The following is a 57671-nucleotide window of genomic DNA, read 5'->3' as shown; positions in this document are numbered from 1 at the left end:
CAACTAAAGTTGTACGACGTATTCCGAGCATTTCTGCGGCACGAGCCACGACGTTATCTTGCAGCTCTAGCGCCTGACGTATCATGTCGATTTCAAGCTCGGCTAATAAATCTTTAAGGTTTACACCTTCAGGGGGTAATTCACTTGGGAAACGCGTTTCAGGGATGTCTACTGGCTCCTCATCACTAAAAATAGAAGCAAAAACATCACGTTCTTGTTGTTCTTCACTCATCTCCACACAAAATTCTGGCACATCAATATGGCGATACTTAACGGGTAAATCATTAACATCCACCAGTCCGCCCGGATACAAAATCGTCAGCCGTTCAACTAAATTTGATAACTCACGTACGTTACCAGACCAAGCGTGTTCTTTCAGTGATTCAATCGCGCGCTGCGTAAAACGTACTTTACCGCGACCTTCGTTATAGACTCGGCTAACCAACTCTTGTAATAACAAAGGCACGTCATCCTTACGCTCACATAAGGCTGGCATTTCAATCGGAAATACGTTAAGGCGGTAGTAAAGATCCTCTCGAAACTCACTAACGCTGATCATGGTTTCTAAATCTCTATGGGTTGCCGCTACGACACGCACATCCGCATTAATGGTCTTTGAGCCACCAACACGTTCAAATACTCGCTCTTGTAGCACACGAAGCAATTTAACTTGCATCTGTAAAGGCATATCACCAATTTCATCAAGAAACAGTGTACCGCCTTCTGCTAGTTCAAAACGGCCTTTACGCGAAGATATTGCCCCAGTAAAAGAGCCCTTTTCATGGCCAAAAAGTTCACTTTCTAATAACTCTGGCGGTATAGCGCCGCAGTTAATAGGAATAAACGGTCCATCGCGGCGTTCGGACAAATAATGGATATTACGGGCTACGACTTCCTTACCCGTACCTGATTGCCCCAGTACAAGCACAGTTGCCTCGGAGGTCGCGACTTGATTAATCAAGTGCCTTACATTAGCAATGCCATCACTACGACCAACTAAGCTTCGAAATAACTTAGTTTGATTCGCACTAGTCGGTACTTGGGGGCGTTTAACTTGGCCAAAAACCTGGCAGAAATGCAACAATTCGGTCAGCTGAGGATAATTTAGTGGCTCTTCAATACACCCAAGAATATTAGAGACCTGTAGTTCTCCCGCGCTCCCAAGTAACAATATGGGCTGCCACGGATATTGGATAGCAGTCTCTTTCAACGCTTCTGGTTCTATCGCATCAGCTAAAATAACTAAAGCACGAAAACGAGTATCGTTGAGACTTGTACTTAAATTTTCTACGACAATTTGCTCAACCTGCTCACCTAAAAAATCTAAAATACTACATAGGCGACTAAGTCGCTCTGATGGTGGTCCGACAAGTAAAATTCGTTGATCTGTTTGCATCATTCAGTAGACCGTAAAACGCTAATATTTATTAATTCGCATTAATTATTTATGGTTAGTTGCTGTAAAAGCTTAACAAATTCAATGTAAAAAATCTGTTCCACAATCACGACTACATGAATATTGTATTATCAGCAGACGAGAAGCAAGCCTCTGATGAGGATTATGCCAAACTGAATTGATTTTAGTACATTTAAGACAAGGTCACAGTCACTTTGGTCAACAAATTGACGATGGACAATAAAAAGACGCACTAATTGCGTCTTCATGAAGCTATAACTAATCGTTAATTCGTTTCTGTATGAGCTGACATATGATGTTTATCAGCAGGGATAGCATCCCATCCTTCTTTTATATTACGTAAAATATCACACACGTCATCGATAGCTTGAACATCATTATTAAGATTAGCTTCAGATATTTTTCGCAACATAAAATCGTAAAGGTCGCTCAAATTTCGAGCTATCTGACCACCGGTATCCATATCTAAGCTATTGTTTAAGCCGTTGATAATACCTATAGCTTTACCTATATAAATCCCTTTATTTGATAAATCGCGCTGCTCGATTGCAAGGCGACTTTGAGCAAGACGCTGCAATGCTCCAGCGAACATTAACTGTATAATTCGATGTGGTGAAGCGACTGTAATTTCACTTTCTAATGATACCTTACGATACGACTGTAATGACCCTCGCATAAACACCTACCTATTTGAATCTATTGTTTCGTAAACATTAATTTGGCGCTTATTTTTACTGCTAACATGCAGCAATGCTTGTCTATCTGCCATGATAACATTCGATTGAATTGTAAACGTCTTGGTTAAATCGAGCTGATGTTGGAGGTAATCAGCATCATCCATTTTGTCATCACTAAGTAGTAGACTGACTAAAACTTGACGCTCACCGACCAAGCTAAGCAAGTTTGACACCAGATCGTCAGATTGTAGTTCTTCTGCAGGGGTTTTAATTAATATGCTCAAAACCTCACTCAATTCAATATTAAGCTCATCAAGTTGTTTCATTGTATACCTTCGCTGATATCAAATTAACGCTTTCTGACAGCTCCTGGCAACGAATTTAAACGATCCATTAAACCAGCCCCCTGTTGATTAAGTTGCCCAACCACCAAGTCCATTTTATTAAACTGTTTTGATAAGCGAGCAGTTAGCTGATCCATTTTGAGTGTGAAAGCGACTCTTTGATCACTCAATTGTTTTTGCTGAGTGGTATAACTCGTTTGACGATCCGCGATCAGTCCCCGAGATTTAACATAGCTATCAGCAACATCATTAAATCGATTTGCAAGCCCTTTATTAGGCGTAGAAAACAAGGCTTCAACACTGGACATGTCTTCCGAAAGCACTTTATCAAGCTTGGTATCGTCTACTGATAATTTACCATATCTATCAGTTTTAATACCAATATCATATAAAGCTATTGTCCCACCACTTTCGGTTGGTACTCGCTCACTTGATATACCACGCAATTGTGATTCTATAGACCGAATCATTGAGTCGCCTTGCAATGCCGCCGCCGTTTTTTTGTCAGGGTCATACGACGACATTTTATCAACTGCTGTCACCAAGCTATTATAAGCATCCACAAATGCTTTAACATTAGTTTTAACCGCATCATTATCTTGGGTAATTTTTAGCGTGGTCGTTTTAGCGATATCGGCATCGGTTAAACTCAGTGTGACACCCGTAATCGCATTTTTAATATCATTGCTTTGTGAAGTGACTTTTTGATTATCAATATAAACAATTGCATTTTTAGCATCTTGCAGCGTGGTAGTGTTTCCGGTGCCAAACATATCGGTAAGCCCAGTACCTGCGGTATCGTTCGCAGTTATACTGATCTGATTATCTTCACCGGATTTATTTGAGCTAAAAACTAAGCGACTCCCTGCATCACTTGTGATAACCGTCGCTGTCACACCTACATTATCTGAAGCTTCATTTACTTTTTTTGCAATACTAGCAAGTGAGTCTGTTGCTGATACATCGACTGAGAAATTTTTACCATTAATACCGAAATCTAGACTTCCCTCGCCAGCTGGTGAAGCCGGCGAAGTGGTATTGGTCCCTGCTACTTTATGATTAGTGGCAAGTTGCTCAACTTTAATGTTATAGCTGCCCGCTTGAGCTGTTTTATCTGAAGTTGCTGATAAATACGTTGGGTTACTAACAGATATTTTACGTTGATTTAATGCATCGCCAGTTTGTAATTTTTTTAAGGCATCCTGAAATTTAGACAGTTCGCTTTTTAAGGTTCCCATTGCAGAAACTTTCGCTTTTATACTGTCTTCCGACTTATTAAACATCGCTTCTTTAGGCATTTTTTCGGCATCAACTAATACTTTGACAATATTAGAAATGTCCAAACCTGAGCCGATACCTGTCGCTGTTAATGCCATACAAACCTCTCACTCATCAACTATATACTATTAGCAAGCATGTGTTTTATGCCTCTGTTTTCATCAAAACCCCTGTCACTTCTGACAGTTTTTCAGCCAATGCTAATGCTTCTTCGCTGGGCATTTGCCTAATCACATCACCCGTGTCTCTATCTAACACACTCACAACCGCTTGGCCTGAATGTTCATCAACTTTAAATGCTAATCCCTTACGCATCATAGACATCATATTAGAAAGCTCTGCTGCAACCTCATCAAGCTTATTTGGGTTAGGTTTATCAGTCGTTGTTTTTTCGGTTCGTTGTTCGTCCTTAAGTGTAACAGTACTTTCTTTGGGATCAGCAAATGGCGCTGCAGGTTTTAGTGACACGTTTACTAAATCTACTTTATTGTGCATTAGGGTAGGTGAACTAGCTACACTGATGTCCATAGCGATATCCTCACGGCAAATAGCATTTGTTCTTTTATTTCATAACAAAGCAAATGCACGATAAACTTAATCTATCTTTAATGTAACAAAGGGAGATCCGTTACCGAACCTCCCTTATCACTCTTTTAAAGATTAATGTTGACCATTACAACAGTGATAAGGCAACTTGAGGTAACTGGTTCGCTTGAGCTAACATCGCAGAACCTGTTTGTTGTAACACTTGGTTCTTTGTCATTGTTGACGTCTCTTTAGCAAAATCCACATCAACGATACGGCTTCTTGCATCAGCAACGTTAGCCTGAGTGTTTGCACTGTTACTAATGTTATAAGATAAACGGTTTTGAACAGCACCCAACGTCGCGCGTTGTGCGTCGATTGTTTTAATTGCTGCATCAATCGTCTTTAATGAAGATGCACGGTTAGCGGATGTAGCGTTAGCTAAACCACCTACTGACAATGACGCTTTATTACTCGCTTTTACGGTAATTTTAATGTCTTCACCTTCTTGTGCTCCCACCTGGAAATTCTTACCAGTAGCAAACCCACCCGACAGCAGTTTAGTCGTACCAAAAGCAGTATTTTTACCGATTTCATCAATTTCTGTCGCTAAATCATCCATCTCAGATTTCAAGGCCGTTAAGTCTGCAGTGCTGTTTGCACCGTTTTCAGACTGGACGGTTAAATCACGCATACGCTGTAGCATGTTGGTTTGTTCTTGCATCGCGCCTTCGGCAATTTGAGCGATTGAAATCGCATCATTTGCGTTACGCATACCGACTTCAAGGCCACGTACTTGGCTATTTAGACGATTAGAAATCGATAAACCTGCGGCATCATCTTTTGCACTATTAATACGTAGACCGCTCGACAAACGCTCCATTGAAGTCGCTAAGCCACCTGCTGAAGTATTTAAATTCTTTTGAGCTTTTAATGATGTGACGTTAGTGTTTACTGTAATGGCCATGATTCGTTTCCTCTTTATTCCTGGCTTATCAACTTGCCTGTCTACTTAAGCCAGGCGGGTCTAATTGGTTACAGTATATTTAACGGCCGCAGCTTTTTTATCTTTAGGATTATTTTAAAAAATTTTTTATTTATAAAAACTTTGCCCACTTTCTACAAAAAAAGCAGAAAAAGCAGGCAAAAAAGCAGTCATAATCAGCTCACAGTAACAGGCTAACCAAGTAAAGATAACGCCACTTGTGGTAGCTGATTTGCCTGCGCTAACATAGCAGAGCCGGTTTGTTGTAACACCTGATTTTTAGTCATAACGGATGTTTCTTTGGCAAAATCCACATCAACAATTCGGCTTTTAGCGTCAGCAACGTTAGCTTGGGTATTTGCACTATTACTAATGTTATGCGCTAGACGGTTTTGAATAGCACCCAAATCTGCACGTTGTGAATCAATGTTTTTAATTGCCGCATCAATTTTCGCTAATGAAGATGCACGGTTAGCGGATGTAGCATTAGCTAAACTACCTACTGATAATGAAGTTTTATTACTCGTTTTTACTGTAACTTTAATGTCCTCTCCTTCTTGAGCACCTACTTGGAAAGTCTTACCAGTAGAAAACCCTCCCGTCAGCAGTTTCGTCTCACCAAAAGCAGTTGACTTACCAATTTCATCGATTTCGGTCGCAAGTTGGTCCATCTCAGCTTTCAAGGCTGTTAAGTCTGCGGTGCTGTTCGCACCGTTTTCAGACTGAATCGTCAAATCACGCATACGCTGTAGCATATTAGTTTGTTCTTGCATTGCACCTTCAGCAATCTGAGCGATTGAAATCGCATCGTTGGCGTTGCGCATACCTACATCCAAACCGCGAACTTGGCTATTCAAACGGTTAGAAATGGCTAAACCTGCAGCATCATCTTTGGCACTGTTGATACGTAGACCACTTGATAGGCGCTCCATTGAGGTCGCTAACCCACTGCTGGAGGTATTTAAATTCTTCTGTGCCTTCATTGAGGTCACGTTAGTGTTAACTGTAATAGCCATAATTATTTCCTCTTCTAAGAATCTTGCCAAGACTTCGAAGCTTGGCTATTTCCAATCTTGAAACTACTTATAAATTTCTTGGCGTTATTACCAGAAAAATACGCTTAAATATAATCAAACAGGGAAACAGAACCCACTTTACTAAACACACTGGAGACCGCGTTCAATGCAAGCTGTTGCTTTTCAAATTCCGTAATCGCTGATGCGTAATCGAGGTCCTCTAAGAGTGATAGTGCTGATGTATTCACCACTTTTTCTTCGATATGAACCTCAGTGTAACTTTCGACAATTTTCAAATTATTCCCTGCCACACTTCTGGCAGAACTAATTTGATTGACACCACTACCGATGTTATTCAATATCTGTGCCAACTGAGCTCGCCCTTGTGGCGTATTAGCCGAATTAGGATCTTCAATTAATGCGATAGCACGACTTATCGTGTCAAAAACGCTGACTTCTGCCTGTGGTTCCATGATGAAACTATCGCCAGCGCTAGGTTTCCCATCAATTCTCACTTCTATCCCATTAAAACTAACGGGATTGGTTGCATCAAAATTAGCCACGTTAGCAACAGGATTATTGGCAGAATCGAGTACTTGTAAATTAGTGCCACCAGCACCGTCATCAGTAAAGTTAAATACATATGTATCAGGCACATAAGTTGCGGCATCAGCAACTTTTGCTGTTTTAACGCTAAACTCTCCCTGCTGGCTGGCCAAATAATTGACGCTATAATCGCCAAGTCCATTAGGTGCGTTCATAAATGCACTATCGCCAGGGACATTGGTTCCTAACGCAACGCCTGTCTGTACTATGCTATTTTTCACGCCAGAATCGCCGCTATAGACAATTTTGGCAGGTGTAGAGTTATCAAAAGCGAAAGGTTCTTTATTAGTACTGAACCCTGAGAACATATAATTGCCAGATTCATCTTTCGTATTGGCAATGGAAAGGAGCTCTTCTAAGCTTCCTTTCATTTCATAGGCAATCATTTGCCGCTCTGATTCTGCTAATGTGCCGTTTACCGCCCTTAATACTTGTTCACGAATCGATGCCGTTAAATTTTCAGCACTGCCTAGCTTGCTTTCAGTCACGGCTAATCGATTCGTCGCATAATCGATATTCTTCATAAACTGATCGACGAGTGCATTTTTCTGATTCAGATTATCAATACCCTGTGACGCCACAGGATCATCACCAGCAGTATTCACTTTCTTACCACTGTCCATTTGTTCAATAATTTTGCTGGTCGCTGTTTGCTTTTGCAGCACACTGGTAATGCTTTGATTAAAGAGCTGCGCGGATGATAATCGCATAGTTAAATCTCCTAACGCACTGAGGATAATAAGGTGTCAAAAATCTGCTGTGCAGTCGTCATGATCCGCGCAGAGGCTTGATAGGCTTGCTGAAAACGCATTAAATTTGCCGCTTCTTCATCTAAGTTCACGCCCGACTCACTCTCTACGCGCGCATAAGCTTGTTGATACACCGCCTCTGCCGAACCTGTACGCACTTTGGCCGCTTTCGTTTTACTGCCTACCTCGAGCTTAGTGTTCTCGAACACGTCCGCTAAGGTCGACTTTCCCCCATTCATCAGCTTACTTTCGCTCAACTTAGCCATAGCGACAGCATTAGAGTTATCCCCCTCTGCGAAGGATAAATCGAAGGTAAATCTGTCATTGCCTGCAGCCGCTTTGCTGTCAACTTCAAAGGTAAAACCAAAAGCGCTAATACTCGGGGGCGTATAAGGGGCTGCAGCCCCAAGGGATGTTCCCGCGGCGTCGAATGCTTCATAGGTTGGAGGCACAACTGTGGTATCGAGCTTTATCGTCAACTCACTGCCCGTTACAGGGAAATTTGCGGCACTGCGATTATTAATTTGAGTCAGCTTCACTTGGGTATTACCCGAGTTAGCTGCATCTGCGGTTATTTTTGGCGATGCTGCGGCAATACCTTTAGGATCTTTCATTACCACTTCAATGCCGTTTGATGCCCCAGCGGTAGGACGGATGGCAAAACGATCCCCTGACGCCATAGCGCCCGCTTTAATATCAATTGAAAATCCAGAACCGCCAGATAACGTTGAGCCAGACAAGGTCAGTGGTGTAGCGTTGCCCGTTTGTGTATCAATTAACGTGTAGCTTGCTGGTGCAGTAAATGACAATTCATAGGCGCCGCCGGTCAATAGACTCGTGCCATCAATAGTGACACCTAAGGTTGCGGTGCCCGTATTACCCGATAAACCCGCTACACGCCCTAACGACATTGTAGGATCGTTGATATCTTTAAAGATATTAGATCCTACTTGCCCATTAAGGTCGATGCCTTGTGCTTGCATTTTATTAAAGTTATCTGCGATACCTAGGGCTAATTGGTCGAGTTCGTGGCTGGCAGGAATTAACGTTTGTTCGCGATAATCAAATATGGCACCAAGCTGCCCACCCAGTTTACTCGGATCGACTGTGACGCTTTGCGAACCAATACTTGAGTTAAGCTGTAACTCTTTGGGAAATGGGTTACCCGCTTGAGTCCCCATACTCATGGCAATCTCACCAGAAACTAACATCACCGAGCCACCGAGTATGACACTCTTTGCGCCATTTTCTAATGGGATCACGTTGACTTGGGCGTACTGGCTTAACTCTTGAACCAGTGCATCTTGTTTATCAAGCAGTTGTGCATCTTGATTTGGCGATTTCATTAACTCTAGATTTAAGTTCGCCAGTTCAGTACCTATCTCGTTAATGCGCTTAGTCATACCAACGATTTGATCGTTAGTCTGATTAAGTTGGCCATTCAAATGTGATTGCATTTGGTTAAGGCTACTAGCGAGTTGCTGTGCATTAGTTAAAGCCGAGTTACGAATGCCTATATCAGCAGGTAAATCAGCAATACTATTTAGCCCAGCGAACAAATCATTTAAGCTTTGCGGCACAATTTTACCAATCTGTGAGAATAGCTGATCTAGTTCACTTAATTTACCGTAGCTGGCTTCTGCCGCACTTAAGGTGGTTTGACCAATACGCAACTCGCGCGCGGCGTAGTCGTTATAAATACGTTTAACGTCATTAACGTAAGTGCCAGTACCGTAAAAGCTACCGCCCAAACGCTGCGATTCTAACGTCGATTGAGTTGCCACCTGTCTGTGATAACCAGCCGTATTGGCATTGGTAATATTATTACTGGTGACGCCAAGTTGTGACTGGGAGGCAAGCACACCAGTTCGCGCAATATTAAGTAAATCAACGGCCATTAGTTGATACTCCTATGAACAAACAGGGTTGTAAGCTTCATCATTTGTCTTCTCCTGGCAAAATTGATTTCAGCTCTTCGCTGATGGACTGCATCACTTTTATGACTTTTTCAGCATATTTAGGGTCTGTGGCATAACCTGCATCTTGCAGAGCACGAATAAATTGGGTTGGTGAAGCGGCAACTTTTTTCGCGCCTTGATAACGATCGCCTTCAGCAATAAACGATACAAAATCGTTAAAGCTATGTTCAAAATCACTGTAAACTCGAAAGTCCGCCTTTTGTTGAACAGCCACACCGTGTTCAAACTCTAAGGTCTTAACGTTAGCTTTATCACCCAACCAGCGGCGATCGGCTTTAATGTTAAAGAGGTTATGACTTGGCGCGCCGTTATTGCCGCGAACAATTTTTTGCCCCCAACCGGTTTCTAGTGCTGATTGAGCTAACAATACTTCTGGCTGAGTGCCTAATGCTTTGGCGGCTTTTTCAGCGTGGGGATATAAAGTTGCTAAAAACTCTTCTCGACTGCTAAACCTGACAATTTTTTGAGTTTCTCTAAACGCAGTGGTCGGCAACACTTGGCCACTAATCACAGGTTCTACGACAGAAAGTGCCTGCTCGCTCCAATTTGGCTTTGGCGTATCGATAGCCAATAACCGATGGGGAGTATCAATATCCATTGATGAATTGGCATCGACGGCTCTATCAGGTTCAAATACAGGACGCGCGATAGCAGCAGGCACGCCATCATTAACCACTGACGTGGGTTCAATATTGAGTGTGGGAGCTGTAGTGCTTTGCACTGGTAAATTAAGCGCTTTATCATGGAGCATTTTCATGCCGCCATCGTCGCGTAATACCGAGGCTGGCGTAAAATTACTGGTTTCAGGGGAGAGTTGCTGCACCATCATATCGGCAAGACCCAATACACCTTTGTCAGATAAATCGACCGACAACTGCTGATCGCGCATCTGCTCGTAAAACTGTGTGTATTGGCTATTTAAAGGACTATCGGACTTAAAAACGGCGTTGGCATCGCGCATACTTTTCATCAGCATTTGCACGAAAATACCTTCAAATTGTTGGGCAACTTTTTTCAAGGTGCCCTTTTCATCTTTCTGCGCTTGGGCGCGTAGAGAGTCTAACCCGCCCAAGTCAAGAAAATGTGATGAACTTGAAAGCTTTTCCATGATTTTCCCGACAGAAATTAGATGATGATAAGCTCACCATGCAAAGCTCCTGCCACTTTTAACGCTTCTAATATTGCTAACACATCTGAGGGAGCTGCACCGACTAAGTTTACCGCTCTAACCAGCTCATCTAGCGTGGTTCCAGGGTTAAACATAAACATGCGGCGGTCACTTTCTGTTGCCGTAATCGTACTATTACTGGTGACGGTTGTTTGACCATTTGCTAAAGCATTTGGCTGTGAAACTTGCGTGGCTTCAGCAATAGTGACTGTCATACCGCCGTGAGTTACTGCCGCAGGCAGTAAACGTACGTTTTGTCCCACAACAATGGTGCCGGTACGTGAGTTAACGATCACTTTGGCAGATTCCTCTGCGGGGATAACGTCAAGATTTTCTAGCGTCGCTAAAAATGAGACTCTCTGCGATACATCGCGCGGCGCGTTGACCTGTACAGATGTCGCATCTAACGGGCGAGCCATATCAGGGCCTAGTAAATCATTAATCGCATCAGCCATTCGCTGCGCGGTAGAAAAGTCAGAGCGACGAAGGTTAAACGTCAAATAATCGCCAGACGAAAATGGACTTGTCACACTGCGTTCCACAATCGCACCATTGGGTATACGGCCTACCGTAGGCGTATTTTGGATCACTTTTGAGCCATCTAAACCGTCGGCACTAAAGCCACTAACAACTAAACTACCTTGAGCAATAGCATACACATTACCGTCAACCCCTTTTAAAAAGGTTTGTAATAAAGTGCCACCGCGTAAACTTTTAGCTTCGCCTAAACTCGATACCGTAACGTCAAGATCTTGACCTGGTTTGATAAAGGCTGGCATATCGGCATGCACAGCAACAACAGCAACGTTTTTAATTTTAGGTTTGACATTATCAGGCAGATTAATGCCAAAGTTTTTTAGCATAGTCATAAAGGTTTGTTCGGTATAACTGGTTTTCTCACCCGTTCCAGGTAAACCAACCACTAAACCGTAACCAATTAATTGGTTACTACGCACGCCCTGTACATTGGCAATATCTTTAATTCGTTCTGCCTGACTAGGTAAGGAAAGCACTAGCATGGCAACCGCTAACACGTATTTATATTTCATGATAATAATCCTTAGAAAGGCCACCAGTCGCTCATAAAGAACTGGCTTAACCAGCCTACTTTTTGAGCATCTGCGAAGGTGCCGGTGCCGCTGTATTGAATACGGGCGTTGGCCATTCGCGTTGAATCAATTGTGTTATCGGTATTTATATCTTGCGAGCGGATCAGTCCTGTAACACGAATAAATTCGTCACCATTATTAATAGAGATCCATTTTTCTCCACGGATCACCAAACTGCCATTATTTAGTACTTGCATAACGTTGGCCGAGATACTGCCATTTAAACTGTTACTTTGATCCGCATCTGATTCTCGTTTCGTATTAATACTATCTTTGTAGCGTAGATCGATGGGGACTCCGCCAACAGACACATTGCTACCACCGGCGAAGAGCGGATCTATGCTCAGGTCGGAGCCTTTTTTAATCTCATTACCGGCACTTTTTTTCGCTTGAGTCGATTCTTTCAATACGATAGTGATGATATCGCCGACTTTGTGAGCGCGAATATCTGAATATAGACTAGCTGATTGACTTTCTTGATAAATTGACCCCGTAGCTGCAACTTTTGTCGGCGGTGCTTCTGGATAAACAGGCGCATAAAAAGGATCATCTGCAATCGGTTTCTTTTGCGTCGAGCTACAGGCTGCAAGTAATAGCGCGACGGCCAACACAAGATATCTAGCCATGATATTTGCCTCTATAAATTCTGTGTCACATAAGACAGCATCTGATCTACCGCCGAAATCACTTTGGAGTTCATCTCGTAAATACGCTGACTTTCAATAAGGTTAACTAACTCTTCGGTCACGTTTACGTTAGAGGTTTCTAAAGCACCTTGACGGATTGCTCCCATGCCATCTAATGAAGCAGTCCCTTGGATGGGTGTGCCACTCGCCCCCGTTTCTGTATATAAGTTTTGTCCCATCGGATCCAAACCTGATGGATTAATAAAATCCGTCATAGTCAACTGGCCAACGACTTGGTTTTCAGCGGTTCCTGGTATTTTCACAGACACCTCACCTTCAGCAGAGACCGTAATGCTGGTCGCATTATCGGGCACTGTTATCGACGGCTGCAGCACATAACCAGAACCTGGCGTCACAATTTGGCCTGTATCATCTAAGGTAAACTGACCATTTCTGGTATAGGCAGCAGTGCCATCGGGTAATTGGATCTCAAAAAATCCCGGACCTTCTATCATTAAATCTAAAGAGTTATCCGTTGTTAGCATGTTGCCTTGCGTAAACATTTTTTGCGTGGCGACAACTTTAGTACCGGCGCCTATATTTAAACCATTGGGCAATTTAGTGTTAGAAGCGCTAACACCGCCAGCTTGGTTAACGGTTTGGTAGAGTAAATCTTCAAATACTGCGCGACTTTTCTTGTAACCCACAGTACTGGCGTTGGCCACGTTGTTTGAGATTACCGAAATATCAGTTTGCTGTGCGTCTAAGCCAGTTTTACTAATCCATAACGCCGGATGCATAGTCTATCTCCTAACTAATACGCATTAATGAAGATGAAGCGCGATCGTTTTCTTCCGCGGTTTTCATCATCTTGACTTGTAATTCAAACTGACGCTGTAGGCTAATTAACGACACCATTTCATCGACAGGATTAACGTTACTACCTTCCACAGCGCCACTTTCAAGGCCAACACTTGGGTCGGCTGGGGCATCATTACCTGACATAAGCCGAAATAACCCATCTTCACCGCGCATCATTTGGGCATTACCTGGATTAACCAATTTCAATCTACCCACTTCCTCAACTACTTCGGCAGTTGCACCTTGGGGACGCACTGAAATTATCCCGTCTTGAGAAATAGAAACCTTTTCGATAGGAAGTGGTAATACGATAGGACCCGCATCACCCATCACAGGATTACCTCTGTCATTATGTAGCAAACCGGTAGAATCAAAACTTAAGCTACCGGCACGGGTATAAGCTTCTGTGCCGTCTTTTGTCTGTACGGCAAACCAGCCATCACCTTTGATCGCAACGTCAAGATCCCGTCCAGTAGTTTTTATTGGACCAGACTTAAAATTTGCTGACGGAGACTCTGTCATAGCAAATACCCTTGTAGGCAACCCTTCACCAAAGGCTTGCATCGATCTGGCTTGTGCCATATCGGATTTAAAACCCTCGGTATTCGCATTGGCTAAGTTGTTCGCACGCAACGCCAGCTCGTTCATATTTTGCTTAGCGCCGCTCATCGCGATATAAAGGAATTTGTCCACAAGACGACCCCCGTCAAATTTTCTACATGACAATAGCAAAGCAAGCATCATGCCAATAAACTTAGCGTTTAATCTATTGATAGAAATAAGAAATATATAAAGGGAATGGAGATAACTCAGTAGAAAGGCTAAGTGTTGCCATAGGCGGCAACACTTAGTTGAATAGCATAGTAATTAGCGGATTTGTAAAATGGTTTGTTGCAGAGTGTTATTCACCTCAAGAGTTCGAGAGTTCGCCTGGAAGTTACGCTGCGCCGAAATCAAATCAACTAGCTCAGTCGTTAAATCAATATTCGATTGCTCTAATGCTGAAGAGCTAATGCCACCAAACGTGCCACTATTTGCCTCACCCGCTAGCGCAGGGCCGGAGGCTAAACTGGCTTTCCACGAAGTATTACCGACTTGTGTTAGCCCTTGTTCATTAGCAAAACGAACTAATGCCACCCGAGCCAGGTTGACCGTCGAGCCATTACTGTAGCTAGCAGTGATAAGACCATCGGTGCCAATTTCAACGTTAGTTAAACGCCCAACCGTCGTTCCATCTTGCTTCAACTCTGTTGCTGAGAAAGGATCCGCATATTGTGTAGGGGCATTAAACTTGACGGTTAAAGATTGAGTGCCGTCAGCTCCAGGGCCGATGACATTAGCCCCCGTATTACCCAGTGGCTCAGTAGTAATCACCGCAGGATTACTCTCAATATATGCTCCGACAGAATTGAACTTCAAAACTGCGCCTGTCCAACCTGCCGCAGTTTGCGCTGAAACACCACCACCGCCAGAGACAAGTGGTACATCTGGAGAGCCATCACCATCGGCATCAACATCGTATTTCCCTGCTGGACCACTCAAATTAACCGGCTTATTATCAACCGCATAATAAGCAACCCAGTTATTCTCACCGTTATATGCGCCGTCTTTAGGCTTCACAAAATAGGTCGTCATGATATGCGACTCGCCGAGAGAGTCGTAAATAGTCATTGAAGTGACGTTGTTATAGGTTTTTGGGTCTGCTGGGTCAAATGCCGCGGGATCAAGTGCGGCAGCCTTAGCATCCAAATTCATTTGCAGAGTGACATTTTCCGTTTTTACTGGGCTACCTGCAGTATCAGGAATTTGCACTGGCTTAGCCGTCGTTAAACTCACTGATGTTGAGTTGCCATCTTTATCTACTGGAAAAGTTTGCAAATAATTACCGGCTGAATCCACCATGTAATTATTGGAATCAACTTTAAAGGCTCCCGCACGAGTAAATGCATGGTCTGCCGTACCCAAATCAGAGGATGTGACAAAAAATCCACCGCCTTTAATCGCCATATCGAGGGAGTTATTGGTTAGCTGTAAACTACCTTGATGAAATTGCTGAGCCACCTGACTCGTCGCAACCCCTCCCCCAACAGCTGTTTTCGCATTTGAGAAGATAGAATTAGCATAAACATCGGCAAATTCAGCACGAGACTCTTTAAAGCCAATGGTGTTCGCATTAGCAATGTTATTTGCGGTAGTGTTTAAATCTTTTTGTGCGGCGGCAATGCCACTCAATGCAATGTTAAACGACATAAATACCTCTACATTTTACTCAATTTAATTACGGACGATTAACGCCCAATTCGGATCCTGCGATCACTCAACCTTTTTATGCGAACTTAAGTTTCAGATACCGCTAATACATCGGTTAACTTAATGCCCATTCCGCCTCTTAAATTGAGAATCGCCCCGGTGCTTGCCGTACCTAAAGACACACTACTTACATGGGCGTAGGTCGACACAGGTAATTCTTGAGCCTTTCCATCAACTACACCATTGGCTTTAATAGAATAATTACCCGCGGCAACCGGCAGACCGTTTTTATCTAAACCATCCCAAGTGACATCGACGTTACCACCTTCGCTACCATCGACTTTAAAAGTCGTAATCACTTGGCCTTTTTCATCTTCAACGCGCACCGTCAACTCAGGTATTTTACTCGGTGTACTGATCACACCTTTTATCGTAGGACTTTCAGCAGAGATATTGCCCGTATCTGTTGGTATTAATACCTTACGGCCAACAAGTCCTGATGCTTGCAGCGCTTGGCTCGATGTCATTACACTATTTAAATTGACGATTTCTTTGTTTAGATTAGAAATACCATCAACCGTAGAGAACGACGCCATTTGCGCAATCATTTGATCATTATCAACAGGCTTAAAAGGATCTTGCATCGACAGCTGTTGACTTAATAAAGAGAAAAAATCCTCTTGTGTTAAGTTCTGACTTTTTGCCTCAGGCACTATCGAGTCTTTTGGCAAGCGTATGCCATCAAGAAACGGGTTTCCTGTTGAACTGGTATTCTGAGAAGTTGGCACTGCCGCTTGATTTATTTGATTAATGAGGCTCACAACTTACCTCCTACATTACGCATGCTATTTACCCATCCCAAGTGTTTGTTGCAGCATAGACTTAGCTGCTTCAGAGACCTGAACGTTCATTTGGTATGATCGCGAAGCAGAAATCATATCTGCCATTTCTTCCATGACATTAACATTGGGTTTATAAATAAAACCGTCCGCATCCGCCATCGGATGATCGGGCGAATATTCTTTAAGCAATGGTTTATCACTCTCAACAATACCTTTGACGGCTACACCTTGAGTGGTTTGTTGTTGGCTTTTAGCTTTAGCCATTTCAGCTTCAAAAATAGGATGGCGGGCACGATATGTTTTATCTATGCTGCTAGAGACTGAATCAGCGTTAGCGATGTTACTCGCAGTAGTATTTAATCTCACCGATTGGGCCGACATTCCCGAGCCAGCAACATCAAAAATGCTAAATAAACTCATGATTAATCCCCTCTCAGCGCTTTCTTCATACCACTGAATTTACTATCTAAAAATCCAAGTGACATTTGATATTCAAGCGCATTCTGCATGAATGCTGATTGCTCTTGCTGAATATCAACGGTATTACCATCACCTGTATCGGGTTGATTAGGTACACGGAACTTAACATGCTGGCCAGTTAATTCTGCCAGTCCAAAATGTTTGTCAGATTCTTGCAAATCAAGGCTGCGACGCTGCTGCTGTTGACCGCGAGCGGATTGCATTGCCGCAGAAAAGTCGACATCGCGGGCTTTATAATGTGGCGTATCAGCATTGGCAATATTGCTCGACAGCACTTCGGCTCGTTGCGCTCTAATACCAAGTGTATATTGATGCACACCGAGTGCATTATCAAAATTGATCGCCATAAAATTGCCTCCTTGTATCACTAATGGAAACAAAGCAATTGATGTGCCAACATAGATGAAAAGCAGAAAAACAATAGAATAAACGGATAAAAGATAAAGGATTGCCGACTCTACTGTCAGCAATCCTTATTTAAGCAGTTAATTTAAGTCTTTTTCTGGTAATAAATCCCTGGATTACAACGCACCATATCAAATTCGTCAGTTAATCCAGCAATTGATTCAGAAGCCCCAAGGAATAAAATCCCTTTAGGGTTAAGAGCGGCAGCGAATTGCCGCAAAATCTTTGCCTTTGCCTCCGGTGCAAAATAAATAAGCACATTACGACAAAAGATAATATCAAACTTACCAAGCAGGCTATAACTCTCAAGCAGATTATGTGCTCTGAAATTGACTAGACGCTTCACATTATCCTTTAACTTCATATTTCCAGAAGGTAATGCATCAAAAAACTGGCGTTTTCGTTCTTCAGACAAACCACGTGCTAATGCCAAACCGTCGTATTCTGCATTTTTACAACGCTCAAGCATCGAGGGCGATAAATCTGTCGCTTGAATAGAGGCACTCCCCGCAAGCGCACCAGGCTTCTTCTGTTGATATTCGAGTATCGTCATAGCTAAAGAATAAGGCTCTTGCCCAGACGAACACGCGGCCGACCAAATTTTAAGAGGACGCCCCAAACGGCTATACTCGGGTAATAATACGTTGTTTAATAATTCAAACGGATAACGATCACGGAACCAGAGAGTTTCATTCGTCGTCATAGCATCGATCACTTCGGCTCGCAGTGCTCGCTCTGTCGGCTTCATCGAGTGTTTAACCACGTCAGACAAGGATGGCAGGTTATATTTCCCCATCAAAGGAGCTAAACGGCTGCGCACAAGATATTGTTTATTCTCACCCAGTACGATGCCGCTATGTTACTCTAAGAACAACCTAAATTGATTATATTCAGCTTCAGCGAGTGATTTATTTGGCACATTCACATCCTAAATCTTATAGCATGCACTAAAATCAGTGCGAAACTATTATGTTATGAATCGAGATTATAGCGTAAAGCTTACCGAGGTACTAACCCACAAATTTATAAGCTCAAATGCTTATTCACCGCAGCCGCGAGCTCGTCGGGGTTAAACTTAGCAATAAAGTCATTTGCGCCGACTTTTTGAACCATTGCCTGATTGAACACCCCACTTAATGAAGTATGTAGCACTACTTTGATATGCTTTAATTTTGGATCATCTCTAATTTCAGCGGTCAAGGTATAGCCATCCATCTCTGGCATCTCAATATCTGAGATAATAAGTGGAATTTCATCAGCAACATTATCCATCTCTTTGGCGATTTCTTTAAGCTTATTTAATGCTTCTCGACCATCTTTTGCTGTATCAATTTGTAAATTTAATGATTCAAGTGAGCGAATAATTTGTTTACGTGCCACGGCAGAATCATCGATTACCATAATATGGTAATGTCGATTTCTATCTAGGGTTAGCTTCTCATTTACCTCTTCACTGATAGCCGTTTTTACGGGTGATATCTCATATAGTATTTTTTCCACATCAAGAATTTCAACTAATTCACCTTCAATTTCAGTCACGGCTGTCAGGTAAGAATTGCGGCCTGCGCCTTGTGGTGGCGGCATAATGGCTTCCCAATTCATGTTGATAATACGCTCAACTGAACTGACTAAAAAACCTTGAACGCTACGGTTATATTCCGAAATAATAATAAAACAGTTTTCAGTGCTGGTTAATGGCCGACCGCCAGTTGCTGCACTCAAATCGATAACAGAAATAGTCGTACCGCGAATATGAGCGACACCTTTTACATTCGGGTTAAGTTTAGGCAAAGTGGTCAGTGGTGGACACTGCAGTACCTCTTTAACCTTAAAAACGTTAATCCCAAAACGCTGACGACCATTTAACTTAAAAAGCAGTAGTTCTAAACGGTTTTGACCAACGAGCTGAGTTCGCTTGTTGACTGAATCAAGAATACTCGACATAACTCTGCCTTGTTGTTCTGTTTATGTACGGCCCTATGACTCAGGTGAGTATAGGCATATTAATTGCTTACGTCTTATCTATCGATAAACCTAGTCGAAGTTGAGTCAATCTTCTGGCAGTTGTCTAAATAACTCAAACAATGACCAGCTTCGAACTTTATAAAAGTATAGGTGTATTCTAGCGTTACACGCTAGTCTCTTCATTATGAAAGTAAATTTAGTCTATTTTTTGTGTATTTTTGCCATATTAACGCCCGCCTCTGCGAGCGCAGAATCTATTGTCCCCACCATATCGGCCATATCAGAATTAGCTAAAGCGCTTATTGTTGAAAAAGTATCAGCGCCAGACAATGCTAGGGTCAGTATTACACCGCAAATAGTTGACGCAAGAATGTTACCGTCACAATGTTCGTCGCCTATTAATATTGAAATGGCGAGCGATAGAGAAATTAGTCGTAATAACACTCTCAAAGTGAGCTGTGACACGCAAGACTTAGCCTACCCATGGCAAATATATATATCGGTACGTGTCGATATATTATTTCCCGTTGTTGTTTCAACAGAAACCTTAGCTCCCGGCGAACTCATCTCACCCAGCCAGGTCGAAGTACGTTACATCGAGCAAAATAGTTTAAGAGGGGCTGAATTTGATGACCCTAATAAATTAGCTGGAGTACGCGTAAAGCGACGAGTAGCAAAAAATTCTCCTATATTGAGCAACAACTTATGCTTCGTTTGTAAGAATGACTCAGTATCTATCCATGTGCGTTCTAACTCTTTCGAACTTAAAACAGCGGGAGAAGCTCTGCAAGATGGGAATAGGGGCGATCGGATAAGAATCAAAAATAGCAGTTCAAACAAAGAACTCGATGCTATAGTCACGGGCATTGGCGAAGTTGAAGTAAGAATGTAAAATAGTCTAAAGCTTTTTTATAAGCTGCCGATACCCAGTTAAGAAATCCCGAATACACACGCTGGAGCTGAAAATGGCCATAGACATTAGCAAACTCAATACTGCAAACACTGCACAAGTTCGAGCTGGGGCAACTAAAGCCAGCAATGAACAACCTGCTCAAGTTGCGACAAAATCGACAACACCACAAAAAAGTGATTCTGTGGTTATTACGGCCCAAGCACAACAACTACAAAAAGCTCAGTCTAAAATGGCGAGCCTTCCTGAAGTTGACCAAAAGAAAGTCGCTGAAATTAAACAGGCTATTGCCGAAGGTCGTTACAAGATTGATCCTGAAAAGTTGGCTGCTAATATTGCAAGTTTTGAAGCCGAACTTAATGACTTAAATAAAGAGTAACTATGACAGCAATAGCTAAACTGGTAGATCAACAACACGCCCATTTGGCTGTACTTAAGCACATCATACTCAAGGAAAAAGGCGCTTTGGCTGACCAAAACGCCGATTTACTGCTGTCACTCGCTAGTGAAAAATCACAATGCTTGAAAGTTCTAAAAGCTAATGATGACATTTTAGCCGCACACAGTGATAAAACACAGCTCACTCAGCAGGCAGAACTTATCCATAAAATGGATATTATTAAAGCAGCATTGACTGAATGCAAAGAGCTTAACGAACAAAATGCCAGTTTAATTGAGATGAATTTAGCCAGTCTAAATCGTTTTGCACAAGCTTTACAAGCAAGTAGAAATGCGACTAGTCTCACTTATAACGACAAAGGTAAAACCTCAACTATTTCGAGCTTAGGCAATGATTTAAAAGCCTAGCAAGCGTATTCCCTTTACTATTCCTTATCTTACGCTCAGATTATAACCCTCGCGATTTGTGTATTAAAGAAAAGCCGCGTAAATACGCGGCTCAATCGTTCATGTTAGGAACACTCTAAACAGCTAAAAGTAAGTCACTTCTTTCACCTTTTGTGGACGACTCTGTTGTTGGTAAAGTGCCCAAACCTGAGAAAAATCAAGCTCTAACTCTGTGACATAATGTTCACCCGCCGGATAGCTCTTAACCACTCGCGCACCGCGTATCACCCCAGAAACAGAGGCTTTAACATTATCGTCGGTCAACATCCAATCACTTACACTGCTATTGGCGGTGATTTTTTGGCCATAAACCTGTTCAGCTAACTCTCGATACGCCACAATTTTTGAGGCTTGCATCGCCATTAATACCCGCTGCGATTGCTCTTTGGCTGGCTGAGTGGCTAACGGTGCATAACCAATAGCGGTTAACTTTGGAAAATTAGGCGGTGGCACGTCCTCCCACTGAACATATTTATCCTTTGCGGCGCAGCCACTCAATAAAAGCGCAGTAATGAGTACCAAATAACGTTTCATTTTCCATCTCCTAAGACTCGTACTTCATTCATACCTGAGCTGGCCTGTCGGTAAAGGATGCCGTTTTGTGACACGATTTGCTCCGAAGGCTGCATATAGTTAGCCAATTCTTTTTGAGTCACAAACGTTTGCGAAGCCGACACCACACGATTGTTACTCAAACTCACAATACGCGTATTAATTGCCATGCCATTGGTAACAGCGCTCATTGTCGATACCAAAAGATGCTCTACGGGTAAGTCTTTCGAGAGTTTTTGCCAATCCCGCGTCAAAATAAAATCACCATCAGTAGTGACTTGTAAGCCATCCGCTAGATTTAAATCCACGACATTAAATTGAAAACTATGCAGCGAGGTCATTAACCCCTGTTGTAATTGCTGCGCCAGCGCATTAGAGCTATGCATATCGCCAACCAGTACGGGTGTCGTGACGACAATAGGCTGATCAGAGCGTAGAGCATCATTTTGCTTAACTAATTCAGTGACTATTCGCTGCGCCAGATGGTTAATCATGGCTGTTGGCGGCAAACCATTGCCATCCACTAAACTGGGCTTTAGCGGTGTAACTGGTTTAACAACGCATCCACCTAACATTAACAATGTTAAGGGAATTATTACGCGCTTTAGCATTGAATGTACCTCATTGATGGTATGGGTTTGTTGACAATAAAGTGGCTCACCCTATTGTGATAAACTAATAAAGCAAACTTTAGACCAAGGTTACGTCCGAACCAAAAATATTATTTTTCATATCGACTTTATCGGCCGTTACAGATAAACCTTTATCAAAACACTTAGCTAATTAGGCATGGAAATTGCTTTCCACAATATTAGATAGGGTGCCAGAAAACTGGCTTAATAAACTGTATCGCCATTAGCTTAGCGATAAGGATTGAATTGATGCGTATATCACGTTCAGCTTCGCTCATTATGCTGAGCTTTGCACTATTGTCGTTACCGACTCAAGCCGAATGGATAGAGGCCAGTGGGGAAGCCGCTATAGTAAATGGCAACATAGCTCAAGCAAGAGAAGAAGCGATTAATCAAGCTGTGAGTTATGCGACTTTAAACGCTGGTATTAGAATATCCAGTGAGCAACAAACAACCAATGGTAATCTCACGCAGAATAAATTTGCATTAAACCGTTATGCTCAGGCAAGTAGCATTCAACTCATTAATGAGAGAATTCAAGGAAATAAAATAAATGTTTCCCTAAGAATCGATCTAAATGATGATCAGACACCACAATGCCCTAACGCGCATTTAAAAGCCGCTATATTAATTCCACAATCGCAAATTAAAGATCGTACTCAACTAAGATACGGACAGCTTTCAGGTTTTGAAGAAGCTATCGCCGAAAAACTAGGTAATACAATAGAAGATTACTCATCCACAAGTTTTAGCCATCTCCATGCTAAAGAGCGACTCGATATTACACCAGCGCTTGTCGATGTTCGTGGTTATCGGCTCCCAAGTTGGCTCAGTGAAATCACCGACAGCCAGTATATATTGCAGCCCCAAATTATCGATATTTCAGTAGACCCTGTGCAAGCGACCTTTCTTGGATTATGGGATGAGGCTCCGACAAGACAATTTCATTTTAAACTAAGTCTCTACCATGGGATAAGTGGAGAAGAAGTTTGGAGCAAAAGCTACAGTACATCAGCACCTTGGGAATTTGAAGAACAAGCCATAGTGACACCTAATAGCGATAGATTCTGGCGTTCGTTCTACGGTAAAAGTATCACCCAATTAATACAACAAGCTACTCAAGACTTAGACAGCACGCTCAATTGCAGACCATTACTGGGCCAAGTAGTGAGCCGCCAAGCAGACAGAATTATTTTAAATCTAGGTCGTAAACATGGCATTCGTGTTGGTGATAAATTCCAAGTCGTACTACAACAAAATTTACCCGATCGACTTAACGAAATGCGCGCTATCGCCACTAAGAGTCGAGCTACTGTAAAAATTGAACAAGTGAGCGAAGAAAGCTCAACTGCAGTACTTGAAGATCAAAATGCCACCTATAATGTGCAGATAAACGACATAGCGATTAAGATTTAAGCAACTAAATTTTAAGCCTTTTAATCAAGGATAAAACCAGTATAATTATGCTCGTCTCTCTATAGCTCAACAGGATAGAGCAGCCGCCTCCTAAGCGGCCGATCGGGGTTCGAGTCCCTGTGGAGAGACCAGTTAACAAACTTATCTTGATAAATTACAATGACTTTCAAGGATACGGTTAATGACTGTACTTTTTGACTCCAACTTAGAAATTATAAAGCAACGCTGGCCATTACTAAGTCAAATGCTAAATACAGCTTCAGTCTTAGATTTAAATGCCCATTTAGTGCAAGGTACTGAGCAAACCATTAGCGTAAATGGTATCCAGTTAAGCAGCCGTCACAATCGTATTGCAGAAGCACAGCTTTTAATTAGTCAACTGCCAAGCAACTGTAATGAAGCAACTATTTATGGCGTCGGCATGGGGGATGTTCCTACAATTCTCGTGCAAAATTCAGCCATAAAACATATTCGTATCTGCCTACTCAACGTAAATCTATTTGCCTTATTATTGACTTATACCGATCAACGACAATGGTTAAGCGATCAACGCCTAGAGCTGGAATTTCAGCTTCAACATCACAGGTTAGCACAACAATATATTGCTATTACCCCAGAACTATCATTGAGTAGTGATGATAATGCTAGACTGCGTGACTTATTGGTATTTAATAATAACCTGACCTATGCAAATAAAAAACATAACAATGTTGATGCTAAGCTCAAGCAACGGATGATGGAAAATCTTGCCACTATAAAAAAAGACAGTGATGCCGCAGACTTAAGCTCCCACTACCAACCGACTAAGACATTAGTCATAGCCACAGGTCCAACACTAGAGCTACATTACGCATATCTCAGAGTACAGCGGGCATTACCAAAGTCCACTCGACCATTAATGATTAGTGTCGACACCGCATTAAAAGCATTACTCAATGAAAATATTATTCCTGATATCGTTGTTAGTCTAGATCAACATATGTCACAACAGCTATTACCAGATAATATCCCCGCCAGTGTGAAACTAGTCTATTTTCCCAAGTCACAACAGGATTTATTACAATGGTGGCCAGGACAACGTTTTGCAGCTTATTCGCTGAGTCAAGTCTATGATGAGTTATACCAACTCGCTCCTAAATTACGCTTATTTACTAATGGCAGCGTCATCCACCCAACCATAGATTTAGCGGTACACCTAAAAAGTCAAACTATTATCTTATTTGGTTGCGATTTTAGTTATCCACATAATAAGACGCATGCTTTCTGGCAAGACGGCGAGTTGGGAATATCTATAGCCCATGAGAAAAAACATTGGGTAATGAATGGTTATGGGGAAAAAGTTGCGACGGATCTTAGTTTTCGTGGATATCTACTTGCATTAGAACATTACATTTATTCTAAACCATATGTAACATTTTATAACGCAAGTTTAGATGGCGCCGCCATTGATGGCGCTCCATATCAGGAGTGTAAGTCTTGAACAATAAACCAATTGACGTACTCATGATGAAATTGATATCTACTGCTAGTAAGTTTCGATTAGGCTATGAAGCCGATGGTTCACATGACTTTGCTCATTGTATAGACCTGCTCAAACCTGTGCTGCCTGAACTAACAAATGTCAAGACTGTTGCACTATTATTTAGAGAGATGCTTGCAGCGCAAGAACGTCACGACTGGCTTTCTTTGGCTGACAGTCTTGAATATGACTTACCTCTGCTGTTAAAAGCGTCTTTTAAACCATAATCACACCACATTTATAGCAATCTGGTTCATTTTTTGCATTTATTTTATGCAGTAAATAGAACTAGATTCATCATGTTAAATGCAAAAATAAGATAAAATTTAACTCTCTGTATAGAGACTTAGATTTTCTGGCTCAATTTGGCATAAGCATATCCAACACCAATAGGATCCCCAATGACGGACATATTGAAATTAATAGGAAGGGAGAGCGCACTTTTTGTATCAGATATCAGCCATCATAATTCCTCGTTAAATCAAGAGGTCAACCATTCACGTTTTCTCGTTATCGGTGGCGCAGGCTCTATTGGTCAAGCGGTTGTTAAAGAAATCTTTAAACGCACTCCGCTCAAGTTGCATGTTGTCGATCTCAGTGAGAATAACTTAGCCGAGCTGGTTAGGGATATACGCAGCTCCTTTGGCTATATTGCTGGTGACTTTCAAACGTTTGCCCTTGATGTCGACTCCATTGAATATGATGCTTTCATCGCTAGAGATGGCCAGTATGATTATGTCCTTAATCTCTCAGCACTTAAGCATGTAAGAAGCGAGAAAGATCCCTTCACCTTAATGCGCATGATTAACGTCAATATTCTTAATACTGACAAAACGATTAAGCAATCAATTGCCTACGGGGTTAAAAAATATTTTTGTGTCTCTACCGATAAAGCGGCGAACCCAGTGAATATGATGGGAGCATCAAAACGTATCATGGAAATGTTTTTGATGCGCGGCAGCGAACAACTGGCTATTTCCACAGCCCGGTTTGCCAATGTTGCCTTTTCAGATGGCTCTTTACTACATAGCTTTAACCAACGAATGTTGAAACAACAACCCATAGTTGCACCAACTGATATAAAACGCTATTTTTTGACGCCTCAGGAATCTGGGGAGCTTTGTTTGATGTCGTGTATTTTCGGTGAAAATAGAGACATTTACTTTCCCAAGCTCGATGAGTCACAACACCTTATCTCCTTTGCAGATATCGCAACCCGCTACCTGTTAACTCGTGGTTATAAAGCCTATATTTGTAACAGTGAAGATGAGGCTAGAGAACTCTCATTTACTTTACCTGCCGAAGGGTTATGGCCCTGCTACTTCAGTATTAGTGATACCTCAGGTGAAAAGGATTTTGAGGAGTTTTTCACGAAAAAAGAGACTCTGGACATGGATAGCTTTGCTGAATTGGGCATTATTAAAAATGAGCTCCAATACAATGCCAAGTTAATCGTTTTTTTCGAGCAGAGCATTCAAGCTATGCTTTTAGAAAAATCATGGACTAAAAAACAATTATTGGATCTTTTTTTGTTAATGTTACCCGATTTCGCCCATCGGGAAACAGGGAAGTCTCTCGATGAAAAAATGTAAATTCGCTAGATTTTAAAGGTAGCAACATAATGTGGTCATTAATTGAGTTTATTCGCGACACTTATCAAACCAATGAGTTTATTCCCTTACATGCGCCAACTTTTCCAGGGAATGAGCAAACTTATGTGGCAGAGACTATTGCTAGCACTTATGTATCTAGCGTTGGCCGATTCGTAAACGATTTCGAACACAAAATTGAAACCTTTACCAAATCACCTAAAGCGGTTGCGACCTCTAGTGGCACGAGTGCTTTGCATACCGCTCTGTACATGGCTAATGTTAAGCGCGGCGATCTGGTTATCACACAAGCACTCACTTTTGTGGCGACCTGTAATACCTTATACCACCTAGGTGCTGAACCTATTTTTATTGATATTTCGACAACTAGTCTCAGTCTATGCCCTCAAGCTGTCGCCGTTTATTTAACTGATTATGGAATTATCGATGAACACGGGAAATGCATTCATAAAAAAACCGGCCAAACAATAAAAGCACTATTGCCGATGCATACTTTCGGCCATCCAGCACAACTGGATGAATTACTTCAGATTTGTAAACAATGGAATCTGGTCTTAATTGAAGATGCGGCAGAAAGTTTAGGTTCTTACTATAAGGGAACACACACAGGTACTATGGGTGATTTTGGAGCACTGAGTTTTAATGGCAATAAAATCATCACCACTGGCGGCGGCGGTATGTTATTAGCCCGCAATAAAGTCAGTGGCGAGCGAGCAAAACACATTACAACAACCGCGAAGGTGCCCCACCCTTATGAGTTTTACCATAATGAGGCGGGTTTCAATTATCGAATGCCCAATCTAAATGCGGCCCTTGGCTGCGCTCAAATGGAAAGCTTACCTCTCTTTATTGGGCAAAAACGTGCACTGGCACACCACTACCAAGATTTCTTTAGCAACACCGAATGGCAATTTGTGAATGAACCCGATTATGCCAAGTCTAATTATTGGCTTAACGCAATTATTTGCCCAGATTTACGCCGTCGTGATGAAATATTAAAAGCAACTAATGATGCGGGTGTGATGACCCGACCGGTATGGAAATTAATGCATAAACTGCCAATGTTTAAAAATGCATTAAGAGGTAATCTGAGCTATTCAGAGTGGATTTCACACAGGCTTGTTAACATTCCTAGTAGTGCTTTAACCCTAGATAAATAAAATTTAATAAAAACGAACAATGTTGTTACTAATGTTAAATCAGAAGAGGGAAGAAAATGATGAGCCATAATTTTAAAATTATTGATGTCATGCATAAAGATGAATTGATCAATTATTATGATGCTATTGCTGAATTATTTTTAGAGTCTTTCGATAAAAATTTATCAAAAGAGCTATGGCAATGGGCATATTTAGATAACCCATTTGGTGAACCTTTAGTATCGATGGCTTTTGATGGTAAAAAGTTGATTGGCCATTATGCAGTTGTTCCTATGAATTTAGAGTCTGAAAACGAATCTGTTTTAGGCTTTTTATCAATGACAACAATGGTAGGAATTAACTATCGAAAACACGGGCTTTTTCAAAAATTAGCTGAACGAGTGTACAACTTAATTAATGCATTTAATCAACCAGCAATAGTGTTTGGTTTTCCAAATGAAAGCTCTACTCCTGGATTTATTAAACGACTACAGTGGATTGTTTCAGATAAGTACCGAGTAATACAGATATCTAAATCATCGGTTTATTTTGTAGCAGAAAAAATCACTCGAATAAAAACCGTTGATTCTTTAACGCTGAACATGGAAAAAACTAACATTAAATATTGGAGAACTAATAAACCTAATCAACAATGGAATTATATCAATGGATTAGGAGTTAAGCCTCTGGATGGTATTGCTGATATAATGCACTTAGGTGAGAGAGGCAATTTGCACAATTTAGCCTTAGAACAAAGCTACAATATTATTTTACCGATTCAAGAAAATGACATTTTACCTGAAGGCGTCATTACCGCGTTCCCGTACCGTTTTGGATATCGCACTTTTAATATGTCAACAGCTCCAAAAATATTTGTACAAATGTCTATGTCGGATATATTTTGATGAGAATTTTAGCGCTAACCTCTATTCGATCTGATTATGATTTGTTAAGTCCTTTATATACTCGGCTGCATAATGATATCGATATTGAATTGAAATTATTAGTTGGTGGCACACATAATTCGGCCATTCACGACTATACTATAAAAGATATTCACCGTGATGGTTTTGATGTTCTTCTTGAAATTGATAGCCTAATTAATAGTGACACACCTAAATCTAGACTCAAAAGTGCATCAATTTTATTGTTATCAGCGGTCGACTCAGTTTCAGCTTTTTCGCCAGATTTAATTATTTATGCTGGTGATAGAGAAGATGTAATGATTGGTGCATTACTTGGTGGTTACTTATCTATCCCAACTTTGCACTTTTATGGTGGAGACCATGCGAGTGATAGTTATATTGACAATTCGATCCGTCATGCTGTTAGTAAATTATCAACAGTACATTTCGTTAGCACGGCTATTCACAAAGCACGTTTATTAGCGTTAAAAGAGCCTGAAAATCGAATTTTTGATATAGGTAGCATTGCACTAGATAAGTTTAAAAATATTGTGCCAATAGCAGATATAAAATATATAATTGCCGGTAAAATTATAGATAAACCTGCAGCGCTTGTGATTTTCCATCCGATAAAAGATGAAGTAATGAAAGCGCCTGATATTGTCAATGACATTCTTATGACCTTGATAAAAAATGGCTATCATTGCTTTATAGGTTCACCAAATAGCGACCCCGGTAATGCTTTAATTGTTTCTACGCTATCACGTTTAGCTGCGCAATATTCTGAAATAACGCTTTATGGAAATTTACCCCGTGATGAATTTCTAAATCTATTTAGTGCGTGCGATATCATTGTTGGTAATTCATCTGCAGGTTTACTTGAAGCCGCAAGCATTCCAATACCTTGTTTAAATGTCGGATTACGACAGAAAGGTCGAGATTGTTCGGATAATGTTTTGTTTGTAGACTCATCTGCAGAGGCAATTCAAGCTGGTTTGAATGAAATTTCTTCAACAGATTTCGCTTTAAAAATGAGTCGTGTTATTAATATTTATGGTGATAGTCATTCAGCAGAAAAAGCACATAAGCTTATTAAATCGCTAAATTTCAAATCACTTCTAAATAAGCCTGAGGACCCTTTATATGTTTAAAAAAATCGTGCTAGTAGTCGCTCCTCATGCGGATGATGAATCGCTTGGCTGTGGTGGCAGCCTGTTGAAACATAAAAAAAATGGTGATGAAGTCCATTGGTTAATCGTTACTCAAATATCATCTAATTCAGGCTATTCAGATGAGGCGGTACTAAATAGGCAAAATGAAGTGTTGGCGGTTACTGAGCAATATGGTTTTAAATCGGTCCATCAATTAGCATATTCACCCGCATTGTTAGACACCCAATCAAAAAGCAATTTGGTTGATGCTTTTTCTATTATAATAAACCAAATAAAACCTCAAATCGTCTATACCCCATTTCGAAACGATGTTCATAGTGATCATGAAGTTGTATTTGATGTTGTTGCTTCAACAACAAAATCTTTTAGATATCCATTCATTGAAAAAATACTGGCCTACGAGACTTTGTCTGAAACTGACTTTAATATAAAGCCTGGTAATACAACTTTTAGTCCTAATGTATTTGTGGATATTTCTGAGTTTATGGAAAAGAAAATATTAATTTTAAAGCTATATACATCTGAGCTAGGTGAGTTTCCATTTCCAAGAAGTATAAAAGCCATCAGGTCTTTAGGACATGTGAGAGGGGCGCAAGCTGGATGTGATTCTGCAGAAGCGTTTATGCTGTTAAAAGAGATTATAAAATGAAGCAAACTTTAGTCATAGCAGAAGCTGGTGTTAACCATAATGGCTCATTTGACATGGCTTTTAAGCTAATTGATGCTGCTGTTGATGCTGGTGCTGACGCGGTTAAGTTTCAAACTTTTAATGCAAAAAGATTAGTTACCGAAAGCGCACAACAAGCAGCTTATCAGGTAGCGAATACCCAAAAAATAGAGCCGCAACTTGCGATGCTAAGTCGCTTAGAGCTGAGTTTTGAAACTCATCAGAATTTGATCCGCTATTGTCAAAAACTGGGGATCCAGTTTTTATCTACCGCATTTGATTCTGAAAGCTTGGCATTTCTTGTCAACACTCTGCAACTCAAGACGCTCAAAATAGCCTCGGGAGAAATCACTAATGCCCCCTTTTTACTTGAGCATGCACGGACTGGCTGTGATCTTATTTTATCCACGGGTATGTCAACCTTAGCTGAAGTTGAAGCGGCATTGGGGGTCATTGCCTTTGGCCTAACATCCCCACTCAACACGCTCCCTGATCTCCAAGCTTTCCAAGCCGCCTATGCCTCTACCCAAGGCCAACAGGCATTACAAGCAAAGTTAACCTTACTGCATTGCACAACTGAGTATCCGGCTCCCTTTGATCAAATCAATCTTAAGGTAATGGATACCTTAGCTTCGGCTTTCTCTTTACCCGTCGGATATTCAGACCATAGTCAAGGGATCACTATTCCTATTGCGGCCGCAGCACGGGGCGCGTGCATTATTGAAAAACACTTTACCTTGGATAAGGCATTACCAGGTCCAGATCATAAGGCCTCACTAGAGCCCCATGAGCTTAAGGAGATGGTGACAGCAATTCGCACCGTTGAGCGTGCGATGGGAAATGGTATAAAAACGCCTCAACCCGCCGAACTGACAAATCTACCCCTTGCAAGAAAAAGCTTAGTGACTACGACAAGCATAAAAAAGGGCGAGCTATTTTCAGTCAACAATCTTGCGGTAAAACGCCCAGGAACGGGCACAAGTCCATACAAATATTGGCAAAAACTCAATACATGTGCAGAGCGAGATTACCAGTCAGGCGAGGTGATCTATGACTAAACCTATCATAATGGTTGGCTCTGGCGGACATGCCAGTGTCTTAACAGAAATCTTACTGCATCAAGGTTACACTTTGTTAGCTGTGGTTAGCCCGAGTAAAGGGCGCAGCCCACTCTTTAGCAATATACAACACTTTGATTCTGATGATGATATTTTGAAATTCCCTTATAATGAGGTTAGATTAGTCAATGGTTTAGGCTCCTTACCAGGGCAACATTTACGCCATAAACTATTTGCTCACTTTACTCAGCTGAATTATGAATTTGAATCCGTTGTCTCTAAGCATGCGATGTTATCGTCATATGCAACTATTGGCGCTGGCTCACAAATTTTAACGGGATCTATTATACAAACAGGTGTAACCATTGGCAGAGGTACAATAATTAATTCAGGCGCAATCATTGAACACGATTGTGATATAGGCAGTGGCTGTCATATCGCACCTGGTGCTATTATTTGTGGCGGAGTTCATATAGGCGAACGCACCCATATTGCTACGGGTGCCAATGTAATACAAGGTATCTCAATAGGTAAAAATTGCATTATCGCGGCGGGAGCCACAGTGACTAAAGATATGCCCGATAATTCGATAACTTATGGTTACCGCAGTAATATAAAGGAAAGGTCATAATATGAACCCAATATTGAGTAAAGTGACAATATCACCTAAACAAACACTTCGTGATGCTTTACAACTGATTAACTCACAAGCGCTTCAAGTTGCATTAGTGACTGATGAAAATGAACGTTTATTAGGCATCATCACCGACGGTGATATTCGTAGAGGTTTACTCAATAACCTATCACTTGACGCCCTTGTGACTGCAGTGATGAACACCAATCCTAAGACAGCTTCCCCTAACACCTCAAAAAAGAAACTGCTGCAATTAATGCAACAGTACAGTGTTTTATCTATCCCGCTGGTTAAAGATCATATTCTTGTAGGATTAGAGACCTTAAAAAGTGCACAACAAAAAGCGCATTATGAGAATCCAGTGCTTATCATGGCGGGAGGCTTTGGAACACGTCTAAAGCCCTTAACAGATAAATGCCCCAAACCTATGCTTAAGGTTGGCAATCGCCCCTTGCTAGAGATTGCACTCTTTAATTTTATTCAAGCTGGTTTTACTAATTTTTATATTTCTACCCACTATATGCCGGAACAAATTGCATCGCACTTTGGAGATGGTAGTCGGTGGAATGTCAATATTAACTACGTGCATGAAACGATACCCTTAGGAACAGGTGGAGCCGTCGGCCTGCTCCCAAAAGACCTTTCACCATTGCCCACAATTGTGATGAACGGTGATATTTTAACTAAAGTGGATTTTCAACACTTACTTAAATTTCATGAAGACAATAATGCCGATGCAACTATATGTGTTCGAGAGTATGACTACCAAATTCCCTATGGTGTGATTAGCGGCACAGGAAATCGTATCACGGAAATGGTCGAGAAACCCGTGCAACGATTTTTTGTTAATGCCGGCATTTATGTTATAAACCAAGATATTATAAAAATTGTTCCCGCTAACACTCATATTGATATGCCAACACTGCTAGAAAAAAAAATTGCAGATGGCGGACAAGTTCTTATGTTTCCTATCCATGAGTATTGGCTCGATATAGGGCGTATGGATGACTTTAAACAAGCCCAAATTGATATTTGTGCCATCGGTTTTGAACAATGAATACACTCGCTGTGATTGGACTGGGTAACATTGCCAAACGTCATCGACAAAACCTAAAAGCACTTTACCCACAAGCGAATATTATTGCGCTTTCTGCAAGTGGAAGAGTCGCAAATCAGCCAATAGAATTTGCTGATCTTGTACTCTCTAATATAAACGAGCTAATCGACTACAAACCAGAACTGGTGATTGTCGCCTCCCCTGCTTCGTTGCATGAAACCCATGCCACGACGTTAATGAAGCACAATATTCCCCTATTGATAGAAAAGCCATTAGCCGCAGAACCTGAGAGTGCGGATCGTATTTTGACCCTTGCTCAAAGTCACAACAGTCCAGTCATGGTGGGGTATTGTCTGCGATACCTCAGTTCTGCAATCGTTATCAAACAACTATTATTAGAAGATCTTATTGGCAAAATATATAACTGCTCCGCAGTTGTAGGACAATATTTACCCGACTGGCGGCCCAATAAACATTATTCTGAGTCAGTATCTGCCCAAAAATCCCTTGGTGGTGGTGCCCTATTAGAATTAAGTCATGAGTTGGATTATTTGCATTGGTTATTAGGTCCATTAAAACTCAGCTACGCACAGCTAAGAACGACAAATGAGTTAGCACTGGAAGTGGAAGAAATTGCAGATCTCATTTTAACCAGCCAACAGGGCACTGTTTGTTACATCCATATGGATTTCATTCAGAAACAAGCTCAACGAGAGTGCACTTTTATCGGCTCTAAAGGCAGATTACATTGGGATTTAATAACCAATACAATCCGCCACTACAATTCAGAGGGTACTCAGGTTCTATATTCACAACCTGAATGGAACAAAAATCAAATGTACTTCAATATGGTGACAGACTTTGTATCCCATATTCAACATAAACAACATACAAATACTTCTCTAATAGACGCACATCAAACAGTGCGCCTAATCGCAAAAATTAAGCAGCAGGCAGAATGGGGAGTCACGCAATGACACGATACGCCTTTATTTTCGCTCGAGGTGGCTCAAAAGGACTTCCAGGAAAAAACATTAAAGACTTACTCGGTAAACCCCTTATTGTTTATTCCATTGAAATCGCGCTGCAAACAGCGAAAATTGATAGAGTCTTCGTCTCAACCGACGATGATAAAATTGCCACCATTGGTTTAGCCGCAGGTGCAGAGCTCATACCCAGACCGGCACATTTAGCCACAGATAAGTCGCCAGAATGGCTTTCTTGGCAGCACGCCATCGACTGGGTAACCCATAAATATGGCGAATTTGAGCAATTCATTAGTTTACCCGCAACAAGTCCATTACGAAGTGTGGCAGATGTTGAATCTGCGATGAATAAGCTTATTAGTAGTAAGGCTGATATTTGTATCTCCACCACTCCGGCAAATCGTAGCCCATACTTTAATATGGTCAAAGAAACTACATCCGGTAATGTTGAATTGGTCAATACGCCTTCAACTGAAGTATATCGGCGACAGGATGCCCCACAAATTTATGATATTACTACTGTTGTTTATGTGGCAAAACCAAGCTACATTCAGAGAGTCAACAATCTTTTCGCTGGCAATGTCGCGCATATTATCGTGCCTAAAGAGAGAGCGGTAGATATCGATGATATTTATGATTTTAAGCTGGCTGAAGCCATTTTAAGCAGCAAAGGACAGTTATGCTAACGGGAAAAACAATACTTATAACAGGCGCAACAGGTTTGCTCGGCTCCCAAGTAACGGCATCTATACTCGCCCAAGGCGCAAAAGTAATAGCGATAGATCGTGTAAATTCAGCAATGAGACTTAAATTTCAAGATCTCATTCAGGATTATGGAAATTCGTTAACCTTAGTTGAACTAGACATTACTGATGAAGTCGCGGTGAAACGGTTTTTTTCAAGTCTTAATGAACTTTCTGGCGCGGTTAATTGTGCCTATCCTCGAAATACGCAGTATGGCACTTCATTTTTAGAGGTCAGCCTAGATAGCTTTAATGAGAATTTATCACTACATTTAGGTTCTTCATTTCTGTTTATGCAGCAATGTGCAACTCTATTTATCAGACAACAATCGCCCATGTCTGTAGTCAATATTTCATCAATTTATGGTGTTGTAGCACCAAAATTTTCGTTATATGAAGGCACTCCAATGACCATGCCAGTTGAATATGCCGCTATCAAATCAGCCCTGCTTCACCTAAGTAAATACGTAGTGGCATTTATTAAAGACAGTCGCTTTAGGATCAACAGTATCAGCCCTGGAGGCATTTTTGATAGCCAACCGGCTTCATTTCTAAAGGCATATCAAGACTCGACAAATGGCCATGGAATGTTAACCCCGAGTGATATTGTTGGTTCAATAACATTTTTACTGTCACAACAATCTCAATATGTTACTGGGCAAAACATCACTATTGATGATGGGTTTACATTATAAATTATGCTAAAAAAACTTTACTATTGGTTAAAAGTGAAACGTATTGGGCCAGACATACCTCTGACTCATTTTCTTTTGCACTCTAAGCGCCTTGGTAGATGGTTGTGCCAAAATAAATTTGCAAAATTTGGCCATAATAGTGTAATGAGACCTGGCAGTTATGCCATCTGCTGTGATCATATTAGTATTGGCGATGAAGTCGTACTTAGGCCAGGAACTATGCTTTTTGGCTCCGAACACGGCGGTAACTCGGTCAACATCGCTATCGAAGATTTTGTCCTGATTGGTTCTGGTGTACATATTTACACCTCTAATCATGAATTTGCCGAGCCGAATCAAGCCATTTTCTTTCAGGGACATAAGCCTGTAGAGCCCGTACTTATCTGTCGAGGCTCATGGATTGGGGCCAATGCTATTATTTTACCGGGGGTAACAATCGGTGCAAATAGTATAGTAGGAGCGGGCTCTGTGGTAACCAAGGACGTGCCGCCCTATGTCGTTGTAGCTGGACAACCAGCGAAAATAATTAAGCATATTAAATAATTAGCTAAATATAGTGATTTACTTGGCAGTTTAAATAACTAAAAATTATAGCACATTGTTTTATCACTTTATTAATTTTCATAGAAAAATCGATTTTAACGAGGAACTATGAGTTTACATAAATCCAATATACAAAACATTTTCTCTATCAGTCGATTTAATGAGTATTATCTCCCAAGTGTTAACCGGAGTATGTTTGAATCGATTGATTCAAAAACTCAATACGATAAAAAATTCAAAAATGACTTCGCCAAAGAAGATATGTTACAAGTCGTTACCGGATTAGACTCTGGCCTGCTGGTAAACTACCTTCTTGAACAAGGCATACCTAAGGGCAGCATCTTTATTTTTGTTGAATTAGATGAGGTACTTAATCTTCTTAATATCGATATTCCAAAAGAAATCGAAAACCAATTATTTATTTATAACTATGAAGACTTCCAAGATCATTTTTTTTCAGATGCATATGGAATATATATACTTAAAAATCACTTCAAACATTATCGAAGCTTAGGTGCGACATCAAGCCATATTCAAGAATACAGCATCCTTAATACTCAAATACTCAAAATATTAGAAGCTGGTTACTTTGAACAAAGAGTAAACTCATCACAAAAAAAATATTTTGAAGAACAATTTAAAAATATTTCTGAAAATAGGCTCCCTGCATCCTTATTAGCAAATAGATTCATCGGACATACTTGCCTTGTTGTTGCAGGTGGTCCTTCACTAGATAACAAAATAGACTGGATACAATCTCACTTTAAGAATCTCTTTATCATTGCGGTATCACGTATTGCAGGTAAATTATATAAAGCTGGGATAATACCACATATTATCGTATCGGTAGATCCCTATGATTTTAGTTTTGAAGTCAATAGAGATATGATGTCTCTTGCAAATTCTAGTTTATTTGTAAACTCTTTTCATGTTAATTCCAGACTCTTAGGACAATGGTCAGGAAAAAATCTTTTTATGGATAATAAATATCCTTGGCAACTGGATGACAAAAAAAATATCGAAACCATAGGACCTACAGTAACTAATGCAGCAGTTCATTTAGCAACTAAGATGGGTTTTTCAAGAATTCTACTCACTGGAGTTGATTTATGCTTCACAAATACAGGCTTTACACATACTAAAGATTCAGTTGAATCAGCCCTTGGACCTAATTTGGGAATCATGGGTGAATGGATAGATACCTACGGAGAGGAAAAAGCTGAAACTGTTACCCAATTAAAATTGGCTATTGAAGCTTTAGCAGCAGAAGCGAAGACATATACTGAAATTGAGTTTATTAATCTGTCACTCAATGCAGCTAAAGTCAAAGGCATAGAATATAAAAATACAGAGCATATAATTCTACATACTGAAGAGCCCTCTCCATCAGAGTTACTTAGCTGGATTCCTGATTTTAGTTTGGAAGATAAAAAGCAAGATAATCTTATATCTAAAAATGAAATTCATGGAAAAATAAATATACTTCGTAATATCATCAAGTTTTCTAATGATATTTTAAATTTAAACCAACAACTTAAAAATAAAAAAACACCACTTTGTGATGTACAGAAAATACTCAAAAAAATTGATTTTATTGATAAAAAAATAAATAAAAGCCATTCTGGTGTAGTCAAATTAATCAAAACCTATGGCTTTTCAGAATTTGCAGCCTTTCTAACCACCAAAAAGACCGAGGAATGGGATAATTTACATGTATTAGATATGACCGAAAACTACTATAAAGCATTTATCAGTATCTCGGAGCAATTAACAAAACTTACGCAAGATAGTCTAACAAGATTAAGTCAACGATTTAACGAATTGTCTCAAGATGCCTCTCTAGAACCTCTTGTACAATTTTGGCGTAAGGAAAAGCAACATGGTCGTATCAATATATGGCAAGGAAACCATCCTCGTTGGCAAGAGTATAAGAAATTTAAGCAGAATGCTCAATTATTGGAAGAATACAAACTCCTTATACAATCTATTACCGATGAATACCAGGAACAGCTTACCATTATGCCTGAGGAGTACATAGAAAACGTCAAAAAATCGGCCTCGATGGAAAATGTCTTTGAAAAAATTATTGTGCTTATTAGAGACAATGATCATACGGGCTTAGTTAAAATGGCATTAAATCTAAAAAAACTCGCAAAAAAAGATGAAACTGCTAAACGCCTCTATCATCTTGCATATAGTCATCAGTTACTCTTAGAACAAAAAGAAAATGAAGCACTTCTTGTTTTACTCGAGCTAGATAAAAATTTACAATCTGAAATAGAGTTAAAACAAATTTCTCTACTCTCATTAAAACTTGGAAATATAAATGTTGCTGAATATACAATAGCTAGGTTAGCTGAAAAAATTGATGAATACATGCCGCAGTATGCACATATTTTAAAGCTTCAAGGCAAAATACAACAATCTGTTAATGTCTACTTAGATTACTTAGAAAAATATCCATCGGATACGCAAACATGGATAAAACTAGGGTTATTTATGATTGAAATCAATCAAGTAGAAGCATCCCACACTGCATTTACTAATGCGACTGACGCCGATCCTCACAATCAAGTCGCACAAGAATATTTAGCAGAGCTCACGCGATTAATGGCTTCTTCGCAATAATGTTATAAAGCCGCACCGAACACTAATATTCGTGTTCGGTAATTTCACTATTACCTCACTAGATCGTATAATTAACCGCATTTCAGCATTGCTCACTCGCATACCCAAGGAGATTTTGTTTGGCTCATACCTATATACCTTTAGATATTTACCGCCGTAAGTGGATTTTCAACCACAAAGACTTACCTGTTACCGATGAGGATAAGGCGCATATCCTACCGTTAACGGACAAAAGTGCTATGGAGGTTTGGAACCAATGGCTCAGCAATAAAAGTAGTCGAGCGGAGCAATTTACTAAGGGAGATTGGGCAGCGAAGGCTGATGCTTGGACTGAAACTGATGACTGGCAAAGTATTTGGGACAGTGAAGATAGCAGTTTACCTGCTACGTTAGCCGATTTCATTCAATGGCCAGATGATACGCCGGTGTATTTTTGCTATGAAAAGTATCAAGTAATTGAAACTCGTTGGGATGTATTTGTCCGCAATTGGAAATGTTTTTTGTTCTTCGATGACGGTCCAATTCTGATCTCTTCAAAACAAAAACAAGCAGTCATGTTCGAACAAAATGGACAGTACAAGCTAGGTACTCGCGGTTAATTTAATCTTGTTTACACTCAAATGGCGTACTAATGCTTAACGCGAGTATGCCGAATTCCCCCATCACCACATCATGCTTAAACATCATTAATCTATCACTCTCCCCTCTCTTTAGATTAACATCCGTTTGCAGTGTTGAGTGTTTGCCAAATCGATACCAAGGTTTTAAAAAAATACTCATCAAAATCAGCTTTAAACCCAATAATTAGAATCTAAAAATGAGGTGTATTATGAAGTTACTCTCCACGCTTACTCTCGCAACCGCGCTGTTATTACCTAACGCAGTCATTGCAAAAGAAGTTTCAGGTGTGAAAGTTGCTGATAGTGTGACGTTAGATAGCCAGATTTTACCACTGAATGGCACAGGCGTTCGTAGTAAATTCTTTATGGATTTATATGTGGGAAGCCTTTATGTACCGACAGCCTTAAATAATACAGCAGCAGTCATCAATGCTCCGATTGCAGTCATTCGGCTCAATATTACTTCAAGCATGATCACCTCCGAAAAAATGCGCGATGCGATCATCGAAGGTTTTGAGCACGCCACAGCGGATAACACCGTCGATATCCAACCGCAGATAGATGCTTTTATGGCGCTATTTAATGAACAAATTAAAGCTGGCGACCAATTTACCTTAGTCGCCAATAAAACCCGCGGCGTAACGGCTTACAAAAATGGTCAAGAACAAGCGACTATCGAAGGTGAGATGTTCCGTCAAGCACTGTTAAAAATTTGGCTAGGTGATAAACCTGCCCAGAGCAGCCTAAAAGAGGCCATGCTGGGCAAATAACTTAACTTGACCTTAGAATTTGAAGCCGATATCCAAGGCAACAGCACCTTGGTTATCGATTTCAAGAGCCGTTTGGTTAGTCACTTCTACTTCACTATCAAAGTAGTAACCCGCGTACAGGTTAACAGAAAGTGCGGAAGTCGCTTGCCAACCACCGCGCAGATAACTGACCCATTCGTTAGTTTCTACTACGGTATCATCATCTTCGATGAGGAAACGCTCGGTACGGCGCGAACTACCAAAACCCATATTCCAAGTAGGATTAAATTTATAGCTTAATTCTAATCCAGCTGGGCCACTAAAACCGGCTTGGAAAGGGTTAGCCAGCGCCCAATGTTCATCTATCTGCCAACGCATGGCGAGATAAGGCACTGTCCGTACCTCATCAATATCGTTGAGGTATGCAACCCCAAAACCAATCATATTGCCCGATTTTAATGCATACATTACCGATGCCACAACACCATAACTCTGTGCTTGGTCAGCCGATGCAGTATCAGCGTAAGCATATTGGATCTGCGGTGCTAACGAAAAAGACCAGCGTTCATCCATGCGGTAGTTTAAAGAAACTCCAGCACGATAACGATTAATGTGATCCCAACTTTGTCCGTCAGAGCCAAATAATGATGAAACATTATTGGGTCCAGTAAGACTAATATTGCGCCAGTCATAATTAAGTCGATCGTAACCGACATTAAAACCCACTGACCATTGCTGATCTAGCGGCATATTCATGCCAGCACTGAGCAATAAACTGTCTCTTTGCAGCTCGGTATTGCCATTGGCAACCTCTGCACTTTGAGTGCTCACCTGGGAGATATTTAATCTGAAAGGCTTACTTTCCTGCGAAGGTTTATCTGCCGCGATCACCGCGCCACTCATTAATGGCAGCAACAATAAACCATATTTTAGTGTGAGGTATTTTGTACTCAGTTGTGGTTGTGGGTGTAGTTGATTAGCCACGCTTAATCCTTACATGTAAATGTCGAAATATATTTTGCGCATATGATACGCGCTATCAAACAGAAAAGTTCATACATCCAATGTTTAGATACAAAATGATACTTCTTGACTGAACTTTATGACTATAGTCGATGCGCCTTTAAAAACATGTCAGCACACCCTAAAATATATTTTTCTCTGTCACCAAGGAGTTCATCGACGGCCAATCCCAGCTCCAACTTTAATTTAAGTTCACCAAATAACATTAAACAAAAACGCACTGCACTATGCTGGGGATTACCAAAACAATATTTGCCAAGTAAATCTATAGCTGCCAGATAATCAGCCAATATACCCACGATATGCTGGGGCCCAGCCTCAAAAAATAACCGTGACACTTCGGGATGGCTCTCGGATTGGGCAACACAAGTTTTAAACACAGTGATGGTCTCTGGGCTGACTATCATCTTACCAAACTGCAGCGCAAATTGGGTCAAGGCTAATTCTGGCTCTGTTGGGTCACTTAACAAACCATCATTAAGGTTATGGCTAACGCATTTAGACTCGATTGCCGCAACAAATAGCTCATCTTTACTGCCGAAATAGGAATACACGGTTTGTTTTGACACTCCCGCGAGTTTTGCAACTTCATCCATGCTGGTATGGGGAAAACCTTGACGACAAAATAAATCAATCGCAGCCACAAGCACTTGCTGACGTTTTTGACCGCTACGGCTCAGCGGTAACTGTGATTCAGAGGAATGCGTCATATCAACTACCCACTCGTTAAACAGAAAATAAGTTTGCATGAGTTAAGCACGAAATAGACTAGACAGTCCAGTTCCGCACAATTAGACTAGCAAGTCCATTTACATTGCATTAACGTTTAACCTACAGTGGAAATACTGATTATGGATCTCACAGCAAGGCGCTTTTGGCGCACGACTCACATTTGCGTGTTTGCGTTTGCATCATTAACGGCCTGTCAAAAGGAAGTGACCGAACACGCCACTACAGTCACGCTGCCCACAGTAACAAGTCAAACGTTAATCCTAACGCCTAGTTATCAGCGTATTCAAACCTATACAGGCACAATCCGCGCTGGTAATACGACGGGGGTCGGTTTTGAATTAGCCGGCAAGTTAAACGAACTACAGGCCGATTCAGGCATTAAAGTGAAACAAGGGCAAATACTTGCAGTGCTCGATACCCGCCTACTCGAAGCGGAACGTCAGGAGATCCAAGCCAGTCTGGCACAAACCCAAGCCGATATTAACCTCGCCACCAGCACCTTAAAACGTAATCAACAATTGAAAAAGTCGGGTTATGTCTCTGAGCAATTATTAGATGAAAACCACGGGCAATTAAGTAGCTTAGCCGCAGTGAAAAACCGTCTACTCGCCTCACAGTATGCCAACCAACTTAAGCTCGATAAATCCATCTTAATAGCGCCCTTTGACGGCACCATAAGTCAGAGACTACATAATCTAGGTGAAGTGGTTGCCGCAGGTAGCCCTATCTTTACCTTGGTGGGAGATATCAATCCTGAAGCCTATATTGGCATTCCTGTCGCATTAGCGGATCAATTCTACGCCGGTCAGCAAGTACAAGTGAGTGTGCAAGATCAGATATTTACCGCCAACATTGCCGGTATCAGCGCTGAAGTAAATCCCGTCAGTCGCACCCTACAACTCAGAATAAGTCTGCCTAAAGATGCCCGTGTGATTAACGGTGAAATTGCGTATCTGCATCAACAACAGCAAGTCACGCAAGCAGGCTATTGGGTGCCGATTTCGGCGCTGACGGATGGTATTCGCGGATTATGGAATCTATATGTCATCAAAAACCAGGAGCAGCAATCTGTCATTGAGCGGCGGGATGTGGAAATTCTCTACACCACCCAAGACATGGCTTACATTCAAGGCGCAATTGAGCCCAAAGAAACCTATGTCACCCAAGGGCTGCATAAACTGGTTGTGGGTCAAGTCATATCTCCAAACTCTAATGCGCCGAGCCCGTTATGATTAAAGCCTTTGTTGAAAATGGTCGCCTAGTTAGCCTCATTATCGCGCTATTAATTGTGGCTGGCTTTGGCGCCATATCGAGTCTGCCGCGTACTGAAGACCCAAATATTACTAATCGTTTTGCCTCAGTGATCACGCCTTATCCTGGCGCATCGGCCGAGCGGGTCGAAGCTTTAGTGACTGAAGTGCTTGAAAATCAACTCAGACGCCTTGAAGAAATCAAGTTGATACAGTCGATTTCACGGCCTGGGATTTCAGTCATACAATTAGAATTGAAAGACACGGTCACAGAGACAGATCCCGTATGGTCTCGGGCGCGGGATTTATTGGCGGACGCAAAAGTAAGCCTACCGGAGGCTATACCATCTCCAACTTTGGATGATCAAATTGGTTATGCCTATACGGTCATTTTAAGCTTAGTGTGGGATGCAAAAACACCGCTTCGAGTTGATATACTCAACCGCTACTCCAAAGAATTACAGAGTCGACTTCGGCTATTATCGGGCACTGATTTTGTGAGGCTCTACGGCGCACCGGCCGAAGAAATGCTTGTACAGCTTGACGGTAATAAGATGAGCCAATTACAACTCACCCCTGCCACTATTGCCCATATCCTCAGCAGCGCCGACAGCAAAATTGCCGCGGGTGAAATTAATAATGATCACTTTCGCGCCTTGGTCGAAGTATCAGGCGAACTCGACTCACAAACACGTATTCGCCAAGTGCCACTAAAAATCGATACCCAAGGCCAGATTATTCGACTCGGTGACATTGCCACTGTGACGCGCCAAGTCAAAACCCCGGCAGACAGCATAGCGTTAATCGATGGTGAACAGGGCGTTTTTGTCGCCGCGCGTATGCTCAATAATAGCCGCGTCGATCTCTGGCAAGCACAGGTTGAACAAGTGGTTAATGAGCTTAATCACGACCTGCCGGCCAATGTTCGTATCCAATGGTTATTCGAGCAAAACAGTTATACCAGCGAACGCCTCGGTGGATTAGTTATCAATCTCCTGCAAGGGTTTGTCATTATTTTATTGGTACTGTTACTCACGCTTGGGCTAAGAAATGCCGTTATCGTGGCTATATCCTTACCACTTACGGCTCTATTTACCTTAGCTTGTATGAAATATATTGGTTTACCGATACACCAAATGTCGGTAACGGGGCTTGTTGTCGCCCTTGGGATCATGGTGGATAATGCCATCGTGATTGTCGATGCTATATCACAAAGACGCCAACAAGGGATGAGTCGTCTAAGCGCAGTGAGTGAAACCTTACATCACCTTTGGTTGCCGCTTGCGGGCTCAACACTCACCACCATTCTTGCTTTTGCGCCCATAGTACTTATGCCCGGCGCAGCGGGAGAGTTTGTTAGTGGAATCGCCATATCAGTGATGTTTGCGCTGCTGGGCTCTTACTTAATCTCCCATACTTTGATTGCAGGGCTTGCTGGACGCTTTAGCCATGAGGGCAAAAACGATGTTTGGTATCAACATGGGGTCAACCTGCCGCGGCTAAGCCAGTATTTTCAAACAAGCCTTAGAATCGCTCTCAAGCGCCCTATTCTCAGCGCATTAATTATTGGTATTACTCCCGCCTTAGGTTTTTACGCATCCGGTAAAATGACGGAGCAGTTTTTTCCGCCATCGGACAGGGATATGTTTCAGATTGAAATCTATCTTGCGCCCCATGTGAGCTTAGAAAATACTCTGCACCAAGTGCAACTGATGGATAAACAACTTCATACCATTACAGGTATTAGCCAGGTCGATTGGGTGGTTGGCGGTAATACGCCTTCATTTTATTATAATTTAACCCAGCGCCAACAAGGCGCCAGCAATTACGCCCAAGCTATGATTAAAGTGACTGACTTTCAGCGCGCCAATCAACTCATTCCTGAATTACAACAGCAATTTGATCGCAGTTTCCCCGAGGCGCAAGTGCTGGTACGCAAATTAGAGCAAGGCCCACCTTTTAACGCCCCAGTAGAGTTAATGATCTTTGGTCCAAATCTGGACACCTTGCGATCGATTGGCGACGAAGTGCGAAATATTCTCGCTAAAACACCGGACGTACTGCATACACGCGCAACACTCAGCGCAGGTGCGCCTAAGCTGTGGCTACAAGTGAATGAAGATGCCAGCTTAATGAGTGGTTTGAGCCTTACGGATATTGCTAAGCAAATCCAAATGTCGACTACTGGCGTTATCGGTGGCAGCGTACTAGAGCAAACAGAGTCCTTACCTATTCGGGTTCGGTTAGGTGATAGCAGCCGCGAAGAAACCAGCCGTCTGGCAGAAATTCAACTCGTGGCGCCTTCGGGTGAGGCAATTGCATTATCTGCTTTATCTCACAGTGATGTGCTTGTAAGCCGCGGCGCGATCCCAAGGCGAAATGGCCAACGAGTTAATACCATTGAAGCCTATATCGTCAGCGGAGTGCTCCCTGCCCAAGTGCTAAATGATGTTAATGATAAAATAGCTCAACTACAGCTACCATCTGGCTATCGAATTGAAATCGGGGGCGAAAGCGCTAAACGCAACGAAGCGGTAGGGAATTTATTATCAAATGTCATGTTAGTAGTAACCCTGCTATTAGCCACTGTAGTGCTGTCTTTTAACTCCTTTAGACTGACTGCGATTATCCTTCTAAGTGCCATACAATCGGCTGGGCTTGGGCTGCTCGCGGTATTTGTATTTGGCTATCCCTTTGGATTTCCGGTAATCATAGGATTACTAGGACTAATGGGACTGGCCATTAACGCAGCTATTGTGATCTTAGCAGAATTAGAAAGTACGCCGAGCGCTCGACTTGGCGATAGAGAAACCATCATTACCACAGTCAGTCGTTGTGGCCGCCATATCAGTTCGACAACCATTACGACTGTTGGCGGTTTTATCCCGCTCATCATCGCTGGCGGTGGCTTTTGGCCGCCCTTTGCCATTGCGATAGCGGGCGGAACATTACTTACCACGTTACTCTCACTCGTATGGGTACCGACTATGTACTTACTATTGATGAAACGGCGCAACCTGAAAACGCTAAGTTTCAATAATGGCGCAAACAAAGTAAGGATAAAGTAAAAAAATCTAAAAAGAACACAACAAAAAGTAATAACTAAAAACAGCTTAATACATCATCATTTCAAAAAAGTGGTGATGTATTAATCTAAAGGGTAAACAATCACTTGATAATCATTTTTAATCCCCCCTGCATTCAATTACACACCACAACAGCCTAAATAAACCACTTTTTTGGCCATAACTTAACCCAAAATCGATAACAAATAATAAATCTTAGACTCACATCAAGACCTCTAGCTAAATTTTCAGGTACATTGCGGCACCTTTACCTATAGGAACACATAATGAATTATAAACATTGGCCTATTGCAAAACAGATTGGGGCCCTCGCCTTTTTTCTTACCCTTATTATTTTTAGTATACTCAGTACCCTTTCCTATAAAGCGGCATCAAATGTACTTGAAGATAAAGGCATTAGTGCGATGAATGCTGAAATTAGTGCCTTATCAAGCATGCTAGAACTGCAATATGACAGTCTGTTACAACTTGCTAGGCGCAATGCTGATGTTTTTAAAGAAATGTATCCAGGGCAATTTAGCAAACCGAATAAAACCATTAACGTTATTGGCGTAAGCACTCCTGCGCTATTACACGAACAAGAACAAATTAATACCTCAAAAAGTAAGGTCGACCGCTTTGCGAACTTAACGGGCGGTAATGCCACCATATTTGTGCGCGACGGTGACGATTTTGTGCGTATTGCTACATCACTCAAAAAAGCCGATGGCAATAGAGCACTTGGTACCTATCTAGGCAAAAGTCATCCTGGCTATCAAACTCTGATCAGCGGCAAAGACTATGAAGGTTATGCCAAGCTGTTTGGCAAAGATTACATGACTGTTTATCGTCCGGTGAAAGACACTCAGGGACAAGTCATTGGTATTTTGTACATTGGTTTTGAAATAAGCGCCGTATTACAACAACTCCAACAAGCCGTGAATAATTTAGTCTTAGAAGAAACAGGCCATTTCCTATTAATGCACAAAGTCGACAATTTACTGGTCGCACACCCTCAATTTGCTGCTGACGAAAGAGTCACCGATTCCATGTTAGATGGCTTGAGCCTAAGCCAAGCAACACAAGATAATACCGACTGGCGTTATGCTAATAGCAAAGATGAAGCTATGTTTGCCCACAGTCAAACGGTGAATGGCTGGAACTGGGTGCTCATCGGCCAAGTAAAAATCAGTGAGCTCAGTGAAGAGAGCATGTATTTACTTAAAATCAACGCGATTGTGGCAATGACTGGAATCGCATTAATCACCGCATTACTGTCAATGGTGTTAATCAGAACGCTTAAACCATTACATGTATTACAAAATCATATGGAAACCTTAGGCCACGGTGATTTTAGTCGCCAATTAACGGCATCTGAACCGCAAAGCCAAAACGAAGTTGATAAAATTACCTCGAGTGTATCAATAATGTCCGCAGAGCTCAGGCAACTCATCATCGCACTGCAAACCTCGGTCACCAGCTTAGAGCAACAAGCAATACAAGCGCAAAACGTGGCACAACAAAATGGCGAAGAAGCGCAAGCTTTAATGCTACAAACCGATCAAATAGCCACGGCAATTGAAGAGATGTCAACGTCAATTCGTGATGTTGCCAATCATGCTCAAGCCGGCGCAGACCAGAGCCAACAGGTGGATCTTGCGGCTAAAGAAGGTCAAAAACAGCAAGTTCAAGTTGTACAAGACTTGCTCAAGCTAAGCCAGCAGCTCAATAGCAGCCATCAGTCAGTCGAAAAAGTTAGCCAAGAAAGTGAAGCGATTAGCAAAGTAACTGAAGTCATTAATAGCATTGCTGAGCAGACTAACTTACTCGCACTCAATGCGGCCATTGAGGCTGCGCGAGCGGGCGATCAAGGTAGAGGTTTTGCTGTGGTTGCCGATGAGGTCCGAGTTTTAGCCCATCGAACACAGTCATCTATTTTAGAAATTGGCCAGACTATTGGAAAGCTACAAACTCAAGTCAAAAATACGATGGAGCAAATGAGTCAAAGCCGTCAGTTAGGTATAACATCGGCCGCCCAAGGTGAAGCTACCGGTGAACAACTTAAGGAAATCACTCTGCGAATTGGTGAACTGGCAATTAGCTCATGTAACATTGCCTCGGCGACAGAACAACAGAGCAGTGTGGCCCAAGAAATTACTCATAACCTGCATCAGATCAGCGAGCTTGCGAGTGAAGGTGAGCTGCGTGCCTCGCAGACAGTCCATTCAGCGAACGAACTGTCCTCTTTGGCTGCAACTTTAAAGCGCCAAATAAGCCAGTTTAAAGCCTAGAAATAATCTTGCAGGGTGTTAATGACGTATCAATGCCGCCTAAATAGGCGGCATTTTTAAATGTTCTACTGATTAAAAATAAGTATGTAAAACAATATTTAACACCAATCGCATTAACTATCTGCTCATTCAGCTGGAGTTCAACGCGCTTTAGACAAGGCGAAGGCTTGAAAGCATAGTGGTGCTCTGCCAAAAGCCTTAAACGCTGTATAAAGCGCGTTGCCATGCAGTTAAATCAGCCGCCCTGTGAGGCTCTAAACTGATTAGATCGTTAATGTGATTGGTATAAAATAAGACTGGGTAGAATTAAGATAAAGGTAGGTTAGAGGCGAGAGCGGAATAACTCATATAAAGTCAACGCTAACGAACCATCATCACGCCCTGCATATTGGACTGTTCCTTCTTTACACATCTCAAATTATTAAAAATAGCCCAATAAAAAACCCCGCATGCGCGAGGTTTTCAATTCGAGTTTAGACGTTAGTCAGCGTCATCTGCCGCTCTGTCCATATTCTCAGTATTTTCAAGCCATAAAGCGTTGATGATACCGAAAGAACAGGCTAACAAAACCCCTAATAGCCACGTGAAATACCACATAGTATATGCTCCTTAAATTGTCAGTATCAGTAGAGTGAGACTTTATTATCTTCAATATGTTTACGGCTAATACGACCAAACATTTTGAAGTAAGTCCACACTGTGTAACTTAATACTAAGGGTACAAAAATCGCAGCGGCAACCGTCATCACACCTAAGCTTGTTTCACTGGCTGTTGCATCCCACATAGTCAAACTCACATTCGGATCTAATGACGATGGCATGACGAATGGGAACATTGCTGCACCACAAGTCAAAATTACCATAGCCACAGTAAGTGAACTAAATAGGAAGGCAAAACCGGAACGGTTAAAGCGACTCACTATAATCACTAACAGCGGTAACACCACACCTAAGATTGGGAATAACATAGTAATGGGGTATTTATCATAGTTAGTAAGCCAAGCACCGGCTTCAATCGCAACCGTTTTTAATGCAGGGTTAGAAACCGCATAATGATCGAGTGTCGATGTCACTACATAACCATCAATCCCATTGGCTAGCCACACGCCTGCTGCTGCAAATAACACCGCTACTAATAGCGCAAAAAATTGCGTAGCTTTTGCAGCACGAACGCGCAGCTCACTATCTGTCTTCATTTGTAGCCAAGAAGCACCCTGCATCATAAACATGCTTACGCTCACTAGACCTGCGAGTAAACCAAAAGGATTCAACAGACCAAATAGACCACCGTGGTATTTAGCACGTAGGAACTCGTCAAATTCAAACGGAACGCCTTGTAACAAGTTACCAAAAGCGACGCCGATGATCAGCGGAGGCACAAAACCACCGATAAACAAGGCCCAATCCCATGACTTGCGCCACTGTGGATTTTCAATTTTTGAACGGTAATCAAAGCCAACTGGACGCATATAAAGCGCAAACAGTACCAACATCATGGCGATATAAAAGCCAGAGAAAGACACTGCATACACCATAGGCCAAGCGGCAAATAACGCGCCGCCCGCTGTGATTAACCATACTTGGTTACCATCCCAATGGGGAGCAATGGTATTGATCATAATGCGGCGTTCGGTGTCGTCCTTACCAATAATCGGTAGCAACGCACCCACACCCATATCAAAACCGTCCGTTAACGCAAATCCGATGAACAGTACGCCGATCAGAGCCCACCAGATAACTCTCAACGTTTCATAATCAAACATAATGAAATCCTCTGCTTAGGCTTCTAATTTTGTGAAGCATTAGTCTCGAAATGATAACGACCCGTTTTTAAACTACTCGGACCAATACGGATAAACTTAAGCATCAAGAATACCTCAATCACCAACAGCACAGTGTAAAACAAGGTGATAGATAAAATACTGAACCATAAGTCGCTAGTCGTTAAGCTCGAGGCCGACATAAAGGTCGGTAATATCTCTGAAATGGCCCAAGGTTGGCGACCATACTCAGCGACAAACCAACCACACTCGATACCAATCCAAGGCAATGGCAAACTATAAACCGCAGCTCTAAGTACCCATTTTTTTTCTTGAATTTGATGACGAGTGCTTTGCCAGAATGCAGCAGCAAAAACAAACAACATAATAAAGCCTGCAGCCACCATTAAACGGAAGCTCCAGAAAATAGGTGCTACATTTGGAATTGAATCTTTAGCAGCGGCTTTAATTTGTTCTTCGGTCGCATCGACAATATTATCGGTATAGCGTTTGAGTAAGAAACCGTAGCCTAAATCCACTTTTGCAGCGTCAAAAGCGGCACGCAGTTCAGGAGTGACATCACCCGCACGCAATTTGACTAACATGGCATACGCTTTCATACCGTTACGAATACGCACTTCATGCTCAGCAATTAAATCGTGAATACCCGTGACTTCCTCATCAAGTGAGCGAGTAGCAATAATGCCCATTGCATAGGGTATTTTAATTGCATAATCAGTATGCATCGTTTCCTGATTAGGGAAACCAACCGCAGTGAAAGCCGCTGGAGCAGGTTCAGTGTGCCACTCAGCTTCAATCGCCGCTAATTTAACACGCTGTGCTTCACCCACTTTATAACCAGACTCATCGCCTAATACGATAACCGACAAAATCGACGCCATACCAAAACTGGCCGCAATCGCAAATGAGCGACGAGCAAAAGGTAAATCACGTTTTTTGAGGATATAGTAAGCACTGATCGCCAATACAAACATGGCACCAGCGACATAACCAGATGCTACGGTATGGACAAATTTCACCTGCGCGACGGGGTTAAATACCACCTCAGCGAAGCTGACCATCTCCATACGCATCGTTTCGTAGTTAAACACAGAACCGACTGGGTTTTGCATCCAACCGTTTGCGATTAAAATCCACAGCGCCGACATGTTAGAACCAAAAGCAACTAACCAAGTCACCATTAAATGTTGGCGTTTAGAGAAGCGATCCCAACCAAAGAAGAACATTCCCACAAAGGTCGATTCTAAGAAGAATGCCATCAGGCCTTCAATCGCTAATGGCGCGCCAAAAATATCGCCTACATAGTGCGAATAGTAAGACCAGTTTGTTCCGAATTGGAACTCCATTGCCAAACCCGTCGTCACACCTAAGGCAAAGTTAATTCCAAATAACTTACCCCAGAACTTCGTCATATCTTTATAAATTTGTTTATCGGTCATCACATACAGTGATTCCATGATAGCCAGCAAAAATGCTAGCCCCAAAGTTAAGGGAACAAATAGGAAGTGATACATGGCTGTCAGCGCAAACTGCAACCGTGACAGCTCAACAACCTCTGCAACAATCATCGGTGACTCCTTACGTGGTGCGTCCAATTGCTGTGAACATACACAATTATTCGCAACAAGTGCCTTGGTAGGATAGTGAGTTTCATTTTGTGCTTATATCTGTCATCAGTATAAACCGTTAAATTTAATCTTTCGCATTACATCCAAGCTGTACGGTGTAAAAAGCCCTCAGCCTCACAACATATCGAGACATGGGTCACACTATTACATAACATTGGGAGCAATACTTTACTACTTAATAGGTCAAATGAGTCATCAATATAAATATCAGCAAGTTAAGATATTTATTTACGCTCATCTACCGGTATTTTATACACCTGAGTTTGATTCAAATCAATCAAACTCAGTGGTTTAGATGGTTTTTGCGGCAAGGCACACACTTCCCTACCCAGCGGTATTGACAACACCAATCAATGAGAGTAGCAAACACGCATCATTCTATACAAAACCATGTTTTTACACCTTAGCCACAAAAATGGCACGCTAACGGTCAAAACAAAAACAAATTTAAAAAACTACAACAATTAGGCTAATAACAAATAAAGAACAAAATAAACAACTTATAAAATTAATAATAAATAACAACAACTTAATACGTTAACCAAATTGAAACCCATAAAAACTAAAAAACATTCATTAATTTATCTAATGCTTAATTGTATTTTTTCTCGTTTGATAAGCGCATTTGGTTTGTCTAATATATAGCCTGTGTTAAGGAGACAATTGGGTAACACGGTGTCGTCGCCCAGCCCAAACCTACTTCGCGCACATTGGTATTAACTTTTGGTGTGGAGATATTGATATGACTAAATTATTTGAACGTCTGGTTAACAGTTATAAGCGTGTTTTTGTTGAACTTTATACCGCTAACGAGCTGAAATAACACTCCGAATGACTCGAAAAGTTCATTGGATTAATTTGACGTTTTATTAATAAAAAAGCCCCCATCTCATTGAGATGGGGGCTTTTTTTTACTTATCACTCAAGATGGTTTTCCTGAGTAATAGAGTGAAGTAAATCATGCTATCGTTTATCAACTTGGCTACGACCTACTTAGTAATGGGTACTTAATAGTTGAAACGACCGTTTCATCACTTTGATCGATTAGAATATTTACAATAAAAATTAATAGCCTGAAATACATCGAGTTTTGTAAAAGTGCATTTTAAATATGAAAAAAGGAGCGAAATTATCGCTCCTTTTTTTATGATGACATAAACCGGCTTTTACGCTTCAACATAGGTAAAAGTAGTGTGTTTTAATCACTTAACCTAGGGTCACTCGTGCATTTCGGAACATACGCATCCACGGGCTATCCTCACCCCAAGCATCGGGATGCCAAGAGTTAGCTACAGTTCTAAACACACGTTCTGGGTGCGGCATCATCAGCGTTACGCGGCCATCTGTTGTACAAATACCCGTTAAGCCGTTTGGCGAGCCATTCGGGTTTTGTGGATACTGAGTCGCGATATCACCCATACCATTGACAAAACGCAGTGCAATCGTGCCTGACGCTTCGGCCTTTGCCTGCGATTGTGCACTGGCAAACTCAGCCAAACCTTCACCGTGGGATACGGCAATAGGCATACGTGAGCCTGCCATACCTTGGAAGAATAACGACGGGCTCTGTTGCACCTCAACTAAACTGAAGCGTGCTTCGAAACGCTCTGAGCGGTTACGCACAAAACGTGGCCAATGCTCACTTCCTGGGATAATTTCTTTCAGGTTCGACAGCATTTGGCAGCCGTTACACACGCCAAGGGCAAAACTTGAATCACGCTCAAAGAAACGTGAAAACTCATCGCGGGCACGCTCGTTAAACAAAATCGACTTAGCCCAACCTTCACCCGCACCTAATACGTCACCGTAGGAGAAACCGCCGCAAGCCACTAGGCCTTCGAACTCATCTAAGCTGATACGGCCCGATAAAATATCCGACATGTGCACATCGTGGCTTTCAAATCCAGCACGGTCAAAGGCAGCAGCCATTTCTACCTGAGAGTTAACGCCCTGCTCACGCAAAATAGCCATCTTAGGGGCGATACCTTTAAGGATATAAGGCGCAGCGACATCAACACTTGGGTCAAAACTTAAATTAACCGTTAAGCCTAAATCGGTTTCGTCTTGTTTGAGCTTAAACTCTTCAAGCGCGCACTCTGGGTTATCACGCAGTGCTTGCATACGATAAGTGGTTTCTGACCACACAGTACGCAGCGCTACACGGGTATCGCTGAAAACTTCACGCGCGCCATCGTTAATAGTGATGCGTTGATCATCGGCTAAAGTCCCGATCACATGACAAGGTACGCCAGCGATAGCAAACTGAGCAGCAATTTTTGCGGCGTTGTCGCGGCTCACTTGCAGCACAGCGCCGAGTTCTTCATTAAAGAGCCTTTCTAAATCAGTGCCATGCAAATCGTCTATATCGATGTCTAAACCAGTATTACCTGCAAAGGCCATTTCTACTAACGTGGTAAATAAACCGCCGTCACTGCGATCGTGGTAAGCGATAACAGACTTTTTAGCGACTAAATTTTGCATGGTTTCAAAGAAACCGCGCAGTAGTGCAGCGTCATCAAGATCTGGCGCGATATCACCCAACTCACCAAACACCTGCGCTAAACAAGAACCACCTAAACGATTTTTACCCGCGCCTAAATCCACTAACAATAAAGACGTCTCGCCTTTATCTGTGCGTAGTTCTGGTGTCACGGTATTACGAATATCTTGCACCACACCAAAGGCGGTGATGACTAAGGACATTGGTGAGGTGACAGTTTTATCTGCGCCATCTTGTTGCCATGCGGTCTTCATCGACATTGAGTCTTTACCGACCGGAATGGTCAGGCTCAGCTCTGGGCACAATTCTTCACCTACGGCTTTAACCGCTTCATAAAGACCGGCATCTTCACCTGGGTGACCTGCCGCAGACATCCAGTTAGCAGATAATTTAATCCGTTTGAACGAACCAATATCAACGCCAGCAATATTCATGATTGACTCAGCAACTGCCATACGGGCAGAGGCGCCAAAATCAAGCAGCGCTAAAGGTGTACGTTCACCCAGTGACATAGCTTCACCTGTGTAGGTATCAAAACTAGCCGCAGTGACCGCGCAATCGGCAACTGGCACTTGCCATGGCCCCACCATTTGGTCACGGTTAACTAAACCTGTAACTGTGCGGTCGCCAATGGTGATAAGGAAGCTTTTATCCGCCACGGTAGGTAGGCTTAATACACGTTTAACCGCTTCTTTTACATCAATGTTATCTTGCTTTAGCGCCGGAGATACCGCTTTAGCTGATACCACATCACGGCTCATCTTAGGTGCTTTGCCTAATAAAACTTCAAGCGGTAAATCGATAGGGTTATTGTCAAAATGGCTGTCGCTAAGCGTTAAATGCTTTTCAGCTGTCGCTTCACCCACTACGGCAAATGGCGCACGTTCACGCTCACAGATTGCCGTGAATAATGCGAGATTTTCAGGGGCAACTGACATCACATAACGCTCTTGTGACTCGTTACACCAGATTTCTAGCGGGCTCATTCCCGGTTCGTCCGATGGCACATTACGCAGATTAAACAGACCACCACGCTCTGCGTCATTGACTAACTCAGGGAAAGCATTTGATAAGCCGCCCGCACCCACATCGTGGATAAATTGGATCGGATTTTTATCGCCAAGCTGCCAGCAACGGTCAATCACTTCCTGACAACGTCGCTCCATTTCTGGGTTTTCACGTTGTACAGAAGCAAAATCAAGATTTTCGCTCGATTGACCCGATGCCATAGATGAAGCCGCGCCGCCGCCCAGACCAATGTTCATTGCAGGACCACCGAGCACAATCAGCTTAGCGCCAACGGTGATTTCACCCTTTTGCACATGTTCTTCGCGAATATTACCTAAACCACCGGCTAACATAATGGGCTTGTGGTAACCGCGTACTTCAACACCGTTATGGCTACTAACTTCTTGCTCATAGGTACGGAAATAGCCCACCAGCGCAGGACGGCCAAACTCGTTGTTAAATGCCGCGCCGCCCAATGGGCCTTCGGTCATAATATCTAGCGCACTCACAATACGATCGGGTTTACCGTAATGGGTTTCCCACGGCTGTTCAAAACCGGGAATATTCAAATTTGATACGCTAAAACCGGTTAAACCCGCTTTAGGTTTAGAGCCGCGGCCCGTTGCGCCTTCATCACGAATTTCGCCGCCTGAACCCGTTGCAGCGCCTGGATATGGGCTGATAGCTGTTGGATGGTTGTGGGTTTCCACTTTCATCAAAATGTGCATAGGTTCAGTGTGGTAGTTGTACACCCCATCAGGATCTGGGAAAAAACGACCCGCAACTGAACCTTCCATCACAGCAGCGTTATCTTTGTAGGCCGACAACACATGATCTGGCGTGGTTTCAAAGGTGTTCTTAATCATTTTGAACAATGATTTGGGCTGTACTTCGCCATCAATCGTCCAATCTGCGTTAAAAATTTTGTGACGACAATGCTCTGAGTTCGCCTGAGCAAACATCATCAATTCAATATCGTGGGGATTACGGCCTAAACGGACGAAGTTTTCGACTAAATAGTCAATTTCATCTTCGGCTAAGGCGAGGCCCAGTTCAGTATTGGCTACCTCTAACGCACGGCGGCCTTCGGCAAGAATATTTACACTCTTAAATGGTGCTGGCTCGGTGCGTTTAAATAACACATCAGCTTTAGCAAAATCATCGAGAATGATGTCAACCATGCGGTCATGCAGCAGTGCATTTAAGGCATGTTGCTGCATTGCAGTCAGTGCATCTGATTCAACATAATACGCAACGCCTCGCTCCAAACGCTTCATTTTACCAAGACCACAATTATGGGCAATGTCAGTGGCTTTTGAAGACCAAGGAGAAATAGTACCGGGACGAGGCGTGACAAACAGAAGTGAACCTTGGGGGATATGAGTTTCTATCGCGGGTCCATAGGTGAGAATTGTTTCAAGTTGCTGGCGTTCGTTAGTGTCGAGCAACTCGCTCAAATCCGCTAAATGAACATATTCAGCATAGATTTGGCGTACCGGAAGCGCCGCATTTTCGCAGGCCTCCATCAGCTTTTGCATTCTAAACGTCGAGAGTGCAGGGGCTCCGCGGATGATTTCCATCACGTCTATTCACCTTATTATTTATTATTGCAGGGGTCAGAATTGGCGCTATTATAGGGAAATGTCTAGCACAAATCACCTGTGTCATTACGCAAAACAGTGTTTCCTGTAATATAAAAAGCGACGTATTTTTAAGTCATCATTTACCTCTACGAACGATTTTTTTACGTTATTCCCGACAAACGGATATAATCCCACCACTGTTGCTCAGCTCACCACGTATACCCTACTGTTAACTCTTTATTTACACCATTGATTTTACTTAATATAAGCGCATTTGATGATTCGATTCTTGATAGTTTTTTCCCTAGGTTTTTTACTGACTGCCTGTCAGCCTACTACCGTGGACGAAACAGAATTTGTGCCGAAAAAATTAACAGAATTAAGAGTGGGCACCTTGTACGGACCACAGATTTATATGACCTCTGGCCAAGGTGATAGCGGTTTCGA

Annotated in this window: 53 protein-coding genes, 1 tRNA gene and 1 pseudogene (2 of these 55 cut by a window edge); 26 read left to right on the top strand and 29 right to left on the bottom strand. The window is 41.9% G+C overall.

The features are described 5' to 3' along the window. From BW947_RS02110 to BW947_RS02015, 20 genes and pseudogenes are all read right to left on the bottom strand, one after another. Positions 1-1399 carry the 5' portion of a sigma-54 dependent transcriptional regulator gene (locus tag BW947_RS02110; protein ID WP_076496664.1) on the bottom strand. The gene continues 35 nt to the left of window position 1, outside the view, so the window shows 1399 of its 1434 coding nt (coding positions 1-1399); it begins with the start codon at positions 1397-1399; its stop codon lies beyond the left edge, outside the window. A 283-nt stretch (positions 1400-1682) separates the two neighbouring features. Further along, positions 1683-2093: a flagellar export chaperone FliS gene (gene fliS, locus BW947_RS02105; protein WP_076496663.1), complete on the bottom strand. Its 411-nt coding sequence runs from the start codon at positions 2091-2093 to the stop codon at positions 1683-1685. 6 nt (positions 2094-2099) lie between these two features. After that, a complete protein-coding gene (locus BW947_RS02100; protein WP_076496662.1) occupies positions 2100-2420 on the bottom strand; it encodes a flagella biosynthesis chaperone for FliD, FliT in 321 nt (106 codons plus the stop codon). A 23-nt stretch (positions 2421-2443) separates the two neighbouring features. Next, the gene (gene fliD, locus BW947_RS02095) at positions 2444-3814 is read right to left on the bottom strand and encodes a flagellar filament capping protein FliD (RefSeq protein ID WP_076496661.1); all 1371 of its coding nucleotides are present in this window, start codon (positions 3812-3814) and stop codon (positions 2444-2446) included. Positions 3815-3860: 46 nt separating this feature from the next. Next, on the bottom strand, positions 3861-4244 hold the full coding sequence (locus BW947_RS02090; RefSeq protein WP_076496660.1) for a flagellar protein FlaG: 384 nt from the start codon (positions 4242-4244) through the stop codon (positions 3861-3863). Positions 4245-4389: 145 nt separating this feature from the next. Next, entirely contained in the window at positions 4390-5208 is an 819-nt protein-coding gene (locus BW947_RS02085) for a flagellin N-terminal helical domain-containing protein (protein WP_076496659.1), read from the bottom strand. Positions 5209-5420: 212 nt separating this feature from the next. After that, positions 5421-6242 carry a flagellin N-terminal helical domain-containing protein gene (locus BW947_RS02080; protein ID WP_076496658.1) on the bottom strand — a complete coding sequence of 274 codons (822 nt, stop codon included), beginning with the start codon at positions 6240-6242 and terminating at the stop codon, positions 5421-5423. 104 nt (positions 6243-6346) lie between these two features. Beyond that, positions 6347-7558 (bottom strand): flagellar hook-associated protein FlgL, encoded by a 1212-nt coding sequence (flgL, locus tag BW947_RS02075; protein ID WP_076496657.1) that lies wholly within the window; start codon positions 7556-7558, stop codon positions 6347-6349. Between the two features lie 11 nt (positions 7559-7569). Continuing rightward, complete coding sequence (flgK, locus tag BW947_RS02070) at positions 7570-9495, bottom strand: flagellar hook-associated protein FlgK (RefSeq protein WP_076496656.1); 1926 nt, start codon at positions 9493-9495, stop codon at positions 7570-7572. 40 nt (positions 9496-9535) lie between these two features. Then, complete coding sequence (gene flgJ, locus BW947_RS02065; RefSeq protein WP_076496655.1) at positions 9536-10684, bottom strand: flagellar assembly peptidoglycan hydrolase FlgJ; 1149 nt, start codon at positions 10682-10684, stop codon at positions 9536-9538. A 17-nt stretch (positions 10685-10701) separates the two neighbouring features. Beyond that, positions 10702-11793 (bottom strand): flagellar basal body P-ring protein FlgI, encoded by a 1092-nt coding sequence (locus BW947_RS02060; protein WP_076496654.1) that lies wholly within the window; start codon positions 11791-11793, stop codon positions 10702-10704. Positions 11794-11804: 11 nt separating this feature from the next. Continuing rightward, complete coding sequence (gene flgH / locus BW947_RS02055) at positions 11805-12479, bottom strand: flagellar basal body L-ring protein FlgH (protein WP_076496653.1); 675 nt, start codon at positions 12477-12479, stop codon at positions 11805-11807. A gap of 11 nt (positions 12480-12490) precedes the next feature. Beyond that, the gene (gene flgG, locus BW947_RS02050) at positions 12491-13279 is read right to left on the bottom strand and encodes a flagellar basal-body rod protein FlgG (RefSeq protein WP_076496652.1); all 789 of its coding nucleotides are present in this window, start codon (positions 13277-13279) and stop codon (positions 12491-12493) included. Positions 13280-13289: 10 nt separating this feature from the next. Beyond that, positions 13290-14033 (bottom strand): flagellar basal-body rod protein FlgF, encoded by a 744-nt coding sequence (gene flgF / locus BW947_RS02045; protein WP_076496651.1) that lies wholly within the window; start codon positions 14031-14033, stop codon positions 13290-13292. Positions 14034-14207: 174 nt separating this feature from the next. Continuing rightward, complete coding sequence (gene flgE / locus BW947_RS02040; protein ID WP_076496650.1) at positions 14208-15590, bottom strand: flagellar hook protein FlgE; 1383 nt, start codon at positions 15588-15590, stop codon at positions 14208-14210. An 86-nt stretch (positions 15591-15676) separates the two neighbouring features. Then, on the bottom strand, positions 15677-16411 hold the full coding sequence (gene flgD, locus BW947_RS02035) for a flagellar hook assembly protein FlgD (protein ID WP_076496649.1): 735 nt from the start codon (positions 16409-16411) through the stop codon (positions 15677-15679). A gap of 24 nt (positions 16412-16435) precedes the next feature. Beyond that, a complete protein-coding gene (flgC, locus tag BW947_RS02030) occupies positions 16436-16852 on the bottom strand; it encodes a flagellar basal body rod protein FlgC (protein ID WP_076496648.1) in 417 nt (138 codons plus the stop codon). 2 nt (positions 16853-16854) lie between these two features. Continuing rightward, positions 16855-17259, bottom strand: a complete 405-nt coding sequence (gene flgB / locus BW947_RS02025; protein ID WP_076496647.1) for a flagellar basal body rod protein FlgB — start codon at positions 17257-17259, stop codon at positions 16855-16857. Between the two features lie 143 nt (positions 17260-17402). Continuing rightward, a pseudogene (locus BW947_RS02020) lies at positions 17403-18242 on the bottom strand (CheR family methyltransferase). Between the two features lie 98 nt (positions 18243-18340). Then, positions 18341-19261, bottom strand: coding sequence for a chemotaxis protein CheV (locus BW947_RS02015; protein WP_076496646.1), 921 nt, complete (start codon positions 19259-19261; stop codon positions 18341-18343). Between the two features lie 205 nt (positions 19262-19466). On the opposite strand from BW947_RS02015, the gene flgA reads away from it, so the two are divergent. The 3 genes from flgA (at position 19467) to BW947_RS02000 (ending at position 20999) form a co-directional block, all read left to right on the top strand. After that, positions 19467-20174, top strand: a complete 708-nt coding sequence (gene flgA, locus BW947_RS02010) for a flagellar basal body P-ring formation chaperone FlgA (RefSeq protein ID WP_076496645.1) — start codon at positions 19467-19469, stop codon at positions 20172-20174. A 73-nt stretch (positions 20175-20247) separates the two neighbouring features. Further along, complete coding sequence (gene flgM / locus BW947_RS02005) at positions 20248-20571, top strand: flagellar biosynthesis anti-sigma factor FlgM (RefSeq protein ID WP_076496644.1); 324 nt, start codon at positions 20248-20250, stop codon at positions 20569-20571. Between the two features lie 2 nt (positions 20572-20573). Further along, entirely contained in the window at positions 20574-20999 is a 426-nt protein-coding gene (locus BW947_RS02000) for a flagella synthesis protein FlgN (RefSeq protein WP_076496643.1), read from the top strand. A gap of 123 nt (positions 21000-21122) precedes the next feature. Here the strand turns inward: BW947_RS02000 and BW947_RS01995 are convergent, their stop codons facing one another. Both BW947_RS01995 and BW947_RS01990 read right to left on the bottom strand, forming a co-directional pair. Further along, positions 21123-21572: an LPP20 family lipoprotein gene (locus BW947_RS01995; protein ID WP_076496642.1), complete on the bottom strand. Its 450-nt coding sequence runs from the start codon at positions 21570-21572 to the stop codon at positions 21123-21125. Then, complete coding sequence (locus tag BW947_RS01990) at positions 21569-22201, bottom strand: FlgO family outer membrane protein (RefSeq protein WP_076496641.1); 633 nt, start codon at positions 22199-22201, stop codon at positions 21569-21571. The genes BW947_RS01995 and BW947_RS01990 overlap by 4 nt, the downstream gene beginning before the upstream one ends. A gap of 270 nt (positions 22202-22471) precedes the next feature. Between BW947_RS01990 and BW947_RS01985 the strand changes: the two genes are divergently transcribed. The 18 genes from BW947_RS01985 (at position 22472) to BW947_RS01900 (ending at position 39593) form a co-directional block, all read left to right on the top strand. Next, positions 22472-23638, top strand: a complete 1167-nt coding sequence (locus tag BW947_RS01985; RefSeq protein ID WP_076496640.1) for a flagellar assembly protein FlgT — start codon at positions 22472-22474, stop codon at positions 23636-23638. A 55-nt stretch (positions 23639-23693) separates the two neighbouring features. Beyond that, positions 23694-23769, top strand: a tRNA-Arg gene (locus BW947_RS01980). Between the two features lie 50 nt (positions 23770-23819). Continuing rightward, on the top strand, positions 23820-25118 hold the full coding sequence (locus BW947_RS01975) for a motility associated factor glycosyltransferase family protein (RefSeq protein ID WP_076496639.1): 1299 nt from the start codon (positions 23820-23822) through the stop codon (positions 25116-25118). Beyond that, entirely contained in the window at positions 25115-25384 is a 270-nt protein-coding gene (locus BW947_RS01970) for a hypothetical protein (RefSeq protein WP_143562182.1), read from the top strand. Before BW947_RS01975 ends, BW947_RS01970 begins: the two co-directional genes overlap by 4 nt. Before the next feature lie 174 nt (positions 25385-25558). Beyond that, positions 25559-26749: a UDP-N-acetylglucosamine 4,6-dehydratase gene (locus BW947_RS01965; RefSeq protein ID WP_076496638.1), complete on the top strand. Its 1191-nt coding sequence runs from the start codon at positions 25559-25561 to the stop codon at positions 26747-26749. A gap of 29 nt (positions 26750-26778) precedes the next feature. Then, positions 26779-27927, top strand: coding sequence for a LegC family aminotransferase (locus tag BW947_RS01960; protein ID WP_076496637.1), 1149 nt, complete (start codon positions 26779-26781; stop codon positions 27925-27927). Positions 27928-27986: 59 nt separating this feature from the next. Beyond that, positions 27987-28811 (top strand): GNAT family N-acetyltransferase, encoded by an 825-nt coding sequence (locus BW947_RS01955; protein ID WP_244153216.1) that lies wholly within the window; start codon positions 27987-27989, stop codon positions 28809-28811. After that, entirely contained in the window at positions 28811-29962 is a 1152-nt protein-coding gene (neuC, locus tag BW947_RS01950) for a UDP-N-acetylglucosamine 2-epimerase (RefSeq protein ID WP_076496635.1), read from the top strand. Before BW947_RS01955 ends, neuC begins: the two co-directional genes overlap by 1 nt. Further along, complete coding sequence (locus BW947_RS01945) at positions 29955-30632, top strand: PIG-L deacetylase family protein (RefSeq protein WP_076496634.1); 678 nt, start codon at positions 29955-29957, stop codon at positions 30630-30632. The genes neuC and BW947_RS01945 overlap by 8 nt, the downstream gene beginning before the upstream one ends. Then, the gene (gene neuB, locus BW947_RS01940; protein WP_076496633.1) at positions 30629-31708 is read left to right on the top strand and encodes an N-acetylneuraminate synthase; all 1080 of its coding nucleotides are present in this window, start codon (positions 30629-30631) and stop codon (positions 31706-31708) included. The genes BW947_RS01945 and neuB overlap by 4 nt, the downstream gene beginning before the upstream one ends. Next, positions 31701-32339: an acetyltransferase gene (locus BW947_RS01935; protein ID WP_076496632.1), complete on the top strand. Its 639-nt coding sequence runs from the start codon at positions 31701-31703 to the stop codon at positions 32337-32339. The genes neuB and BW947_RS01935 overlap by 8 nt, the downstream gene beginning before the upstream one ends. Before the next feature lies 1 nt (position 32340). Beyond that, a complete protein-coding gene (locus BW947_RS01930) occupies positions 32341-33399 on the top strand; it encodes a nucleotidyltransferase family protein (protein WP_076496631.1) in 1059 nt (352 codons plus the stop codon). Next, positions 33396-34376: a Gfo/Idh/MocA family protein gene (locus tag BW947_RS01925; RefSeq protein WP_076496630.1), complete on the top strand. Its 981-nt coding sequence runs from the start codon at positions 33396-33398 to the stop codon at positions 34374-34376. Before BW947_RS01930 ends, BW947_RS01925 begins: the two co-directional genes overlap by 4 nt. Continuing rightward, positions 34373-35071 (top strand): acylneuraminate cytidylyltransferase family protein, encoded by a 699-nt coding sequence (locus BW947_RS01920; protein ID WP_076496629.1) that lies wholly within the window; start codon positions 34373-34375, stop codon positions 35069-35071. Before BW947_RS01925 ends, BW947_RS01920 begins: the two co-directional genes overlap by 4 nt. Beyond that, positions 35065-35823 (top strand): oxidoreductase, encoded by a 759-nt coding sequence (locus tag BW947_RS18820; protein ID WP_076496628.1) that lies wholly within the window; start codon positions 35065-35067, stop codon positions 35821-35823. The genes BW947_RS01920 and BW947_RS18820 overlap by 7 nt, the downstream gene beginning before the upstream one ends. Positions 35824-35826: 3 nt before the next feature. After that, positions 35827-36366 (top strand): acyltransferase, encoded by a 540-nt coding sequence (locus BW947_RS18815; protein ID WP_076496627.1) that lies wholly within the window; start codon positions 35827-35829, stop codon positions 36364-36366. 108 nt (positions 36367-36474) lie between these two features. Continuing rightward, entirely contained in the window at positions 36475-38994 is a 2520-nt protein-coding gene (locus tag BW947_RS01905) for a 6-hydroxymethylpterin diphosphokinase MptE-like protein (RefSeq protein ID WP_076496626.1), read from the top strand. Between the two features lie 119 nt (positions 38995-39113). After that, positions 39114-39593, top strand: coding sequence for a DUF2947 domain-containing protein (locus tag BW947_RS01900; protein WP_076496625.1), 480 nt, complete (start codon positions 39114-39116; stop codon positions 39591-39593). A 1-nt stretch (position 39594) separates the two neighbouring features. Here the strand turns inward: BW947_RS01900 and BW947_RS01895 are convergent, their stop codons facing one another. Then, positions 39595-39774, bottom strand: a complete 180-nt coding sequence (locus tag BW947_RS01895; RefSeq protein ID WP_076496624.1) for a hypothetical protein — start codon at positions 39772-39774, stop codon at positions 39595-39597. Between the two features lie 49 nt (positions 39775-39823). On the opposite strand from BW947_RS01895, the gene BW947_RS01890 reads away from it, so the two are divergent. Continuing rightward, entirely contained in the window at positions 39824-40384 is a 561-nt protein-coding gene (locus tag BW947_RS01890; protein ID WP_076496623.1) for a chalcone isomerase family protein, read from the top strand. A 12-nt stretch (positions 40385-40396) separates the two neighbouring features. On the opposite strand, the gene BW947_RS01885 is transcribed toward BW947_RS01890, so the two are convergent. Beyond that, a complete protein-coding gene (locus BW947_RS01885) occupies positions 40397-41266 on the bottom strand; it encodes a DUF6268 family outer membrane beta-barrel protein (protein WP_244153220.1) in 870 nt (289 codons plus the stop codon). Positions 41267-41469: 203 nt separating this feature from the next. Then, complete coding sequence (locus tag BW947_RS01880) at positions 41470-42096, bottom strand: TetR/AcrR family transcriptional regulator (protein ID WP_076496730.1); 627 nt, start codon at positions 42094-42096, stop codon at positions 41470-41472. A gap of 141 nt (positions 42097-42237) precedes the next feature. On the opposite strand from BW947_RS01880, the gene BW947_RS01875 reads away from it, so the two are divergent. From BW947_RS01875 to BW947_RS01865, 3 genes are all read left to right on the top strand, one after another. Continuing rightward, positions 42238-43350, top strand: a complete 1113-nt coding sequence (locus BW947_RS01875) for an efflux RND transporter periplasmic adaptor subunit (protein WP_076496621.1) — start codon at positions 42238-42240, stop codon at positions 43348-43350. Further along, positions 43347-46436: an efflux RND transporter permease subunit gene (locus tag BW947_RS01870; RefSeq protein WP_076496620.1), complete on the top strand. Its 3090-nt coding sequence runs from the start codon at positions 43347-43349 to the stop codon at positions 46434-46436. The genes BW947_RS01875 and BW947_RS01870 overlap by 4 nt, the downstream gene beginning before the upstream one ends. Positions 46437-46720: 284 nt before the next feature. Further along, on the top strand, positions 46721-48724 hold the full coding sequence (locus BW947_RS01865) for a methyl-accepting chemotaxis protein (RefSeq protein ID WP_076496619.1): 2004 nt from the start codon (positions 46721-46723) through the stop codon (positions 48722-48724). Positions 48725-49204: 480 nt separating this feature from the next. On the opposite strand, the gene cydX is transcribed toward BW947_RS01865, so the two are convergent. From cydX to purL, 4 genes are all read right to left on the bottom strand, one after another. Further along, positions 49205-49321, bottom strand: a complete 117-nt coding sequence (gene cydX, locus BW947_RS01855) for a cytochrome bd-I oxidase subunit CydX (protein WP_076496617.1) — start codon at positions 49319-49321, stop codon at positions 49205-49207. A gap of 26 nt (positions 49322-49347) precedes the next feature. After that, a complete protein-coding gene (gene cydB / locus BW947_RS01850) occupies positions 49348-50487 on the bottom strand; it encodes a cytochrome d ubiquinol oxidase subunit II (RefSeq protein ID WP_076496616.1) in 1140 nt (379 codons plus the stop codon). A gap of 23 nt (positions 50488-50510) precedes the next feature. After that, entirely contained in the window at positions 50511-52073 is a 1563-nt protein-coding gene (locus BW947_RS01845) for a cytochrome ubiquinol oxidase subunit I (RefSeq protein WP_076496615.1), read from the bottom strand. Between the two features lie 1266 nt (positions 52074-53339). After that, the gene (purL, locus tag BW947_RS01840; RefSeq protein WP_076496614.1) at positions 53340-57221 is read right to left on the bottom strand and encodes a phosphoribosylformylglycinamidine synthase; all 3882 of its coding nucleotides are present in this window, start codon (positions 57219-57221) and stop codon (positions 53340-53342) included. A 280-nt stretch (positions 57222-57501) separates the two neighbouring features. Between purL and mltF the strand changes: the two genes are divergently transcribed. Further along, positions 57502-57671, top strand: the beginning of a protein-coding gene (gene mltF / locus BW947_RS01835; RefSeq protein WP_076496613.1) for a membrane-bound lytic murein transglycosylase MltF. 1258 nt of this gene lie beyond the right edge of the window; the window shows 170 of its 1428 coding nt (coding positions 1-170); its start codon is at positions 57502-57504; its stop codon lies off the right edge, out of view.

The sequence above is a fragment of the Shewanella morhuae genome, assembly GCF_900156405.1.
In the GTDB taxonomy this organism is placed as follows: Bacteria; Pseudomonadota; Gammaproteobacteria; order Enterobacterales; family Shewanellaceae; genus Shewanella; species Shewanella morhuae.
This window is presented reverse-complemented; position numbering and strand designations above follow the sequence as displayed.

Excerpts from the sequence above, each read along its gene's own strand:
- fliS (WP_076496663.1), bottom strand. The coding sequence starts at position 2,093 with ATGCGAGGGTCATTACAGTCGTATCGTAAGGTATCATTAGAAAGTGAA.
- BW947_RS02100 (WP_076496662.1), bottom strand. The coding sequence starts at position 2,420 with ATGAAACAACTTGATGAGCTTAATATTGAATTGAGTGAGGTTTTGAGC.
- fliD (WP_076496661.1), bottom strand. The coding sequence starts at position 3,814 with ATGGCATTAACAGCGACAGGTATCGGCTCAGGTTTGGACATTTCTAAT.
- BW947_RS02090 (WP_076496660.1), bottom strand. The coding sequence starts at position 4,244 with ATGGACATCAGTGTAGCTAGTTCACCTACCCTAATGCACAATAAAGTA.
- BW947_RS02085 (WP_076496659.1), bottom strand. The coding sequence starts at position 5,208 with ATGGCCATTACAGTAAACACTAACGTCACATCATTAAAAGCTCAAAAG.
- BW947_RS02080 (WP_076496658.1), bottom strand. The coding sequence starts at position 6,242 with ATGGCTATTACAGTTAACACTAACGTGACCTCAATGAAGGCACAGAAG.
- flgL (WP_076496657.1), bottom strand. The coding sequence starts at position 7,558 with ATGCGATTATCATCCGCGCAGCTCTTTAATCAAAGCATTACCAGTGTG.
- flgK (WP_076496656.1), bottom strand. The coding sequence starts at position 9,495 with ATGGCCGTTGATTTACTTAATATTGCGCGAACTGGTGTGCTTGCCTCC.
- flgJ (WP_076496655.1), bottom strand. The coding sequence starts at position 10,684 with ATGGAAAAGCTTTCAAGTTCATCACATTTTCTTGACTTGGGCGGGTTA.
- BW947_RS02060 (WP_076496654.1), bottom strand. The coding sequence starts at position 11,793 with ATGAAATATAAATACGTGTTAGCGGTTGCCATGCTAGTGCTTTCCTTA.
- flgH (WP_076496653.1), bottom strand. The coding sequence starts at position 12,479 with ATGGCTAGATATCTTGTGTTGGCCGTCGCGCTATTACTTGCAGCCTGT.
- flgG (WP_076496652.1), bottom strand. The coding sequence starts at position 13,279 with ATGCATCCGGCGTTATGGATTAGTAAAACTGGCTTAGACGCACAGCAA.
- flgE (WP_076496650.1), bottom strand. The coding sequence starts at position 15,590 with ATGTCGTTTAACATTGCATTGAGTGGCATTGCCGCCGCACAAAAAGAT.
- flgC (WP_076496648.1), bottom strand. The coding sequence starts at position 16,852 with ATGAGTTTATTTAGCATTTTTGATGTTGCTGGCTCGGGAATGTCGGCC.
- flgB (WP_076496647.1), bottom strand. The coding sequence starts at position 17,259 with ATGGCGATCAATTTTGATAATGCACTCGGTGTGCATCAATATACACTT.
- BW947_RS02015 (WP_076496646.1), bottom strand. The coding sequence starts at position 19,261 with ATGTCGAGTATTCTTGATTCAGTCAACAAGCGAACTCAGCTCGTTGGT.
- flgA (WP_076496645.1), top strand. The coding sequence starts at position 19,467 with ATGAAAGTAAATTTAGTCTATTTTTTGTGTATTTTTGCCATATTAACG.
- flgM (WP_076496644.1), top strand. The coding sequence starts at position 20,248 with ATGGCCATAGACATTAGCAAACTCAATACTGCAAACACTGCACAAGTT.
- BW947_RS02000 (WP_076496643.1), top strand. The coding sequence starts at position 20,574 with ATGACAGCAATAGCTAAACTGGTAGATCAACAACACGCCCATTTGGCT.
- BW947_RS01995 (WP_076496642.1), bottom strand. The coding sequence starts at position 21,572 with ATGAAACGTTATTTGGTACTCATTACTGCGCTTTTATTGAGTGGCTGC.
- BW947_RS01990 (WP_076496641.1), bottom strand. The coding sequence starts at position 22,201 with ATGCTAAAGCGCGTAATAATTCCCTTAACATTGTTAATGTTAGGTGGA.
- BW947_RS01985 (WP_076496640.1), top strand. The coding sequence starts at position 22,472 with ATGCGTATATCACGTTCAGCTTCGCTCATTATGCTGAGCTTTGCACTA.
- BW947_RS01975 (WP_076496639.1), top strand. The coding sequence starts at position 23,820 with ATGACTGTACTTTTTGACTCCAACTTAGAAATTATAAAGCAACGCTGG.
- BW947_RS01965 (WP_076496638.1), top strand. The coding sequence starts at position 25,559 with ATGACGGACATATTGAAATTAATAGGAAGGGAGAGCGCACTTTTTGTA.
- BW947_RS01960 (WP_076496637.1), top strand. The coding sequence starts at position 26,779 with ATGTGGTCATTAATTGAGTTTATTCGCGACACTTATCAAACCAATGAG.
- BW947_RS01955 (WP_244153216.1), top strand. The coding sequence starts at position 27,987 with ATGAGCCATAATTTTAAAATTATTGATGTCATGCATAAAGATGAATTG.
- neuC (WP_076496635.1), top strand. The coding sequence starts at position 28,811 with ATGAGAATTTTAGCGCTAACCTCTATTCGATCTGATTATGATTTGTTA.
- BW947_RS01945 (WP_076496634.1), top strand. The coding sequence starts at position 29,955 with ATGTTTAAAAAAATCGTGCTAGTAGTCGCTCCTCATGCGGATGATGAA.
- neuB (WP_076496633.1), top strand. The coding sequence starts at position 30,629 with ATGAAGCAAACTTTAGTCATAGCAGAAGCTGGTGTTAACCATAATGGC.
- BW947_RS01935 (WP_076496632.1), top strand. The coding sequence starts at position 31,701 with ATGACTAAACCTATCATAATGGTTGGCTCTGGCGGACATGCCAGTGTC.
- BW947_RS01930 (WP_076496631.1), top strand. The coding sequence starts at position 32,341 with ATGAACCCAATATTGAGTAAAGTGACAATATCACCTAAACAAACACTT.
- BW947_RS01925 (WP_076496630.1), top strand. The coding sequence starts at position 33,396 with ATGAATACACTCGCTGTGATTGGACTGGGTAACATTGCCAAACGTCAT.
- BW947_RS01920 (WP_076496629.1), top strand. The coding sequence starts at position 34,373 with ATGACACGATACGCCTTTATTTTCGCTCGAGGTGGCTCAAAAGGACTT.
- BW947_RS18820 (WP_076496628.1), top strand. The coding sequence starts at position 35,065 with ATGCTAACGGGAAAAACAATACTTATAACAGGCGCAACAGGTTTGCTC.
- BW947_RS18815 (WP_076496627.1), top strand. The coding sequence starts at position 35,827 with ATGCTAAAAAAACTTTACTATTGGTTAAAAGTGAAACGTATTGGGCCA.
- BW947_RS01905 (WP_076496626.1), top strand. The coding sequence starts at position 36,475 with ATGAGTTTACATAAATCCAATATACAAAACATTTTCTCTATCAGTCGA.
- BW947_RS01895 (WP_076496624.1), bottom strand. The coding sequence starts at position 39,774 with ATGAGTATTTTTTTAAAACCTTGGTATCGATTTGGCAAACACTCAACA.
- BW947_RS01890 (WP_076496623.1), top strand. The coding sequence starts at position 39,824 with ATGAAGTTACTCTCCACGCTTACTCTCGCAACCGCGCTGTTATTACCT.
- BW947_RS01885 (WP_244153220.1), bottom strand. The coding sequence starts at position 41,266 with ATGAGTGGCGCGGTGATCGCGGCAGATAAACCTTCGCAGGAAAGTAAG.
- BW947_RS01880 (WP_076496730.1), bottom strand. The coding sequence starts at position 42,096 with ATGACGCATTCCTCTGAATCACAGTTACCGCTGAGCCGTAGCGGTCAA.
- BW947_RS01875 (WP_076496621.1), top strand. The coding sequence starts at position 42,238 with ATGGATCTCACAGCAAGGCGCTTTTGGCGCACGACTCACATTTGCGTG.
- BW947_RS01870 (WP_076496620.1), top strand. The coding sequence starts at position 43,347 with ATGATTAAAGCCTTTGTTGAAAATGGTCGCCTAGTTAGCCTCATTATC.
- BW947_RS01865 (WP_076496619.1), top strand. The coding sequence starts at position 46,721 with ATGAATTATAAACATTGGCCTATTGCAAAACAGATTGGGGCCCTCGCC.
- cydX (WP_076496617.1), bottom strand. The coding sequence starts at position 49,321 with ATGTGGTATTTCACGTGGCTATTAGGGGTTTTGTTAGCCTGTTCTTTC.
- cydB (WP_076496616.1), bottom strand. The coding sequence starts at position 50,487 with ATGTTTGATTATGAAACGTTGAGAGTTATCTGGTGGGCTCTGATCGGC.
- BW947_RS01845 (WP_076496615.1), bottom strand. The coding sequence starts at position 52,073 with ATGATTGTTGCAGAGGTTGTTGAGCTGTCACGGTTGCAGTTTGCGCTG.
- purL (WP_076496614.1), bottom strand. The coding sequence starts at position 57,221 with ATGGAAATCATCCGCGGAGCCCCTGCACTCTCGACGTTTAGAATGCAA.